Annotated in this window: 56 protein-coding genes and 1 tRNA gene (1 of these 57 running past the window's edge); 27 read left to right on the forward strand and 30 right to left on the reverse strand. The window is 67.2% G+C overall.

What is annotated here, in order from left to right:
* A protein-coding gene (locus V9E98_02355) for an ElyC/SanA/YdcF family protein (protein MEI2715833.1) crosses the window boundary here: on the forward strand, window positions 1–427 show its 3' portion. It extends 8 nt beyond the left edge of the window; only the last 427 of its 435 coding nucleotides appear in the window; its start codon lies beyond the left edge, outside the window; it ends in the stop codon at window positions 425–427.
* Between the two features lie 57 nt (window positions 428–484).
* On the opposite strand, the gene rsrA is transcribed toward V9E98_02355, so the two are convergent.
* The 4 genes from rsrA to V9E98_02375 form a co-directional block, all read right to left on the reverse strand.
* On the reverse strand, window positions 485–784 hold the full coding sequence (gene rsrA / locus V9E98_02360) for a mycothiol system anti-sigma-R factor (protein ID MEI2715834.1): 300 nt from the start codon (window positions 782–784) through the stop codon (window positions 485–487).
* On the reverse strand, window positions 784–1,506 hold the full coding sequence (locus V9E98_02365; GenBank protein ID MEI2715835.1) for a sigma-70 family RNA polymerase sigma factor: 723 nt from the start codon (window positions 1,504–1,506) through the stop codon (window positions 784–786). The genes rsrA and V9E98_02365 overlap by 1 nt, the downstream gene beginning before the upstream one ends.
* Window positions 1,507–1,695: 189 nt before the next feature.
* Window positions 1,696–2,397 (reverse strand): alpha/beta family hydrolase, encoded by a 702-nt coding sequence (locus V9E98_02370; protein MEI2715836.1) that lies wholly within the window; start codon window positions 2,395–2,397, stop codon window positions 1,696–1,698.
* 32 nt (window positions 2,398–2,429) lie between these two features.
* On the reverse strand, window positions 2,430–3,269 hold the full coding sequence (locus V9E98_02375; GenBank protein ID MEI2715837.1) for an SDR family oxidoreductase: 840 nt from the start codon (window positions 3,267–3,269) through the stop codon (window positions 2,430–2,432).
* A 171-nt stretch (window positions 3,270–3,440) separates the two neighbouring features.
* Here V9E98_02375 and V9E98_02380 point away from each other — a divergent pair, with 171 nt between their 5' ends.
* Window positions 3,441–4,601, forward strand: a complete 1,161-nt coding sequence (locus V9E98_02380) for a PilT/PilU family type 4a pilus ATPase (GenBank protein MEI2715838.1) — start codon at window positions 3,441–3,443, stop codon at window positions 4,599–4,601.
* Between the two features lie 66 nt (window positions 4,602–4,667).
* The gene (locus tag V9E98_02385; GenBank protein MEI2715839.1) at window positions 4,668–5,042 is read left to right on the forward strand and encodes a hotdog domain-containing protein; all 375 of its coding nucleotides are present in this window, start codon (window positions 4,668–4,670) and stop codon (window positions 5,040–5,042) included.
* 18 nt (window positions 5,043–5,060) lie between these two features.
* Here V9E98_02385 and V9E98_02390 read toward each other — a convergent pair whose 3' ends face one another.
* Window positions 5,061–6,773 carry an acetolactate synthase gene (locus tag V9E98_02390; GenBank protein ID MEI2715840.1) on the reverse strand — a complete coding sequence of 571 codons (1,713 nt, stop codon included), beginning with the start codon at window positions 6,771–6,773 and terminating at the stop codon, window positions 5,061–5,063.
* 75 nt (window positions 6,774–6,848) lie between these two features.
* Between V9E98_02390 and V9E98_02395 the strand changes: the two genes are divergently transcribed.
* The gene (locus tag V9E98_02395) at window positions 6,849–7,706 is read left to right on the forward strand and encodes a hypothetical protein (GenBank protein ID MEI2715841.1); all 858 of its coding nucleotides are present in this window, start codon (window positions 6,849–6,851) and stop codon (window positions 7,704–7,706) included.
* Here the strand turns inward: V9E98_02395 and V9E98_02400 are convergent.
* Complete coding sequence (locus tag V9E98_02400) at window positions 7,699–8,223, reverse strand: hypothetical protein (protein MEI2715842.1); 525 nt, start codon at window positions 8,221–8,223, stop codon at window positions 7,699–7,701. The two genes, V9E98_02395 and V9E98_02400, sit on opposite strands and share 8 nt — an antisense overlap.
* A gap of 27 nt (window positions 8,224–8,250) precedes the next feature.
* Here V9E98_02400 and V9E98_02405 point away from each other — a divergent pair, with 27 nt between their 5' ends.
* Both V9E98_02405 and V9E98_02410 read left to right on the forward strand, forming a co-directional pair.
* On the forward strand, window positions 8,251–9,336 hold the full coding sequence (locus V9E98_02405) for an SDR family oxidoreductase (protein MEI2715843.1): 1,086 nt from the start codon (window positions 8,251–8,253) through the stop codon (window positions 9,334–9,336).
* 70 nt (window positions 9,337–9,406) lie between these two features.
* Window positions 9,407–10,915: a histidine kinase N-terminal domain-containing protein gene (locus V9E98_02410; protein MEI2715844.1), complete on the forward strand. Its 1,509-nt coding sequence runs from the start codon at window positions 9,407–9,409 to the stop codon at window positions 10,913–10,915.
* An 87-nt stretch (window positions 10,916–11,002) separates the two neighbouring features.
* On the opposite strand, the gene V9E98_02415 is transcribed toward V9E98_02410, so the two are convergent.
* Both V9E98_02415 and V9E98_02420 read right to left on the reverse strand, forming a co-directional pair.
* Window positions 11,003–11,254 (reverse strand): WhiB family transcriptional regulator, encoded by a 252-nt coding sequence (locus V9E98_02415; protein MEI2715845.1) that lies wholly within the window; start codon window positions 11,252–11,254, stop codon window positions 11,003–11,005.
* A 226-nt stretch (window positions 11,255–11,480) separates the two neighbouring features.
* Window positions 11,481–11,885: a hypothetical protein gene (locus tag V9E98_02420; protein MEI2715846.1), complete on the reverse strand. Its 405-nt coding sequence runs from the start codon at window positions 11,883–11,885 to the stop codon at window positions 11,481–11,483.
* A 34-nt stretch (window positions 11,886–11,919) separates the two neighbouring features.
* Between V9E98_02420 and V9E98_02425 the strand changes: the two genes are divergently transcribed.
* Window positions 11,920–12,843, forward strand: a complete 924-nt coding sequence (locus V9E98_02425) for a diacylglycerol kinase family protein (GenBank protein MEI2715847.1) — start codon at window positions 11,920–11,922, stop codon at window positions 12,841–12,843.
* A 34-nt stretch (window positions 12,844–12,877) separates the two neighbouring features.
* Here V9E98_02425 and V9E98_02430 read toward each other — a convergent pair whose 3' ends face one another.
* The 3 genes from V9E98_02430 to sodN are packed head-to-tail and all read right to left on the reverse strand — an operon-like array spanning window position 12,878 to window position 14,473.
* The gene (locus tag V9E98_02430) at window positions 12,878–13,678 is read right to left on the reverse strand and encodes an RNA polymerase sigma factor SigF (protein ID MEI2715848.1); all 801 of its coding nucleotides are present in this window, start codon (window positions 13,676–13,678) and stop codon (window positions 12,878–12,880) included.
* The gene (locus tag V9E98_02435) at window positions 13,675–14,061 is read right to left on the reverse strand and encodes an anti-sigma regulatory factor (GenBank protein ID MEI2715849.1); all 387 of its coding nucleotides are present in this window, start codon (window positions 14,059–14,061) and stop codon (window positions 13,675–13,677) included. Before V9E98_02435 ends, V9E98_02430 begins: the two co-directional genes overlap by 4 nt.
* A gap of 1 nt (window position 14,062) precedes the next feature.
* Window positions 14,063–14,473, reverse strand: coding sequence for a superoxide dismutase, Ni (gene sodN, locus V9E98_02440; GenBank protein MEI2715850.1), 411 nt, complete (start codon window positions 14,471–14,473; stop codon window positions 14,063–14,065).
* Window positions 14,474–14,524: 51 nt separating this feature from the next.
* On the opposite strand from sodN, the gene sodX reads away from it, so the two are divergent.
* Window positions 14,525–14,848, forward strand: a complete 324-nt coding sequence (sodX, locus tag V9E98_02445; protein MEI2715851.1) for a nickel-type superoxide dismutase maturation protease — start codon at window positions 14,525–14,527, stop codon at window positions 14,846–14,848.
* 128 nt (window positions 14,849–14,976) lie between these two features.
* Here the strand turns inward: sodX and V9E98_02450 are convergent, their stop codons facing one another.
* On the reverse strand, window positions 14,977–15,216 hold the full coding sequence (locus V9E98_02450) for a hypothetical protein (GenBank protein MEI2715852.1): 240 nt from the start codon (window positions 15,214–15,216) through the stop codon (window positions 14,977–14,979).
* A 253-nt stretch (window positions 15,217–15,469) separates the two neighbouring features.
* Here V9E98_02450 and V9E98_02455 point away from each other — a divergent pair, with 253 nt between their 5' ends.
* Together V9E98_02455 and V9E98_02460 are read left to right on the forward strand one after the other, a co-directional pair.
* Window positions 15,470–17,479 (forward strand): hypothetical protein, encoded by a 2,010-nt coding sequence (locus tag V9E98_02455; protein MEI2715853.1) that lies wholly within the window; start codon window positions 15,470–15,472, stop codon window positions 17,477–17,479.
* A 244-nt stretch (window positions 17,480–17,723) separates the two neighbouring features.
* Complete coding sequence (locus V9E98_02460; GenBank protein ID MEI2715854.1) at window positions 17,724–18,644, forward strand: hypothetical protein; 921 nt, start codon at window positions 17,724–17,726, stop codon at window positions 18,642–18,644.
* A 12-nt stretch (window positions 18,645–18,656) separates the two neighbouring features.
* Here the strand turns inward: V9E98_02460 and V9E98_02465 are convergent, their stop codons facing one another.
* Window positions 18,657–19,565: a transporter substrate-binding domain-containing protein gene (locus V9E98_02465; protein MEI2715855.1), complete on the reverse strand. Its 909-nt coding sequence runs from the start codon at window positions 19,563–19,565 to the stop codon at window positions 18,657–18,659.
* Window positions 19,566–19,690: 125 nt separating this feature from the next.
* Between V9E98_02465 and V9E98_02470 the strand changes: the two genes are divergently transcribed.
* From V9E98_02470 to V9E98_02480, 3 genes are read left to right on the forward strand one after another with little or no spacing between them, the layout of a single operon-like run.
* Window positions 19,691–20,851 (forward strand): NADP-dependent malic enzyme, encoded by a 1,161-nt coding sequence (locus V9E98_02470; GenBank protein ID MEI2715856.1) that lies wholly within the window; start codon window positions 19,691–19,693, stop codon window positions 20,849–20,851.
* Between the two features lie 5 nt (window positions 20,852–20,856).
* On the forward strand, window positions 20,857–21,819 hold the full coding sequence (locus V9E98_02475; protein ID MEI2715857.1) for a zinc-binding dehydrogenase: 963 nt from the start codon (window positions 20,857–20,859) through the stop codon (window positions 21,817–21,819).
* A complete protein-coding gene (locus tag V9E98_02480; protein MEI2715858.1) occupies window positions 21,819–21,989 on the forward strand; it encodes a DUF6104 family protein in 171 nt (56 codons plus the stop codon). The genes V9E98_02475 and V9E98_02480 overlap by 1 nt, the downstream gene beginning before the upstream one ends.
* Before the next feature lie 8 nt (window positions 21,990–21,997).
* Here the strand turns inward: V9E98_02480 and V9E98_02485 are convergent, their stop codons facing one another.
* The 4 genes from V9E98_02485 to V9E98_02500 form a co-directional block, all read right to left on the reverse strand.
* Window positions 21,998–23,224, reverse strand: coding sequence for a hypothetical protein (locus tag V9E98_02485; GenBank protein ID MEI2715859.1), 1,227 nt, complete (start codon window positions 23,222–23,224; stop codon window positions 21,998–22,000).
* A 25-nt stretch (window positions 23,225–23,249) separates the two neighbouring features.
* Entirely contained in the window at window positions 23,250–27,023 is a 3,774-nt protein-coding gene (locus tag V9E98_02490) for a multifunctional oxoglutarate decarboxylase/oxoglutarate dehydrogenase thiamine pyrophosphate-binding subunit/dihydrolipoyllysine-residue succinyltransferase subunit (protein MEI2715860.1), read from the reverse strand.
* Window positions 27,024–27,107: 84 nt separating this feature from the next.
* Window positions 27,108–27,896: an ABC transporter permease gene (locus tag V9E98_02495; protein ID MEI2715861.1), complete on the reverse strand. Its 789-nt coding sequence runs from the start codon at window positions 27,894–27,896 to the stop codon at window positions 27,108–27,110.
* Window positions 27,893–28,804, reverse strand: coding sequence for an ATP-binding cassette domain-containing protein (locus V9E98_02500; GenBank protein MEI2715862.1), 912 nt, complete (start codon window positions 28,802–28,804; stop codon window positions 27,893–27,895). Before V9E98_02500 ends, V9E98_02495 begins: the two co-directional genes overlap by 4 nt.
* A 76-nt stretch (window positions 28,805–28,880) precedes the next feature.
* Between V9E98_02500 and V9E98_02505 the strand changes: the two genes are divergently transcribed.
* Window positions 28,881–30,212 (forward strand): FUSC family protein, encoded by a 1,332-nt coding sequence (locus tag V9E98_02505; protein MEI2715863.1) that lies wholly within the window; start codon window positions 28,881–28,883, stop codon window positions 30,210–30,212.
* On the opposite strand, the gene V9E98_02510 is transcribed toward V9E98_02505, so the two are convergent.
* Genes V9E98_02510 through V9E98_02525 form a run of 4 tightly spaced genes read right to left on the reverse strand, consistent with a single transcriptional unit; the run spans window position 30,202 to window position 34,527 of the window.
* The gene (locus V9E98_02510) at window positions 30,202–30,885 is read right to left on the reverse strand and encodes a CbiX/SirB N-terminal domain-containing protein (protein ID MEI2715864.1); all 684 of its coding nucleotides are present in this window, start codon (window positions 30,883–30,885) and stop codon (window positions 30,202–30,204) included. The genes V9E98_02505 and V9E98_02510 overlap by 11 nt on opposite strands.
* Entirely contained in the window at window positions 30,882–32,147 is a 1,266-nt protein-coding gene (gene cobA, locus V9E98_02515; protein ID MEI2715865.1) for a uroporphyrinogen-III C-methyltransferase, read from the reverse strand. The genes V9E98_02510 and cobA overlap by 4 nt, the downstream gene beginning before the upstream one ends.
* A complete protein-coding gene (locus V9E98_02520; GenBank protein ID MEI2715866.1) occupies window positions 32,129–32,857 on the reverse strand; it encodes a phosphoadenylyl-sulfate reductase in 729 nt (242 codons plus the stop codon). The genes cobA and V9E98_02520 overlap by 19 nt, the downstream gene beginning before the upstream one ends.
* Window positions 32,854–34,527 (reverse strand): nitrite/sulfite reductase, encoded by a 1,674-nt coding sequence (locus V9E98_02525; GenBank protein MEI2715867.1) that lies wholly within the window; start codon window positions 34,525–34,527, stop codon window positions 32,854–32,856. The genes V9E98_02520 and V9E98_02525 overlap by 4 nt, the downstream gene beginning before the upstream one ends.
* 445 nt (window positions 34,528–34,972) lie before the next feature.
* Between V9E98_02525 and V9E98_02530 the strand changes: the two genes are divergently transcribed.
* From V9E98_02530 to V9E98_02550, 5 genes are all read left to right on the forward strand, one after another.
* Window positions 34,973–36,010 (forward strand): iron ABC transporter substrate-binding protein, encoded by a 1,038-nt coding sequence (locus tag V9E98_02530; protein MEI2715868.1) that lies wholly within the window; start codon window positions 34,973–34,975, stop codon window positions 36,008–36,010.
* Window positions 35,991–37,721, forward strand: coding sequence for an iron ABC transporter permease (locus V9E98_02535; GenBank protein MEI2715869.1), 1,731 nt, complete (start codon window positions 35,991–35,993; stop codon window positions 37,719–37,721). The genes V9E98_02530 and V9E98_02535 overlap by 20 nt, the downstream gene beginning before the upstream one ends.
* A gap of 151 nt (window positions 37,722–37,872) precedes the next feature.
* Window positions 37,873–38,925, forward strand: a complete 1,053-nt coding sequence (locus tag V9E98_02540; protein MEI2715870.1) for an ABC transporter ATP-binding protein — start codon at window positions 37,873–37,875, stop codon at window positions 38,923–38,925.
* A 49-nt stretch (window positions 38,926–38,974) separates the two neighbouring features.
* The gene (locus V9E98_02545) at window positions 38,975–39,553 is read left to right on the forward strand and encodes a DUF4126 domain-containing protein (GenBank protein MEI2715871.1); all 579 of its coding nucleotides are present in this window, start codon (window positions 38,975–38,977) and stop codon (window positions 39,551–39,553) included.
* An 87-nt stretch (window positions 39,554–39,640) separates the two neighbouring features.
* Complete coding sequence (locus V9E98_02550; GenBank protein ID MEI2715872.1) at window positions 39,641–40,591, forward strand: L,D-transpeptidase; 951 nt, start codon at window positions 39,641–39,643, stop codon at window positions 40,589–40,591.
* 88 nt (window positions 40,592–40,679) lie between these two features.
* Here the strand turns inward: V9E98_02550 and V9E98_02555 are convergent, their stop codons facing one another.
* Window positions 40,680–42,098, reverse strand: coding sequence for a wax ester/triacylglycerol synthase domain-containing protein (locus V9E98_02555; protein MEI2715873.1), 1,419 nt, complete (start codon window positions 42,096–42,098; stop codon window positions 40,680–40,682).
* A gap of 193 nt (window positions 42,099–42,291) precedes the next feature.
* Between V9E98_02555 and V9E98_02560 the strand changes: the two genes are divergently transcribed.
* The 3 genes from V9E98_02560 to V9E98_02570 all read left to right on the forward strand — a co-directional run bounded on the left by V9E98_02560 (window position 42,292) and on the right by V9E98_02570 (window position 44,607).
* Entirely contained in the window at window positions 42,292–42,681 is a 390-nt protein-coding gene (locus V9E98_02560; GenBank protein ID MEI2715874.1) for a hypothetical protein, read from the forward strand.
* 334 nt (window positions 42,682–43,015) lie between these two features.
* Complete coding sequence (locus V9E98_02565) at window positions 43,016–43,756, forward strand: HD domain-containing protein (protein MEI2715875.1); 741 nt, start codon at window positions 43,016–43,018, stop codon at window positions 43,754–43,756.
* A gap of 38 nt (window positions 43,757–43,794) precedes the next feature.
* Entirely contained in the window at window positions 43,795–44,607 is an 813-nt protein-coding gene (locus V9E98_02570) for a thioesterase family protein (GenBank protein MEI2715876.1), read from the forward strand.
* Between the two features lie 17 nt (window positions 44,608–44,624).
* Here V9E98_02570 and V9E98_02575 read toward each other — a convergent pair whose 3' ends face one another.
* Complete coding sequence (locus V9E98_02575; GenBank protein MEI2715877.1) at window positions 44,625–45,455, reverse strand: TIGR00730 family Rossman fold protein; 831 nt, start codon at window positions 45,453–45,455, stop codon at window positions 44,625–44,627.
* A gap of 39 nt (window positions 45,456–45,494) precedes the next feature.
* Window positions 45,495–46,358 carry a dihydropteroate synthase gene (gene folP, locus V9E98_02580; protein ID MEI2715878.1) on the reverse strand — a complete coding sequence of 288 codons (864 nt, stop codon included), beginning with the start codon at window positions 46,356–46,358 and terminating at the stop codon, window positions 45,495–45,497.
* Window positions 46,359–46,518: 160 nt separating this feature from the next.
* Here folP and V9E98_02585 point away from each other — a divergent pair, with 160 nt between their 5' ends.
* Window positions 46,519–46,803 (forward strand): DivIVA domain-containing protein, encoded by a 285-nt coding sequence (locus V9E98_02585; protein MEI2715879.1) that lies wholly within the window; start codon window positions 46,519–46,521, stop codon window positions 46,801–46,803.
* Here the strand turns inward: V9E98_02585 and V9E98_02590 are convergent.
* From V9E98_02590 to V9E98_02600, 3 genes are all read right to left on the reverse strand, one after another.
* Window positions 46,763–48,055, reverse strand: a complete 1,293-nt coding sequence (locus V9E98_02590; protein MEI2715880.1) for a leucyl aminopeptidase family protein — start codon at window positions 48,053–48,055, stop codon at window positions 46,763–46,765. The two genes, V9E98_02585 and V9E98_02590, sit on opposite strands and share 41 nt — an antisense overlap.
* 112 nt (window positions 48,056–48,167) lie before the next feature.
* Window positions 48,168–48,335 carry a DUF3117 domain-containing protein gene (locus tag V9E98_02595; GenBank protein ID MEI2715881.1) on the reverse strand — a complete coding sequence of 56 codons (168 nt, stop codon included), beginning with the start codon at window positions 48,333–48,335 and terminating at the stop codon, window positions 48,168–48,170.
* Between the two features lie 87 nt (window positions 48,336–48,422).
* Window positions 48,423–49,055 carry an O-methyltransferase gene (locus V9E98_02600; GenBank protein ID MEI2715882.1) on the reverse strand — a complete coding sequence of 211 codons (633 nt, stop codon included), beginning with the start codon at window positions 49,053–49,055 and terminating at the stop codon, window positions 48,423–48,425.
* A 54-nt stretch (window positions 49,056–49,109) separates the two neighbouring features.
* On the opposite strand from V9E98_02600, the gene V9E98_02605 reads away from it, so the two are divergent.
* From V9E98_02605 to V9E98_02620, 4 genes are all read left to right on the forward strand, one after another.
* Window positions 49,110–50,396, forward strand: coding sequence for a trypsin-like peptidase domain-containing protein (locus V9E98_02605; protein MEI2715883.1), 1,287 nt, complete (start codon window positions 49,110–49,112; stop codon window positions 50,394–50,396).
* Between the two features lie 85 nt (window positions 50,397–50,481).
* Entirely contained in the window at window positions 50,482–50,829 is a 348-nt protein-coding gene (locus V9E98_02610) for a twin-arginine translocase TatA/TatE family subunit (GenBank protein ID MEI2715884.1), read from the forward strand.
* 57 nt (window positions 50,830–50,886) lie between these two features.
* Window positions 50,887–52,194, forward strand: a complete 1,308-nt coding sequence (locus V9E98_02615) for a DUF445 domain-containing protein (protein ID MEI2715885.1) — start codon at window positions 50,887–50,889, stop codon at window positions 52,192–52,194.
* Between the two features lie 234 nt (window positions 52,195–52,428).
* Entirely contained in the window at window positions 52,429–52,686 is a 258-nt protein-coding gene (locus tag V9E98_02620; GenBank protein MEI2715886.1) for a hypothetical protein, read from the forward strand.
* Between the two features lie 32 nt (window positions 52,687–52,718).
* Here the strand turns inward: V9E98_02620 and V9E98_02625 are convergent, their stop codons facing one another.
* The 3 genes from V9E98_02625 to V9E98_02635 all read right to left on the reverse strand — a co-directional run.
* Entirely contained in the window at window positions 52,719–54,008 is a 1,290-nt protein-coding gene (locus tag V9E98_02625; GenBank protein MEI2715887.1) for a Na+/H+ antiporter NhaC family protein, read from the reverse strand.
* A gap of 419 nt (window positions 54,009–54,427) precedes the next feature.
* Window positions 54,428–54,504 (reverse strand) — tRNA-Arg (locus V9E98_02630).
* Between the two features lie 102 nt (window positions 54,505–54,606).
* Window positions 54,607–54,786 (reverse strand): hypothetical protein (locus V9E98_02635; GenBank protein ID MEI2715888.1); only part of this gene is annotated, 180 nt, incomplete at its 5' end.

Below are 54,786 nucleotides of genomic sequence, written 5' to 3' on the forward strand. Positions count from 1 at the left end.
AACGTCACGGGGGTGCGCAATCCCCATTTCGTCGTCCGGACCCAGGCGGCATCGGACGTGTTCGGCGGCCCACAAGGTGGACCGGATGATTCTGTCTGGAGGTGCTCCGGAGGTCGCGGAGATGCGGGCGGAGTTGGAGCGGCGCGGGCATTCCCCTGATGTGTTGATCGACGACGTCCAGGGGTTGAACACGGAGGCATCCGTGCGTAACGCCTTGCCCTACGGCCCCTTCACGCTGGTGGGGGAGGAGTACCACATGCCGCGGGCTTTGCTGCTGGCGCGGCGCAACGGGGCCGATGCCATCGCGTTCGTGGTGCGGTACCAGACCTCGCACTTGCGCGTGCTACGTCGTTGTCTGAAGTACCGCAGGATTCCCGCGCGGGAGCGGGATTGGATCGCACGGGTGAAGGACTTCGTCACCGGGTAGTCGACCGGTGTCTTGGGTCCCACTGGTCACCGAGGCAGGAGGCGCGACGATCAAGGGTCAGTCCGCGCGGATCTCCGTGCGGCGCACGGTCAGAGTCGTGAATCCCGCCGTCACCCGCACTTCGGTGATGCTGGTCATGATGCGTTCACGAAGTTCATTCGGCGCGGTGCGACAGCCGCAGGAACTGGCGATGCGCCAGCGCAGATCCTGGTACTCGGAGTACTGCTCCAAGCACGGTGGGCAGGTCTCCAAGTGATGCTGCAGTTGCGCGAAGAGTTCGGGGCTCATCTCGGCATCGATGAACTCGTCGAGATGCTGCAGCGTCTCCAGGCAATCGGGGTCGTCTTCGCAGGCCATCAGTCCACCTCCGTCCCGCTGGGTACCAGACCCTGTTCGCGTGCGTAGTCACCGAGCATTTCGCGCAGGAGCTTGCGGCCCCGGTGCAGCCGGGACATGACGGTTCCGACCGGAGTGCCCATCTTCTCGGCGATCTCCTTGTAGCTCAGGCCGTCGACATCGGCGTACAAGACCGCCGTGCGGAAGTCATCGGGAAGAGCGCGCACCGCTTCGGCGATCGTGGGGTCGGGAAGACGCAGCATGGCCTCCACATCCGCCGGGCGCAGGCCCTCGGTCGGTTGCACGCCCGCCTGCACCATCTGCCAGTCCTCCAAGTCGCCACTGGCTTGCGTGGGTTGGCGCTGTTTCTTGCGGTAACTGTTGATGTAGGTGTTGGTCAGGATGCGCCACAACCAGGCCTTGATGTTGGTGCCGTCCTTGTATTGATGGAACGCGGAGTAGGCCTTGACGAACGTCTCCTGCAGGAGGTCCTCCGCATCCGCTGGGTTGCGGGTCATTCGCAGGGCGCCGCCGTACAACTGGTCGAGATAGGGCAGGGCGTCGCGCTCGAAGCGAGCCTTGCGTTCGGCCTCGGATTCCTGGGCGGGCTGGGTGTCCATCACGGCAAAGCCTACGGGGTGATCGGTTCGGATCGCCGGGCCGGGGAATGGCACCAGGTGCGGAGAGCGCACATATTCCTTGGGAACCGGCGCGTCCGTTCCCGCCATCAGTGTCGTCGCCATTGCCACTGAAATGCTCCTCGTCGCCATAGGGCTTCGCGCCGCTGGGCATCGGTTGATGCCCAGTTCTGCAACGTTCCTCGACGTCTTCGACGTTCTGCAACGTTCCTCGACGTCTTCGACGTCTTCGACAAGGGCCACAACGTCATCGTTGGTCGCGGGCATTCCCTGGGTTCAGTGGGTCTGCCTGTCTCACAGCAGCATTCCGCGCCCGCCGGAGCGGTTCAGCAGTACCCGGCGTGCAGTCTCGAACAACACGAGCCCGACTTCGTCACGTGTGACCGTCGCCTTCTTCGGGATGGCGAAAGAGTGGTCTGCCCACGGGGCCGAGACGACCAGAGCGGCCGCATTGTGTTCCGCGAGCTCGTCGGCGATCTCCAGTGGCGTGCCGAAGGTGTCGCGATCGCCCTGAACGACGGTCACGGGACAGTGGTGGCTGGCGGCGACCAGCTCATCGATGCGGGTGGGGCTGGGACGCCCGGGTCGATGCAGGGGAAACGCGAGACACAAGACGGCGTCCGCGCCCAAGGCGCCCGCTGTCCGACAGGCGATGCGTGCGCCCGTGCTGCGACCGCCGATGACGAGGCGGCGCAGGGCATCTCCGGAGCGCTTGATGTCGGTGACGACTTCGCGGAAAGCCGCATCTGCCTGGTCGGCGGAGGGGCCGACCTTCTTGCCGGACACGCGCCATGGTTGTTCGACCAGGAACACGTCGACTCCGATGCGCGGCAGATCGTGGGCCAGTCGCTGCAGATCCCATGCGTCGATGCCGCCGCCGGCCCCGTGCCCGAGTGCCAGCGTGGCCCGCGGGACCCCCCGGCGCACGGCAAACTGGTGCGTACGGGCCAGCCCCACGGTTGTCTCGATGTCCTCGATGCGGTCGGCGGTGGGCATGTCTCCATAGTTGCCCCCTGGACCGCGGTCCGCTACGTGGGGGGGCCGCCTGCCTTGGCCGCCTGGCCGCGGAGCTGCTTGGTGATTACCCGCAACACCATGGCCGGTGAAGTCCGGAACGATCGCCACGCGGCACGGGCTGTCGCCGGCGCGACGATCAGCGGATCGTTGTGGTCGAGGCCGCGCAGGATGTCCACCACCAACTTGTCCAGTTCGTAGACACCGCCAGGCAGCGCCTGGGCCATCTCGCGGACTGGTTGCCTGATCGTCACTGGGGGCAGATCGTCGGGCATCTCCTTGTCCAGGATCGGAGTGTCCGTGAATCCCGGACACAGCGCCGAGAAGCGAACACCGCGATCGGCGAACTCCACGCGCAGCGACAACGTCATCCCGACTACGGCATGTTTGGTGGCCGAGTATGGGGCGAGGAAGGGCGCGGGCACGAGGCCGGCCAATGACGCCGTGTTCACGATGTGACCGTCGCCTTGACGGACCATGTGTGGCAGGGCCGCTGTCACGCCGTGCACGACTCCGCGCAGATTCACGTCGATGACGCGGTCCCAATGCGCGACATCCAACTCCAGGGATTCGCCGCCGACACCGATGCCGGCGTTGTTGAACATGACGTCCAGGCGGCCGGTGCGCGCGACTGTGTCGTCCACCAACTGTCGGACCGCGGCTGCGTCGCGGACGTCCAGTTCGGCGCCGATGACCGACGCTTGTGTGGTCCGGCTGAGAGTGTCGGCGAGTGCCTCGGCCCCGGACACGTCGATGTCGGCGAGCACGAGAGTGTCCCCACGCCGGGCCAGCGCCCGGGCCAGGCCGGCGCCGATGCCGGAGGCGCCCCCGGTGATGATGACGGTGCGCGACACGGAATCAGGAGTTGGGGCGCTTGCCGCCGTTGGCGGGTTTGTTCTTGCGTGCGCGGCGCTTGCGGGCTCGTTGGCTCATGATGCTCTCCTCGTTGTGGTTCTAAGTGGGAGTGATGTGCGCCAGACTAGCCCTGACGGTGGATGCGGACGGAGGTGACTCGACTCAAGCCCATGAAGGTTCCTTCCGAAACCCCTGACGTGACAACTCCTGCCCCGGAGATGGCGGCGCGCTGGCAACAGCAACCTCGCAGCGGACCACAGTCGGTGATGCCCTATCTGCGCGCCCTGATTGACTCGGGGGGGTCCGACTTGCATTGCAAGGTGGGCTCACCCCCCAGGATTCGCGTCGATGGTCGGCTGCGCCGACTCGATGCGCCGGTGCTCACCGCCAGCGACACCGAACACATGGTGCACGAAGTGCTCCGCAGCGATCTCGTCGACTCCTTCGAGACCACCAACGAAGCCGACTTCGCCTACGCCATGGAACGGGTCGGTCGGTTCCGCGTGAACGCATTCCGACAGCGCGGAACCGCCGGACTGGTGTTCCGTTCAGTGGCGATCGGAGCCACACCACTGTCCGATTTGGCCCTGCCCGACGTAGTGGCACCGTTGGCGCTCGAACCGCGCGGACTGGTGTTGGTCACAGGACCCACCGGGTGCGGCAAGACGACCACGCTCGCCGGCATGGTCGATCACATCAACGTCAACCGTGAGGTTCACGTCGTCACCATCGAGGACCCGATCGAGGTGATCCACGAGGACAAGATCGCGATGATCAATCAGCGTGAAGTCCACGTGGACACAGGTAGTTTCGCCAACGCCATGCGCGCAGCCATGCGCCAGGACCCCGACGTCATCATGGTCGGTGAGATGCGGGACATCGAGACGGTGCGGGCTGCCATCTCGGCTGCTGAGACGGGTCACTTCGTCATGTCGACCTTGCATACGGTGGACTCCGAGGAGACAGTGACGCGCATCATCGACTTCTTTCCTCCCCACGAGCAGCGCCAGGTCCGCCTGAGTCTCGCCGGGGCCCTGCGGGGAATCCTGTGTCAGCGACTGGTGCCCAAGGCGGATGGAACCGGGCGCGCGGCAGCGATGGAGGTCTGCATCAACACCGGTCGGGTCGCCGACGCGGTGAGCGATCCTGACAAGACATCCATGATCGGGCAGCTGGTCGCCGAGGGCGGCTACTACGGAATGCAGACCTTCGACCAGCATCTGACGAAGTTGTTCGCCGACGGAGTCGTCAGCCTCGATGCTGCCCTGGCATCGTCCAGCAACCCCCACGACCTCATCGTGGAGTTGCGTCGACTCGGCCTCGTTCAGTAACGACTCAGTCGCTCTCCGTCAGAGCCCCCACTGCGGTTCCTGGTGAGTATGGGTAGGTTTGCTCCCATGAGTGACATTCAGGTGGGGGATTCGGCCACCCTCGAGTTCGTGGTGGGGCCCGAGGACACCGCCGTGGCGCTGGGAAGTGGCGACGTCGATGTGCTCGCCACCCCACGAGGGATCGCGTGGGTCGAGGCAGCCACTTGCGCCGCCGTAGCCGAGCGACTCGAACCTGGCGAGACCACCGTGGGAGTCCGGGTGGTTGTCGACCACGTCAAGCCCTCACGGGTGGACGACACTGTTGTTGTCACGGCAGTCGTCGCGCTGACCGAGCGGCGCAGATGCGTATTCGACGTCGCACTCGTGAATCTCGATGGATCGACCGCCCTGTTCGGTGTCATCGACCGCATGGTCGTGGACAAGGCCGAGTTCGGGGGATGATCGACTCGGTTCGGTCGGTCACACGCCTGTCGTGCTGCGCGGATAAGCGATATCGGTGTCCGTGAGCACATTCACCAGGTAGGGCACTCCTGATGCGAACGCACGGTCGAGCGCCGGGCCGATGTCTCCGGGATCGCTGACCGTCTCACCGGCGCCGCCCAGCGCACTCGCGACCTCGTCGTAGCGGGTCGGGAGCAGGTCGGCGATGACGTCGTACCCGTAGAGGAACTTCATCGGGTGCTTCTCCAGCGCCCACGACTTGTTGTTGCCCACGACCATCACCACCGGCAGGTCATGACGCACGAGGGTGTCGATGTCCATCAGCGAGAAGCCCGCTGCGCCGTCGCCGAGCAGCAACACGATCTGGCTGCCCGGATGTGCGACCCGCGCCGCCATGGCGTAGCCCAGTCCAGTGCCGAGGCAACCGTACGGACCTGGGTCCAGCCAGCGGCCCGGCCGCATTGGTTCGATGTAACGACCGGCGAAGGATACGAAATCGCCGCCGTCGCCGATCACCACTGCGTCGTCCGCCAAACGGGGGATGAGTTCCCCATACACACGGGCCGGATGGATGGGGTCGGCGCTGCTGGCGAGGTCCGGCGCGTCCGCCGCCACCGCGGCACGGTGGCGCTCGAGTAATTCCCGGGTCCAGCCGCGGTGATCGGTGGTCTCATGCCTCCCGTAAGCTGCGCCGATGCCGTGCAGGATCGCCCCGAGATCCCCCGCCACCTGTGCTGCCAGATCCACATGCGCCGCGATGTGGGACGCGGAGTCAGCGATATGCACGACCAGGGCCGGTGGTGCATCGCCGGCGCCGCCGAAGCGCCCGTATCCGAGCCGGAAGTCCAGGGGTGCCCCCACCACGACGACAAGGTCTGCGGACGCGAATGCCGCGGAGCGCGCCCGCGTCACCAGGCAGTCGTGCCCGCGCGGCAGGATCCCGCGCCCCATACCGTTGGCGATCACCGGCAGACCCAGTTCCTCGACGACCTCGCGGGCGATCACCTCGGCGCCGCCGGCCCAGACATCCCCGCCCAGCACCAGCACCGGCCGCTGTGCGCTGGCGAGCAACTCGGCCACGTGCTGGACAGCCGCGGAGTCGGGTTCGGCCGCGGCATCAGGAACACCCCGCGGAGGAGTCGACTCCCCGTGCGAGAACAGCACGTCCATCGGAACATCGACGAACACGGGTCCGCGGTGCGGGGTGCCGGCCACCCGGAAGGCGCGGTCGATTTCGCTGCCGACCTGCGCCGGTTCCGAGACGGTGAACGCCGCTTTGGTGACACTGTCCACCAGCGGCGGATGATCGAGTTCCTGCAAAGCCCCCGTACCCCACCGTCCTGCCGGAGAGCGGCCGCCCAGAACCACCATGGGCGATCCGTTGAACCAGGCCCCGGTGATGGCGCTCACGGTGTTGGTGACTCCAGGGCCCGCCGTGACGACCGCGAGGCCAGGGGTCCGGGTCAACTTGCCGGTTGCCTCCGCCGCGAAAGCGGCGGTGGCCTCGTGACGGACGTCGATGAGGCGCATCGGCCCCTCACGTTCGGCGCGCCGGGTGTCACCCGCAGTCGCAGCCACGGCGTCGGCCCCGCCTACGGCGGCGTCATACACGGGAAAGACGTGCGCACCGGACAGCGTCCACATGACGTCCTGCCCGTGAGCAGCGGCAGCCGCGACGACATGAGTGCCGCCGTGCCCTGAAAGGGTCGATTCCGGGGTGTTGTCGGTCATGGCCCGAACACTACCCACCGGGGATCAGCGGCGACTCAAGCCGTGCTCGCGGTCGCGGCCGTGTTGAATGTGGCCATGACCACCGTCGCCGTCGTCACGTGCCTGACCATGCCCGAACCGGATCCCGACCAGGACCTGTTGATGAGCGCTCTTTCCCGTGTGGGTGTGGAGGCGGAGCTGGTCGCCTGGGACGATCCCGCTGTCGAATGGCGCAGTTTCGGACTGGCCGTGATCCGATCCACCTGGAACTACATCGATCACCTGGCGCGCTTCACGTCGTGGGTGCATTCGACGGCTTCCGTCACCACCTTGCTCAACCCTGCCGCCGTCATCACCTGGAACACCCACAAGGGGTATCTGCAGAACCTGGCCGACCGGGGTGTACCGATCGTGCCGACCGCGTGGCTGCCCCAGGGCTCGACCACCCGGTTGGCGGAGGTCATGGATGACAACCTGTGGTCCGATGTCGTCGCCAAACCCGTCGTGGGCGCCGGCTCCTACCTGACAGAGCGCATCCGCGACCCGGAGTCCGCCGACGCTGTGGCCTTCTGGAACCGCCTCACCTCCGAGCGGGAAGCCATGGTGCAGCCCTACATGCCGTCGGTCGAGGAGTACGGGGAACGGTCGGTCATCTGGATCGACGGCGAACTCACCCACGCCGTGCGCAAGAGCCCTCGACTCGGTGACGATCCGGAGTCGGTGTCCGAAGCGCTGCCCATCAGCTCGACCGAACGGGAGGTCGCCCAGGAGATCGTGGCCGACATCCCCCACGAACTGCTCTATGCGCGGATCGATCTGATCCGCGACGACCATGACCAGCCGCTACTGGCCGAACTCGAACTCGTGGAGCCGTCGTTGTTCCTCAAGCAGAGCCCCGCCGCCACGGAGCGACTGGTCCGCGCCATCAACTCGCGGGTGGCCGCCGTCAACTGACTTCCGCGATGATCGCGATCTCCCAGCCGTTGTCGCCCGCCACGGATGTGATGCGCATAGGCAGCGGCGGAGCTGTCTTGCGCTTCTCCCCGGGGGCTTCGTACCCGGCGTTGAAGGATACGAACGGAGCCAGATAGTCCACCGTCGCACCGTCCGCCGGATCGAGACGGACTCCGTAGTACCCGTCCCCCTGCAACTGCGGCAGATAGACCCCGACGGAAACCGTGCGGGGTGGACTCGAGTCGCCGATCATCTTGGTGTCCGTCGTGAAAACGGTGGCGGAGTACGGCTGGCCCGCAGTTGTCACGCCGATCGACTCGGCGGTCCGTGTCCCTCTTTCGGGGAATCCCATCTGAGGGTCGAACACCGAGACCTGCACTTCATCGGTCCCGAGTCGATCCCGCGGGTCGGTGACGGACACGGTGAATTCGTTGTTGAACGTGGCGGTCCCGCAGGCCGTGAGAGACAGCGCGGCGATCAGGGACCCCAACGCCCCAGACAGTACCCGGCGAATCATGGGACCTCCGTGCGATACGTTCGGCCGGTGGCTCACCTGCTGCTCACCGGCGCCACGGGCATGGTCGGTCGAGAGATTCTCGCACGCGCCGTCACCGGCGGCCGGTACTCCGACGTCTCGTGCCTGGTCCGCCCCAGCGACACCCAGTCCGCGCAGGAGCGACTCGACCAACTGTGCCGCCGCATGGGCGTTCCCACCGGAGTGCGCGCGATCGCCGGCGACGTCCGAGAACCCGGTCTGGGCGTACCCGCCCGGAACCTGACGGGTGTCACCCACGTGATCCACAGCGCCGCGTCGGTGTCCTTCGACCTCCCCATCGCGCAGGCCCGCGCCATCAATGTCACCGGCACCGCCAACCTCCTGGCCGCGTGTCGTCGGCTCCCGGCGCTGGAACGCATCGACGCGATCTCCACCTGCTACGTCGCTGGACGTCGCTCCGGACTCGTGTTCGAGGCGGACCTCCAGCGCCCGGTGGCCGGTTTTCACAACACCTACGAACAGACCAAGTTCGAGTCCGAGGAACTGCTGCGCGCCGCCATGTCCGATCTGCCCATCGCAGTGCACCGGCCGTCGATCGTCGTCGGGGACTCGCGCACCGGCGCGACGGGGGCGTGGAAGGTCCTGTACTGGCCGCTGAAGGTCATCGCCCGGGGATGGCTGCCGGTAGTGCCGTTCGATCCTGACTGCACGCTGGACATCGTTCCGGTGGACTTCGTCGCGGATGCGGTACTGGGGCTGGCGGCAGATGCTCACACCCTGGGGGGAACATTTCACCTGGCCGCGGGGCCCGACCGCGACACCACCACGGGGGAGTTGTTCGGACACGTGTTCCGACTCCTCGAGCGGCGCCCGCCGATGCTCGTCCCTCCCGCCCTTTTCCGAGCGACCATCCGACCTGCCCTGATGTTGGCGCCGTCGCCACGATTGCGACGCACGCTGGCCACCGGCCTCGTCTACCGCCCGTACCTGGAACTGCGGTTGCAGTTCGACACGTCGGGGGCGGACCGGCACCTGGCGCCGCTGGGGATCGATTGCCCGCCCGTGACGAACTACATCGACACTGTCGTGCGCACCGCCATCGAATCGGATTTCGGCAACCGCGACGGACACTGAACCGCCCGGCATGCTGTGAGGTCAGGGCCGGGACTGTCGCAAGACGCCAAAACCTGGTAACCACCGAGGTATGGCGTCATGGGAGAGCGTGGTCCGCACTCGGACGGAACTGTCCGCGGCCGAACGTGAGTACCTGTCGGCCCTGATCCGAGAGTGGTCACTCCTCGCCGACCTGAGCTTCTCGGATTTGGTTCTGTTCGTGCGCACCTGGGACGCGGCCGGCTGGTACGTCGCCGCGCATGTTCGCCCATCGACTGCCCCCACCGCCATGACCGAGGACCTGATGGCCGCCTTCCTGCCGCGCTCCCAGGCTCTCACCCTCGAGCGGGCGCTGCAGTCGGCAGAACCCGCCCGCGGTGGTGGTGACCGTGCGGTTCGGTTGGGCAGCGCCAAAGTGCCCGAGCCGATCGAAGCCATACCGGTGCCCTTCGACGGCCAAGTCGTGGCCGTCATCGCCCGGTACAGCCAGATCGATCAACGTCGGCTCGGCGAACTCGAACGTCAGTATCTGAGTGCCAGCGATGTTCTCCTCGGCATGATCGCGCGAGGTGAGTTCCCGCTACCGACCGGTGGTCTGCTGGGTGGTGACGCACCACGCGTGGGCGACGGGCTCTTGCGCTTGGATGCCGACGGGTGCATCAGATACGCGTCTCCCAACGCTCGTACCTGTCTGCGCCAGTTCGGGATCGGTGACCTGCCCGCCGACTCCCACCTCGCCGACGAATTGGTGCTGTCAGCGCGTCGGCATGAACCCGTCGACCAACTGCAACTGCGGATCGCCGCCGGCGAGGTCGCCGGCGAAGCCGAGTTCTCGTCGCCCACCGCGATTCTGACTCTGCGATCGCTGCCCTTGCGCGACAGTCGGGGACCGGCCGGGGCCGTCGTGCTCGTCCGAGACGTCTCCGACGTCCGCCGTCGGGAGCGGGCGCTGTTGTCCAAGGACGCCACGATCCGGGAGATCCACCACCGGGTGAAGAACAACCTGCAGACCGTGGGGTCGCTCCTGCGGCTGCAGGCACGCCGACTTCCCGACGGAGCGCCGCGCTCCGCGCTGCTGGACGCTGTCGCCCGCGTCAGCACGATTGCATTGGTCCATGACTCCCTGTCGCGCAGCCCGGGTGAACAGGTCGACTTCGATGAGATCTCGCGGCGAGTGCTGGCTATGGCCCGCGATGCGGCGGCCGCCCAGGACCGGCAGCCACGCGTGAGCGTCGCCGGGTCATTCGGGGTTCTGCCGTCGACGGTCGCCACCCCTCTGGCCATGGTCTTCGCGGAGATCCTGCTCAACGCGATGGAGCACAGCGGTGCCGACCATGTGCTGGTGCGGGCCGAACGAGAGAGTGCCGAACTGGTGTTGGAAGTCGCTGATGACGGTCGAGGATTCGATCCGGAGACCGCGGCGGGTCTGGGCTTGCAGATCGTCCGGACCCTCGTGACAGATCAGTTGGGCGGGACCTTGGAGATCACGAGTGGGCCTGGTCGCGGGGAGGAGGGCCGCAGGGAGGAGCGTCGCGGGGAGGAGGGTCGTCCAGAGGTAGCCAAGATGGCCACCGAAGTGACCATCTCATGTCCGCTCTGAGTTCGGTCCGCTCTCGGCTCAGGTCCCGCTCTTGGCTCAGGTCCGCTCTCGGTTCAGGTCCGCTCTCGGTTCAGGTCCGCTCTCGGTTCAGGCGGTGCGGGCGCGCTCGCGGGCCCGACGGCGCTTCAGGGAGCGGCGCTCGTCTTCGCTCAGACCGCCCCACACGCCGGCATCCTGGCCGGTCTCGATCGCCCAGTTGAGGCAGGGCTCTGCGACATCGCAGGTGTTGCAGACGCGCTTCGCGTCATCGATCTGTTGCAGGGCAGGACCTGTGTTCCCGATGGGGAAGAACAGCTCGGGCTCTTCATCACGGCAGGCGGCGGAGTGGCGCCAGTCCATGCGGTCCTCCTCAGGTGCTCCCGGACTGTCCGGAAACGCATGTGAAACGATTCACGAGCAAGGCCGAGCAGCAGCACGCACCAGGTGTGTTGCGGTTGCTACCAGACCCCCACGTTGTCGGCTCCAGACCGACTCCTTAAGGGTTTCAGGTTCCCCGAGACCACACAAGAGCAACAGCCAGCGTGGCCGCCCATGTGCGTGAGGTGTTCGTCACACCTGTTTGCCATCAGGGTTGCGAGGGCTGCCCCGGTTCGGCGTTGATGCGGTCCATGACCACACCGCCGAGGCCGATCACAGCCGCCGCCGTGATCACCACCCCGGCGGGGACGGCGCCGCCGGTACCGGTGGCCAGCGGGATGCCCACGGTCAGGGCCAGCAGCTGGACGACGACAAAAGGAACGGTGGACCACCCCGTGCCGCGCCAACGTCCCACGGCCAAGGCCAGCACGCCGGCCCCGAACAGTGCGAACACGAGGATCTCGACCGTGACCCCGGCCGGAGACGATACCTCGACGGGCCCTTGCAGGCCCGATGTCACGGCTACCCACGTGATGCTGCCCGCGTAACCGAGCAAGGTCAGCCCCTCGGCCGCGGCGATCACGGCTGTCACAGCCCGTGCGGTCGGCGGCATGGGAACCAGCGTAGGTCAGTACTACCCTCGGCGGATGCGCGGACTTCTTGTCGTCAACCCGAACGCGACTACGACCAACGAGCGTGTCCGCGATGTCATCGTGTCGGCATTCCGCAGCGAGGTCGATCTCGACGTCGTCATGACCACGCACCCCGGCCATGCCCGGGAGTTGGGGGAGCAGGCATTGCGGGATGGACTCGATGTCGTCATCACCCTCGGGGGGGACGGCACGATCAACGAGGTCGTCAACGGCTTGCTGGTCGATGGACCCGGCCCCAAGGTCCCGGCTCTCGCCACAGTGCCGGGCGGATCGGCGAACGTCTTGGCTCGGTCCACCGGCCTGCCGCGAGACGCCGTGGAGGCGACCGGCGTGTTGTTGGGAGGGCTGCACGGCCACCGCTGGCGCACGATCAGCCTCGGACGGGCGGGCGACCGGTGGTTCACCATGAACGTCGGCATGGGCTTGGACGCCGAGATAATTGCCGCCATGGAGCGGCAACGAGCGGCGGGGAAGAAGGCGTCACCGGCCAGGTACTTCGCCACCACGTTGCGCGAGTACTTCGCCGGGACCGACCGCAAGGAGCCGGCCATCACGATCGAACAGCCCGGCGAGCCGGACATCGATCACGTGTTCCTGGCCATCGTCCAGAACTCCGCGCCCTGGACCTTCTTCGGGGAGCTTGCCGTCAATCCCAACCCGGGAGCCAACTTCGATGAGGATTTGGATGTCTTCGCGATCCGGGATCTGCGGGTGCTGCCGTCACTGCGTTGGGCGCGGCGTCTGCTCATGGGCAGCCAGGCCGACTCGACCAAGGGACTCTTCGTGGGACGCGACATCGCTGAACTGACGTTGAAGGCCCAGCGGCCGGTCGCCGTCCAGATCGATGGTGAGGCGTTGGGAGACCAGCAGGAGTTGCGCATCGTGAGCGTTCCACGTGCGCTGCGAATTGTGGTGTGACGAGCGGTCGCTCGCGGCCGGGAGGTGCTGGTGATCAGTACTCGTCGAGCATGCCGCTGCGCAGTTGGGCCAGGGTGCGGGCCAGAATGCGCGACACGTGCATCTGAGAGATCCCCATCTCGGCTGCGATCTGGGACTGGGTCTGATTCTTGAAAAAGCGCAGCATCAGGATGCGACGCTCGCGTTCGCCCAGTTCGGCCAACAGCGGCTTGAGGGACTCGCGGTTGTCCACCCCCGCCAAGGCGTCGTCTTCGCTGCCCAACGTGTCACCCAGGCTGAGCGAATCGCCATCGTCTCCGCTGCTCGTCCCGGCGTCGAGAGACGCCGTCGCGTAGGCCTGGGCGGACTCAAGCCCCTCGAGCACCTCGTCCTCCGAGATCTCCAGGTAGGCGGCCAACTCGGCGACTGTGGGCGATCGTCCTGACGTCTGGGACAACTCCTGTGAGGCTCGCGACAAGGAGATGCGCAGTTCCTGCAGGCGTCGGGGCACCCGCACCGCCCAGCCGCGGTCGCGGAAATGTCGCTTGATCTCGCCGACGATGGTCGGCGTCGCGTACGTCGAGAATTCGACGCCGCGTCCGGAGTCGAACCGGTCGACCGCCTTGATCAAGCCGACGGTTCCCACCTGGACGAGGTCGTCGTGCGCCTCGCCTCGATCCCGGAATCGCCGCGCGAGGTGCTCCACCAGCGGCAGGTTCATCGTGACCAGCTCATCGCGCAGCGGCTTGTGGCGTGGGTCCGTATCCGGCATGTTCGCGAGCTCGGCGAGGATCACGTGCTCGCGCTCACGGTCGCGTTCGGTCCAGCGGCGAGAGCGGCCCCGCGTCACGGTCACTGGACACTCACCAGTTCTCGGTTCGCCTGCAGGGTGAGGGTCACCCGACCGTCCTCGATGGCGGCATTCGCCTCGGAAACCAGCGCGGTGAGCACGGTCCAGGAGAACGTCGTCGTCCGTGGGGTCCGACCCGATGAACTCGTCGATGTGATCGCGATCAGCACACCGTCGTCGGTCGGCTGCCAGGAGCACTCGAGATCAGTGCCGGGGACGCTGTCGAGCAGCAGCAGCGAGATCGCCTCGTCGACCGCCAACGACAAGTCCTCAAGGCGTTCCAACGGAAAATCCAGTCCCGCACAGACACCGGCGGTCGTCGCGCGGGCCAGCGCCAGGTACGAACTGGCGGCCGGAATCCGCAGGTGAACGTGACCGGAGTCCGCCACGTCAGGCTTTCTTCGTTTCCCAGAAGATGTCGGCGATCTCGTCGATCTTGGCCAGGAGTTCGTCAGCGACCGCGACATCGGTCGAGCCCTTGGTCCCTCCGGCGCCGGCCAACTTCGTCGCCTCGTTGAACAGCGAGTTCAAGTTGGGGTACTTCTCGAAGTGAGGGGGCTTGAAGTAATCCGTCCATAGCACCCACAGGTGCTCCTTCACGAGGTTCGAGCGTTCCTCCTTGATGGTGATCGCGCGGGTGCGGAACTCGGGATCGTCGGAGGCGTTGTGCTTCTCGATGATGGCCTTGACCGACTGGGCCTCGATCCGGGCCTGGGCCGGGTCGTACACACCGCAGGGCAGGTCGCAGTGAGCGTGGACGACGGTGGTGGGCGTGAGATGGCGGATGATCCGTGAGAGCACGATAGTCCTTCCTATGCGCAGGCAACTGACCGCGACCTTACCCTCATGGGGATGAACCCGCGAGACTGGTGGCGCGATCGGTCGCCCTTCCTCACCGCGGTGGTCACCGGGGATTCCATGCTGCCGAAGTTCCGCGCCGGGGACTGGGTGCTCATCCGGCGAACCCACCGGGTCCGGTGTGGCCAAGTCGTGGCGGTCCAAGATCCGCGAGAGCCTCGTCGGTTGCTCATCAAGCGGGCGATCCGGCGCACTCCTCGGGGCTGGTGGGTGTTGGGCGACAATCCCGCTCGCTCGACGGACAGCCGGGACTTCGGAGCGGTCGCTTCCGGGTCAGTGGTCGGTCGGGTGTTGCTGCGGTACTACCGACGGTCGTGACATTCGGTGAATGCCTGGCCGTTCGGTCCTGTTCGAGTCGGGCCGCCAGGTGCCGCCGGGGCGGGAGTGTCGCCAGGTGCCGTCGGGTGTCGCCGGGGGTGGGGAGTGTCGGGCAGCTGCGCGAGTCCTCAGCTGCGAGTGCCCAGGTGGCGCGGGAGGAACTGGGACGGCGTTGCCGATATGTCGTTCACGAGGACTTGGAGGAACTGCTCTCCGTCGCGGTTCCAGGCAGCCACTTCGTCCGCCTCGAGTTCGATGACGATTTCGTAGAGTCCGACGGTTCCGCACACCACTGTGAGCAGGTACCGACCATCGTCGGTCAGCACCAAGTCGAAAGCCCAAGGAGCCGAGGCGAGAGTGACGGCCATGCTGCAGTTGTGACACGTGCCCGAGTCGCGGTCAAGGGCTTGAGCCGCGCCTGCTGGAAAGCCGGTGGCGCGGGTTGTCCGTCCTGTGAGATTCGGGGTCCTGTGGGGTGATTCCGTGCTTGCCGGGGGGGTGACCTCGGTCCGGGTGAGGTCTTGTCGGCCTGGGGTTGTCCACAGGTGTCGTGGGGGCGGGTGTGTCCAGGGGCGTGTCGGGGCGGTGATGGGTGTCGGACCCGAGGCGTAGGTTTCGAACATGAGTTCGAATACTGATCGGGGCGACCCCACCACCAGCGACCCGGGTGCCACTGCTGATCTGTCGGCCGCTGCCGATTCCCCCGCGACTGCCATTACAGCGGACTCTGCTTCCACTGATGCAGCTCCGGTGGGTCCTGTCGCCGATGCCTTGGATCGTCAGGGGTCTGCTCCTTCGGATGTCGATCCCGAGCCCGCTGCCGCTTCGGTCGTTGACGCCTCGGATACTCGCCCGCCCGCGGATCCCTGCGCCTCGGGTGCCCGCCCGTCTGCGGATCCTTCCCCCGCGGAGGCCGTGGGTGGGGATCCGGTGTTGCCGTTGCCGGGGTCGGGGGGGTCGGCGCGGGCGACGTGGGTGGGGTCGCGGCCGGGGTGGGTGCAGGCGGGGTGGTGGGACGCGCCGCTGCGCCCTGCGGTGCGCGCGTTGCTGGATGTCCCGCTGGGTCCAGACTTGGTGACGGCGTTGCTGGGGTTGGACCCGCAGTCGCGGTGGCGCTGCCCGGACCCTCATGTGGAGCATCCGTCGTATCTGCGCCCCACGGGGCGCTCGGGGTCTCCGTGTGCGTGTATGACGGTGGTGTGCGCGGCGTGGGCGGCGGTGGCGTCGTGGATCGATCATCAGGCCACGGTGGCGGTGGCCGCCGCCGCTGGTGCGACGGTTCAGGTTGTGGACTGGGACCGCGACGACCCGCGGATGGGTACCGTGGTCGACCCCGCCGTCGACGAACTGGCCCCCGCACTACGCGTGTCCCCCCGCGGGGCGCGGACCCGGGTGCAGTCCGCGCGCGCGTTGATCGCGCGCCCCGCGCTGTCGACCGCGGTCGAGCAGGGCCTGGTCACGGGGTTCATGGCCCGCGCGGTCACCTGCGACCTGCACGAGTTGACCCGCGACGCCCCCGCGCGCGCGGACCTGGTCGTGGACATCTTGATCGAGAAACTACGCGCTCGTCACGTCACCGGGGCGCGGGCGTGGACGATCACCGAGGTCCGCCAGTGCCTGACCCGCATCGCCGCGTCACTGCACGTGGATCTCCGCGCGACCCGCCAACGCGCGAAGACGGGGCGGCGGGTCACCATGACCCGCGACGGGCGCGTGGGCACGATCATCGCGGACCTCCCCGATGACGTCGCGGTACGGATCATGGACCGCCTGCACGACCTCGCCCACCACCTCACCGACCCCGACGATGACCGCACCGCGGACCACAAACGCGCCGACGTGTTCACCGACCTGCTCCTCGACCAGGCAGCCAGTCGCGCAACCTCCGTGTCAGGCCCGAAGTCAGGGTCGGGATCGGGCTGCGACTCAGGCCCAAGCTGCGACTCCGGTTCAGACCCGGGCTCGGGCTGCGACTCCGGTTCAGGCCCGGCGGCGGGGAACGCGGAGGCGTCGAACACACCACCGAACTCAGCGCCGAACCCTGCTTCGGGTTCCCGCCCGCCGCGGGTGACCCCGGGGCGAGGGGAGGTCGCGGTGGTCATCGACGCCGCCACCTTGCTCGCCCTGGCCGACCACGCTGGTGAGATCCCCGGCTGCGGACCGATCCCCGCCGAGATCGCCCGCGAACTGGCCGCGGACCGCAAATGGCGGTGGTGGATCACCGAACCCACCACCGCACACGTCACCGCCACCAGCGCGCGGACCTACACCCCATCCGCGGCGTTGGCGCGGCTGATCCGAGCCCGTGAACCGTACTGCCGCATGCCCGGCTGCCGCGCCCCCGCGCACCGCTGCGACCTCGACCACACCGTGCCCTGGCCCGACGGCGACACGACAGCAGACAATCTCGGACCCGTTTGCAGGCGCCACCACAACCTCAAAACACACAGACATTGGAAACTGACCAACAACGGCCCCCACGGTCACAGCCCCGCACCCACCGCGACACGCCCCGACGGTCACAGCCCCGACGGTCACACCCCCGACGGCGACAGTCCCGGCGGCTGGACCTGGGCCACCCCCACCGGCATCACCCACCACGACACCCCCGAACACCCTCTGCGAACCTGACCAGCCACCCGGACCAAGCCGGATTCGGGTGGGGGCCAGTGTCGTCTGCCGTCCGCCAACGCTGAGACCCGCGCCGACCCGCGCCGACCCGTGCCGACCCGTGCCGACCTGCGCAGAACCGCGCCGACCCGCCGACCCGCGCTGGCGCGCGCCAGCCGGAACCCGTCAGCCGCCGTCAGCAACCGTCGTCACCCCCACTCAACTGAAGTGCGCCTCCCGCCGCCGGGGTGGGTAGTCTCCGCGCATGTCCCGTGCTGTCGTGATCATGTCCGGCGGCGATGCCGCGACCCCGTTCACTACCCCTGCGGCGGGGTGCCGGACAGGGCTGGCCGCAGGCAACACCGACACGGCGTTGCGCGAGTACCTGCTCGGCGAAGGACACCAGGTCTACACGGCCCCCGCACAGAACGGGCGCGGTGTCGTCACGGATCCCGATCCGGAGAGTTTCGGCGCGTTCGGCGGACAGCCAGAAGTCCTCGCCGAGCAGTACACGGTCAACTCTGACGGGGATATCGATCTCGCGGGCGAGCAGCTGGCGCGGTTCGTCGGGTTGCTCCACTCGCGGTACGGCGTCACCGAGGTTGACTTCGTCGGGCACTCCAACGGCGGACTGTTCGCCCGGGCCGCGATCCGTACCATGCAGCTGCTCGAGATCCCCGTGCGCACGCGGTCGCTCGCGACCCTGGGCACCCCGTGGATGGGGACGTTCCCGCTGCGGTGGGCGTTCGGGGAGATCCCGGACGCCGCCCTGATGGGTCAGGAATTCGCCACCAGGTTCGCGCAGGGGTTCAAGGACCGCGTGGGCGAAGGAGACCTGGGGCTGGCGCAGGAGAACACCTACCACTACCTCGTGGGCCCTGGCCGCTGGAACGAGCACGCCATCGGGGTGCTGGACGACATCCCCGTCCATATGATCGGCGGAACTTGGTTCGAAGCCGACGAAGGAGACCCGGAGTTGTGGCCCAATGACGGCCTGGTGTCGCGGTTCAGCGCGCTGGCTCAGGGGCTGCCCCCAGAAGTCGCGCCCCGTCGCTCTTCCGCGAGCTTCCACGTGACCCACAGCATCTTCGTCGCGGATCTCATCGGGCAACCGTGGCAGACGGGCATGACCTGGAATCCGGACGTGCTGGCGTCTGTCGCTGAGTTCCTGGCGGCACAGCACTGACCGACCCCGGGGTCAGGGCTGTCGTGTCGGCCTCGCCCAGCGGATAGAGGCCCGTTCGACCCCGCCCCGGGCGACGTTCCACTTGCGCAGGATGCGCTCGTAGCGACCGTCATCGATGAGCTGCTGCACGGCTCCCTCGACAGCGCGTGCCATGTCGGGAGCCTGGGGTGGGGTGAGCATTCCGAACGGTGCCCGGTCGAAGGGGCGTCCCGACAGGCGCAGTCGGCGCGGATTCTGGGCCACGACGTGAGTAGCGACGGGGATATCGGTGAGCATCCCCGACACCCGATCGGTGAGCACGGCGCGCGTCACCTGGTCCTGGTCGGACAGGGCCTCGATGACGATGGGCGGTGAACCTGCTTCCCGACACTGACGGCTGATCCCGCTCAGCGTGCGAACCTGCGTGGAGCCTTCAAGTGCCGCCACCGTCCGGCCACACATGTTTCCGGGGCGCAAACCTGGATCGGAGCGGCTGGCCACCACCTGATCGGCGGAGTTGAAATACACAACCGCGTCGGCCCGGGCGGACTCCCCCTTATCCAGCGTCAACGCCGACACCGCCATCTCGATCCGATCGGTGCGGACCCCGTCGACCAGTGCGGTGAAGGCCTCCTTCTCGAATCTCACGCTGAGCCCGAGTACCTCCGCGACCGCATTCGCCAGGTCGATGTCGGCCCCGGCGAGGCCTTCACGATCCATGAACTCCATCGGCGGATACGACGGATCGGTGCCGACCACCAGAACGCCGTCCGCAGCGATCGCCGGTGGCACAAGCCGCGCGATCGCCGGCACTTCGCCTTGCTCGGGGCCCTCGGGCTCCGGGCCCGGTCCGCTGGCACATCCCGATGTGGTCACTGCTACGACGGCCAGGGCGACCGTCACCGCCGCCGTGAAACGGGCGCGGATGCCAGCCTCTGCCACGTGTGCGAGCATGGCACAGGTCTGGATCACCCGTTTTCCGGGCCCGTTTGGGAGGATCACGAGTGCGCCGAGAGCCCCCCACCGCTGCGACTCCGCATGTCAGCAGCGGTGATACTGGCAGGATCATGGATTTCAGCAACGATCCCGCGTTCCCTTTGCACCACGGTGGCAAGATCGAAGTTCGGCCCACCGTCCGGATCAGGGACAACGAGGGCCTGTCGTTGGCCTACACCCCCGGTGTAGCGCGCGTTTCCCAAGCGATCGCGAACGAGCCCGCGCTGGTCCATGACTACACCTGGAAATCGAACTCCGTCCTGGTCGTCACCGACGGCACCGCGGTCCTTGGACTGGGGGATATCGGTCCGGCCGCCTCCCTGCCGGTCATGGAGGGCAAGGCGCTGCTCTTCAAGGAGTTTGCCGGTGTCGATGCTGTGCCGATCGCTCTGACCTGCACCGACGTGGACGAAGTTGTCGAGACCATCGTGCGCATCTCGCCGGCGTTCGGCGGAGTGAACCTCGAAGACATCGCGGCGCCTCGATGCTTCGCCATCGAGACGCTGCTCCAGGACCGTCTCGACATCCCCGTGTTCCACGACGACCAGCACGGCACAGCGATCGTGGTCACCGCCGCCCTCATGAACGCGGCCCACATCACGGGACGGACCCTCGCCGACCTTCGTGTCGTCGTCTCCGGCGCCGGTGCCGCCGGGGTCGCCGTCACCAACATGCTGCTCGACAGCGGGATCGGCGACATCGCGGTCGCGGACTCCAAGGGACTCGTGACGATGTCCCGCGACGACCTGACGCCCGTCAAACGGGCTCTGGCCGAGCGGACCAACCGCTCGGGCCTGTCCGGGGCCCTGTCGGATGCCATGGCCGGCGCCGATGTCTTCATCGGCGTCAGCGCCGGCAAGGTGCCGGAGTCTGTGGTGGCCACGATGGCTCCCGACGCCGTCATCTTCGGCCTCGCCAATCCGGACCCAGAGGTCGATCCGTTGATGGCCGAGAAGTACGCGGCCGTCGTGGCGACAGGGCGCAGCGACTACCCCAACCAGATCAACAACGTGCTCGCATTCCCGGGTGTCTTCCGTGGGGCCCTGGATGTCCGCGCAACGCGCATCACCCCGCGCATGAAGGTCGCGGCGGCTGAGGCGATCGCCGGCGTCGTCGGGCATCAACTGTCGCCCACCATGATCGTGCCCAGTCCGTTCAACCCCCGGGTCGCCGTCGAGGTCGCCGGTCGGGTCGCCGCCGCCGCTCGAGCCGACGGCGTCGCCCAGATCTGAGCGCGATGTTTGCCGTCTACGCCGAATCGTTCGACGACCAGGACCCCTTGCGCGGACTCGTGGTGGGCGAGCAACCGCGACCCGAACCACGCCCCGGCTGGAGCGTCATCCGGGTCCAGGCCGCCAGCGTCAACCACCACGACGTCTGGACCCTGCGAGGTGTGGGGATCACCGAGGACCGGTTGCCGATGATCCTCGGCTGCGATGCCGCCGGACTCGACGCAGACGGTGACCCAGTACTGCTGTACTCCGTCATCGCCGACCCTACCTACGCGGACGAGAGTATGGATCCTGGCCGCAGCCTGCTCTCCGAGGTGTATCCGGGCACCTTCGCGGACTACGTGTCCGTTCCGGACCGCAACGTGATCCCACTGCCAGCGGGCTTCAGCATGGCCGAGGCGGCCTGCTTACCCACTGCGTGGCTGACCGCCTATCGCATGCTCGCCACCCGGTCGGGGCTGGAGCCCGGCGACACAGTCTTGGTACAAGGCGCCGGGGGCGGTGTGGCCACTGCGTGCATCGTCCTCGGTCGTCTGATGGGTCTGAGGGTGTGGGTCACCTCCCGCGATCAGGGCAAGCGCGCGGGTGCGCTGGAACTCGGTGCGCATGAGGCCTTCGAATCCGGCGCCCGACTGCCCTATCGTGTCGACGCCGTCATGGAGACGGTCGGCGCCGCCACGTGGGATCACTCCCTGAAGTCGTTACGCCCGGGTGGGCGCATCGTGGTGTCGGGTGCCACCTCCGGACCGAATCCTCCGGCTGACCTTTCCCGGGTCTTCTTCAAGCAGTTGGAGGTCGTCGGCTCGACCATGGGAACCCGAGACGAACTCCGGCGACTCGTATCCCTGCTGGAAGTGACCGGTGCCCGACCCCTCATCGAACGAGAAATGCCGATGACCCAGGCCCCCGAAGCGTTGCGAGCCGTCGCCGAAGGCCATGTCTTCGGCAAGATCGTGTTGACCCGCTGATGTACGACTCGGACCGCGGCATCGAGGAACTACTCACCCGCCGCGAAGGTGAAGAGGTGAGCATCGAATGGTTGGCGGCCCAGATGCGCGCGTTCGTCGACTCGCACCCGACCTGGGAGGACGGGATCGGTCGCTTCGCTGTGTTCCTGGCACGCGACGATGACGAGTGACGCCAGCCTCAAGTGCCTTCCCCAGCCGGCCCGAGGATCTGTTCAGGTGTCCCCGCCGGTGCCAACTCCGTGAATCCCGTCCGAGCCGCGTGACCCAGAACCGCCGGTGATGGGTGCGTGAACACAGTCCGCACGCTCACCGAGTAGGCGCCCACGTTGCGGAATACGACGAAGTCGCCTTCAGCCACCGTTCCGTCAACCCGAAGTGCCAACCACTCGTCCGGCATCGGAGAGCTGCCGGCCACGTCGAAGTGGTCGTGTCTGAGCGGTGTTTCGCACCGTGAGGTGGCGAGCACGTGAACCGGGAAGTCGGTTCTTCGGGTGTTGGGACTGGTGTGGAAGATGCTGCCCGCCACCACGGCCACGGGCCGACGTGGGCCGGGCTTCACATCCATGACCCGCGACACGAGAGTCATCGCGGTGGTCACCAGCGCCCTGCCCGGTTCGATCACCAGGGTCGGTCGGGGCGTCGCCTCGCGAAAGGCCTGTCTCAGTGGTTCTCCGACAGCGCGGGCGTAGTCGGCAGGCGTGGGCTTCGGCCCGGGGGCGGTCCACTGCTCGGAGGACTCCTCGTAGAACCCGCCCCCGATGTCCAAGAACCCCGGACTTCCGGTGCGGAAGACATCACTCGCCACTTCCAGCAAGGCGGTGATCCGGCGCCGGAACTCCGCGGGGTCGCCCCCGAGTAGGTGGCAGTGCAGCCCTTCGATTCGCAGGTTCTCGGGATCCGCCAACGTGGCCACGGTCTCTTCCCACTGCGCTCCCCGGGGCACCAGTCCGAGGCGGCCGGCGGGTTCGCCGGGCGCGGGAAGATCGCAACGGATCCCCACGTCGAAACCGCGGCCGGGGTTGGACCGGGCTGTTTCCGCGACGATCCGAGCGTCACGCGGGGAATCGATGATGACCGTCGCTCCGGCCACCAAGGCCTCGACGACTGATCCCGCGGCGCGGCCCGATCCGTTGTAGATGACATCTCGCGGGTTCACTCCGACATGGCCGGCGAGCCACCACTCCATGGGTGAACAGACCTCTGCCCGCACACCCAACTCGGCCATCGCCTGACAGACGGCGGGCAGGTTGTTCGCCTTGTACGGAAAAGCGATGACCGTGTCCGGGTATTCCGTACGGAACGCCTCGCGCCACACTTCGACGTTGGCGCGGAGCCGATCGAGGTCGAGCACGAAGAACGAATCACCGTGGCGTTCGCTCAGGTCCTGCGCCTTCCGCCAGTCCATGCCGGTAAGCCACGGTGGCGGTAGCTCAGGCGAACGCGGCAGCAACAAGCGCCTTCTGTTCGCGTTCGTGCCTGCTGTGGGACCCGACGGCGGGCGAGGATGAGGAGGGGCGCGTGATGCCCTCGATCGTGCGTCCGGTCACCTGGGGCAGGTTCATGGAGACGAACTGCCAGGCCCCCTGGTTCGCCGGTTCCTCCTGCACCCAGCGCAGGTCCGCGTTCGGGAATCGATCGAGTGCGGGTGGAAGTGTGCGCCACGGCACGGGGTACAGCCGTTCGATACGCACGATGGCGGTGTCTGTTGCGCCGCGCTTGTCCCGTTCGGCGACGAGGTCGTAGTAGATCTTGCCGCTGCACAGCAGGACCTTGCGCACCTGTTCCGGCGCAGCCGTATCGTCCCCGATCACCGCACGGAATGTCCCGGAGGTGAAGTCCGAAGTCGCCGACGTCGCGGCCTTGGAGCGCAGCAGGGACTTGGGCGTGAAGATGATCAGTGGGCGTCGGATACGCGAGTACACCTGCCAGCGCAAGAGGTGGAAGTACGACGCGGGAGTAGACGGGATGGCCAAGGTCATGTTGTCCTCGGCGCACAACTGCAGGAACCGTTCGACGCGCGCGGACGAGTGGTCCGGACCCTGGCCCTCGAAGCCGTGCGGCAGCAGCAGGGTCACGCTCGACCGCTGCCCCCACTTCTGCTCGCCGGACGAGATGAACTCGTCGATGATGGTCTGGGCGCCGTTGGCGAAGTCGCCGAACTGGGCTTCCCACATCACCAGGGCATCCGGGCGCACCACCGAATAGCCGTACTCGAATCCCATGGCCGCGAACTCGCTGAGCAGGGAGTCATAGACAAACAACCGGCCACCGTTGGCGTAGCAGTGCTTGAGCGGCTTGTACTGCCAGCCGGTCACCTTGTCGACGATCACCGCATGACGGTGCCCGAATGTGCCTCGGCGCGAGTCCTGGCCGGCCAGACGCACCCACTTGCCCTCGTGGACCAATGACCCGAAGGCGAGCGCCTCACCCAGACCCCAGTCGATGCGATCCTCGGCGACCATGCGCACGCGGCGATCCAGTTGGGTTGCCAGGCGTGGATGGACCGTGAACCCCTCGGGCATGAGTTGCTGTGACTCGAGCACGAGATCGACCTCGGCCGGGGTGATGGCGGTCTCCACTTCGGCCGCGGGACGCTGGGGTTTGAGCGCCTGGGTCCCCTCGCGCTCGACTTCGGCGGAGGTGGGCGTGAACGACTCCGACTGCCCGATCGAGTCGCGGGTCGCCTGGAACACCTCTTCGAGACGGTGCTGGAAATGGCGCAAGGCCTCTTCGGCCTCTTCGACCGTGATGTCGCCGCGCCCGATCAACTGCTCCGTGTAGTTCTTCCGCACCGACCGCTTCTGGTCGATGATCGCGTACATCAACGGTTGGGTCAGCGAGGGGTCGTCGGCTTCGTTGTGGCCCCGTCGGCGGTAGCAGACCAGGTCGATGACGACATCCTTGGCGAATCGCTGCCGGAACTCGAACGCGAGTTTCGCGACCTCGACCACAGCCTCGGGATCGTCGCCGTTGACGTGGAAGATCGGTGCCTGGATCATCCGCGCGACGTCCGTGGAATACACCGACGAGCGGCTGTACTGCGGCGACGTGGTGAAACCGACCTGGTTGTTCACGACGATGTGGATCGTGCCACCTGTGCGATAGCCCTGCAGCTGGGACAGATGCAGGGTCTCGGCGACGACACCTTGCCCCGCGAAAGCGGCGTCGCCGTGCATGAGCACCGGCAGCACGTCGTGTCGACGGTCCTTGGGCAACTGGTCCTGCTTGGCGCGCACGATGCCTTCGAGCACCGGGTTCACTGCCTCGAGATGGCTCGGATTGGCCGCCAGGTAGACCTTGGTACTGGCACCGTCGGGCGCGCGGAACTCCCCGGAGGTTCCCAGGTGGTACTTGACGTCGCCCGATCCCTGCACCGACTCTGTGCCGTAGTTGCCCTCGAACTCGGCGAAGATCTGGCCGAACGACTTGCCCGCCATGTTCGCGAGTACGTTGAGCCGTCCACGGTGTGGCATTCCGATGCAGATCTCCTCGATGTCATCATGGGCGGCGCAGTCCATGACGGCGTCGAGCATCGGGATGACCGACTCGCCGCCTTCGAGGCTGAATCGTTTCTGCCCGACGTACTTCGTGTGCAGGAATGTCTCGAAGGCCTCGCCTTCGTTGAGTTTGCGCAGGATGCGCAGCTGCTCCTCGCGGGGGACACGCTCATGCGGGATCTCGACGTGATCCTGGATCCATTCCCGCTGATCGGGGTCCTGGATGTGCATGTACTCGATGCCGACGGTGCGGCAGTACGAGTCGCGCAGCACGCCAAGGATCTCCCGCAGTTTCATCAGCGGCCGGCCCCCGAACCCACCGGTCGCGAACTCCCGGTCGAGATCCCACAAGGTCAGTTCGTGGGACATGACCTCGAGGTCGGGGTGGGTCCGTTGGTGGTATTCCAGCGGGTCGATGTCGGCCATGAGGTGACCGCGTACGCGGAACGCGTGGATCACTTCTTGTACCCGGGCGGTCTTGCTGAGGTCGGTGTCGTGGGTCGCCGAGATGTCGCGGGACCAACGCACCGGGACATAAGGGATGCGCAGTGCCCGGAAGATGTCGTCGTAGAAGTCCTCTTCGCCCAGCAGCAGGTGGTGGACCCGGCGCAGGAACTCGCCCGATTGTGCCCCCTGGATGATGCGGTGGTCGTAGGTCGAGGTCAGCGTCATGACCTTCGACACGGCGTTGCGGGCCAAGGTCTCAGAACTCGCCCCCTGCCACTCGGCGGGGTAGTCCATGGCCCCGACTCCGACGATGACTCCCTGCCCGGGCATGAGGCGCGGGACGGAATGCACCGTGCCGATGGTGCCGGGGTTGGTCAGCGTGATCGTGGTGCCTGCGAAGTCCTCGACGGTGAGCTTGCCTGTGCGCGCCTTGCGCACGATGTCTTCGTAAGTCGCCCAGAACTGGGCGAAGTCCATGGATTCCGCACCCTTGATGCTGGGCACGAGCAGTTGCCGAGTGCCATCGGGCTTGGGCAGGTCGATCGCGAGTCCGAAGTTCACGTGGGCCGGAGTGACGACGGCGGGTCGCCCCTCGACCTCCGTGAACGAGCTGTTCATCTCGGGCATGGACTGCAGCGCCCGGACGATCGCGAACCCGATCAAGTGGGTGAAGGACACCTTGCCGCCGCGGGCCCGCTTGAGGTGGTTGTTGATGACCGTGCGGTTGTCGAACAGGAGCTTGACCGGGACCGCTCGGACGCTGGTCGCGGTCGGGACGGTGAGAGAAGCCTCCATGTTGGTGACCACGCGAGCGGCGGCGCCACGCAACGGCGTGGACTCGGATTCGGTGGCGTTGTCGGGCGGGGCCACGATCTTGGGCAGGATCATCGTGGCGGGCTCGGGGGCGAGGATCCGCTCGCCGTCAGGCGCAGTCGGTGACGGCATCGGAGGATGCGCGATGGGGATCGGCGGTGACTCCGGCGGAGCGTCCGGTGTGGGAGCGAGTGCCTCGGCCGGAGGGATGATCACCGGTGCGGGGGCGGCTACCAGGGGTTCGCCGGTCGCGGCGTCGGTGACGGTCGCGACATCCTTCAAGGCGGCGTCGCGCAGCATCTGGTAGGACCCCGGTTTGTAGTCGGCGAAGAAGTCCCACCACGCCGGATCCACCGAGTCTCGGTCCTTGAGGTACTGCTCGTAGAGCTCATCGACCAGCCACTCATTGGGGCCGAAGGGGGTTGCTGGGGTGGTTTCGGCTGTCACGCGCCGACCTTTCTGGCTCGCTGCGGCTCGTGGCTCCAGGGTAGACCGTGGTGCGGTTGTCCGAGGGGGCGGCAGCCGCGTGGGTCAGGTGATGTCCCGCCGCAGAGTCGTCAGTCCCGCCAGGGCTGCCAGCACCGCGGCGTAGGCGAGGAGAAGCGCAGTGGCCGGCCCTGGTGCCAGGGCCTCGGACCATCCGCCGTCCGCTCCGAGGATGGCCGCGGCCGCGCCCCCGGGCAGCCAGGGACCCCAGTCCGGCAGGAACGCCGAGATCACGGATTCCGCGACGAAGATCCATAGCAGCGCCAGAACCACTGCAGCGATCTGGTTGGTGATCAGACCACCCAGTGCCACGCCGATGATGGCGAACAAGCCATACGCGAGCGCCGCTCCGGCCGTCGTGCCCGCGATCTGGGTCCAGTCGAAGGGGGCGTGGGGGGTGGGAACCAGGAGAAGGGCGACCCCAACGACCACGGTGGCGGTGACCAGCGCCAGGAGTCCCCCCAACAGCGCGTTGACGATCGCCTTGGCGGCGATCACGAGGCTGCGCCGCGGTTCGGTCAGGAACGTATCGGTGATCGTCTCGTGGCGATATTCGCCGGTGAAGGACAAGATCCCGAGGATCAGCGCCACGACGGTCGCCGAACCGATCGCAGGCCACAGGACATCCAGTGCCGCCGGGTCGGTGAAGTCCATCTCCGCCAGAGGTTCCCCCGTCTCGGGATCGACGGCGGTGGCTACGAGGATCAACGGCAGGGAGAGCAGTCCTGCCATCACGGCCCCGATGATCATGAGGATCCACCACGCCTTGGTGGATCGGACCTTGACCCATTCGCTGCGGATCAGGGCCCACAGATCCGCGACGAACCCGATCATGGCGTGTCTCCCCGACGGTCGGTCGTCAGCCGCAGGAAGACCTGTTCGAGTTCCTCGGACTGCGTGGTCAGTGCATGGATCTCGATGTGATCCCGCCATGCGAGGTGTCCCACTTCAGCCGCCGTCAGTCCCGTGACCATGAGGTGTTCGTGTTCCTGTCGGGAGGTACCGCCTGCGGCCACCACGGCCGTGGCCAGGCCGGTGAGGTCCGGACCCGAGACCGACACGATGGAGTCGTCTCCCAGCACGTCGCCGAGTGCTCCGGCCCGCACGAGCCGACCGCGATCGATGATCACGACATCGTCGACGGTCTGCCGCACTTCGGCGAGCAGATGGCTCGACACCAAGATCGTGCGGCCTTGGCTCGCCAACTCCCGCAGGAACCCGCGCAGCCACGCGATCCCCGCAGGGTCCAGACCGTTGGCGGGCTCGTCGAGCACCAGCGCCGCCGGATCGGGAAGCAGGGCCATGGCCAGTGCCAGACGCTGGCTCATGCCGAGCGAGAAGCCGCCGGCCTTGCGGTTACGCGCGTCGGCCAGGCCGACGAAGTCGAGCATCTCGTCGACCCGACTGGTCGGCAGTCCCAGCGCGACGGCCCGGGTACGGAGGTGATTACGGGCGGTCCGAGATGGGTGGAAGCCCGACGCCTCCAGTGCGGCACCCACGACCGAGGTCGGTCGGGGGACCCGGAGGTAGGGCTGACCCGCCACTGTCGCGGTGCCCGACGTGGGTCGAACCAGTCCGACCAGACACCGCAGAGTGGTGGTCTTGCCGGCGCCATTGGGTCCGAGGAATCCCGTGATGCGTCCGGGTTCGACCCGGAACGTCAGGTCGTCGACCGCCAGCACGCCACCTGCGAAGCGTTTGGTCAGACTCGTGACCTCGAGCGGCGTGGGAGCGACGGTCATCCCCGCACTGTAGAGGCTGCCGGACGCGGTCCTCGATGGCCACGCGCAGGTTCGGCTCCCTTGGCAGACTCGACACATGCCCGTGGTCCTGCGTCAACTCGTCGAGGTAGCGCCAACGGTGTCCACGTGGCCATCGGCCGCGCGGCGTGGGGGGATCATGGCTGCTCTGTTGGCGGTCGGGGCCATCACGGGTCACTTCGAGGCGGGGATCGCCGCGACGACAGGTGCGTTGAACATCGCCTTGCTGGATGCTGCCGTGCCGCGCCGGGTGCTGGCCCGCGCGCTGTGGCTGTGTGTGATCACGACGACGCTGGTCGGGTTCCTGGCTGTGATCGTCGGCGACACGGGGTGGCTGATCCCGTTGCTCGCAGTCCTGGCGTTCCTGCAAGGGGCGCTCGCGGGAGCCGGTCTGGCCGTCGCGAACGCCTCCATCGCGAGCATGATCACCGCCATCTTGTTCAGCGTCGTGCCGGGCAGCCTGACCGAAGCGGTGGTGCTGGCCGGCTGGTTGTGTCTGGGGGCCGTGGTGGAGACGGTCGTCGCGCTGGTGGCGTGGCATTGGGAGCGCCAGGGGCTGGTTCGGAGGCAAGTCGGTGTCGCGCTGGAGTGGGCGGCGCGGGCACCGGGAGGACCGGATGTCCAGCGTTGGGCGACGGCAGCCCGCGAGACGATGGGCACCGCTCACCTGAGCACGGCCGAGCGAGCACAGTTCGAGCGACTGCTGGCGATCGCCGAGACCCCTGGTGATCAGCCCGCGGATCTGCGCAGTGCGGGGCGTCGACTGCGCCGCATCCCCGGGGCGCCGTTGGGGGAGGGCAACTCGGGGCGTGCCGTCACGGCGCTCGAGCGCAGCCCGGCAGTCTCAGTCGATCCGGCTGTTGGTCGAGGGGGGCGCGCAACAGGAGATCGGCTGGATGACTTGCTGGGGTTGCTGCAGCCCGGCACCAGGTCCTTCCAGGCCGGCATCCGGCTGGCGGTGTTGATGGTCGTCGGTGCCGGCGCGGTCGCGTACTTCGCGATTCCCCAGGGGCACTGGGTGTTGTTGGTGTTCGCGCTCGCGGTCCGAGCCGACTACTCCGGAACTGTCGCCAGTCTCATCGCCCGGGTCATCGGAGTGCTGGCGGGGGTGCTGCTGTTCCAGGCGGTGGTCATCATCAGCGATGGCGGCCTTGTCGTCCTGCTGCTCCTTGCGGCGCTGAGTGGGGTCCTGACGTGTCGATGGTTGTTGGGCAATGCGACGCTGTTCTTCGCCTGGCTGACGGTCTTCGTCAGCGTGCTCGTCGACATCGCCGACCCGATCTCACCATTCGGGACCCAGCGAATCGTGGCGACCATGGTCGGCGCGGCGATCGGTCTGGTCGTGGCGGTCGGGTGGCCCGGCTGGCGCAGGGCCGGCGTCACATCGTGAGTTCTCCCACCAGGCGCGACAGGCAGTCGGCGAAACCTCGGGTGTCACCGAGGACCCGCGTGGTCCTCGCGCCTGAGGTCGCTGCTGCGGCGCGGATCCGATCGGCGATCACACCGTCGGCGGTCAGGACCGGCACGACAGTGCTGTGTGGTCGCACGACATCCGGTACGTCCCTCGGCGACAGGGCCACCGTGGCAGACGCGATCGCGGGCTGCTCGAGGAGTCGGTCGGCGAGCCGCGAGAACCGCGTCACGACCTCTGGGCGGGAACTTCCTGCCCCCGCGAGCACGAGATGAGTCCCGTCGCCCGCGACCTCGCGGACCGCATCCGCGAACAGCACGGGCTCGGGGGGCGGGACCAGCGCGATCCGCGATCCGTTTTGTGCCAGTAGTGGCGGGATGTCGTTGTGCCAGTGGAATCCCGCCGTGAGGAGGAGGGGGATCACCACCGCGGTGTCGGCGATGCCCGCTCGCAGCACTTGCTCGGCGCGCGGATGGTCATGCTCCAAGAACGCTGCCGTGACGGTGCGTCCGAGCGCGATAGCCATGCGGCGTGCGGCGCCCTGGATCGATCGGGCGTGGCGGGGGTCGGGACTGCCGTGGGCGATGAGAACCACATCGGTTTTGGACGAGGCTGAGATCGACGTGATCCGCTCAGGGGTGACGGTGGTCATGGGGCACCGCCGTGGCGGGCATCGACGGAGATGGCGGCCAGTGGACCCAGCTGCTCGGCGAGGCCGGCCACGGCACCGACGACCACGACGGCGGGCGACGACAGCTCCGCGCATTCAGCGCGCTGGGCGACATCGGCCAAGGTCCCGACGACCGTGCGCTGGTGCACTGTCCAGCCCTCGCTGACGACGGCCGCCGGAAGATCCGCGGGCCGCCCGGCGCGGATGAGTTCGGACGCGGTCTCGGCGAGGTGGCGCACGCCCATCAGCAGGATCAGTGTCGTGTCGTCAGGTGTGGCCGCGGCACGCCGCACCACCTCTGCGGCGCCATCGTGGGCAGACAGGATCAGCGTGGACGTCGACAGGCCGCGATGCGTCACCGGGATGCCGGCGGCAGCGGGAACGGAGATGGCCGAGGTCACGCCCGGCACCACCTCAACAGGTACTCCCGCGCGCACGCAGGCGAGGGCCTCCTCGCCGCCGCGGCCCAGTACGAACGGATCGCCCCCTTTCAAGCGCACCACGACATCGCCCTGCTCGGCCCGCTCGACGATGAGCTGGTCGATCTCGTCCTGCGGCATGGCGTGCCGGCCCGGCGACTTGCCGACGTCGATGATCTCGACCTGGGGGTCGAGGTGGTCCAGGACAGCCACCGGAGCGAGCCGATCGGTCACCACGACGTCCGCGAGGGACAGCACCAGGCGGGCTCGCACTGTCATCAGGTCGGGATCCCCGGGGCCACCCCCGACGAGAAACACACGGCCGCGACCCCTGCGATGGCGGCGCACCGGCAGCAGCCCTTCGGCGCAGAGGTCGGCGATGACATCTCGCAGTGCGACGGCTCGCCGCGGATCCTGGCCGCCGGAAACGGCGAACTGCACCCCGTCGACGGTCGTCGCTGTCGCCGCCGCCCATGCGGGTGACCTCTCGGCGTGTCCGGCGCGCACACTCCAGATCCGGGCCCTGTCAGCCTCGGCCACGATGGCCTCGTCGATCGCCGCGTCACCGGTGCATGCCTGCACCAGCCAGTTGTCGGCGGTGTCGCCCGCGGCGAACTCCCGGCGCAGCCAGCGCAGGTGCTCCCGTTCCGCGAGATCGATGAGGTCCTCGGTCGCCCAAGGGCTGATGACCGTGACAGCTGCCCCGGCGGCGAGCATCTGCTCCGCCCTGCGTTGCGCTACCGGTCCGCCACCGACGACCAGCACCGCGCGATCGGTGAGGTCGAGGAACAGTGGGTAGCCCCGGTTCATAGGTGCAGTCCGCACTCGACCTTGGCGCGTCCCTGCCACCGGCCGGATCGTGCATCTCCACCGTCGGTGACGGGACGGGTGCACGGCGAGCAGCCGATGGAGCGGTAACCGAGCTCACGCAAGGGGTTGTGCATGATCTGGTACTTCTCGATGCAGGCGTCGATCATGTCGTCGGTGAATGCGGCGAGCGGATTGATCTTGACGATGCCGTGCTTGTCGTCCCACTCCACCAGGGGGGTGTCAGCGCGGCCTGAGTGGTCGCTGCGCCGCAGGCCGGTCGCCCAGGCGTCGTAGTTGCGCAGAGCATTGGCCATCGGTGCGGTCTTGCGCATCGCGCAGCACAGGTCGGGGTCGCGCTGCCACAGGTCCTCGCCGTACCGATGGTCCTGCTCGGCCACGGTCAGATCGGGCCGCAGGGACCGGACGTTGACCGGGTGGACCGCGGCGATGGCGTCACGCAGTCCCAGGGTCTCGGCGAAGTGGTAGCCGGTGTCGGCGAACAGCAGGTCCACACCGGGCAGGGCCTTGGCGCCCAGGCAGGCCATGACGCCGTCGGAGAACGACACGGCAACAGCGATACGGCCGACGCCCAGCCGCACCCCGAACCAGGACAGTAATCCCACGGGGTCGGTCGAGTCGTCGAACAAGAACCTGGCTTCCCCAATGAGGGACTGCAGTTCCTGCTCCGATCGCTGCGGCGGAGAGAGGGTGATCTCGACGCTCATCGCAGGGACTCCTCGTCGGCGCGCACGGTCCATTCGGCGAAGGACTCGTCGTCGTGTCGGTCGGCCAGGTAGTTGCCGAGCAGTCGGTCGACGTAATCGGGGAGATCGTGGGCTGCCAGGCGCAGCCCGCGCGGGGTTCGACCGAAACCGGATTGCTCCCCGAGCGAACCCCCGAGGTGGACTTGGAATCCCTCGGTCTGCTCACCGTCGGCGTCGGTGGCGAGCACTCCCTTGAGCCCGATGTCTGCGACCTGGAAGCGGGCGCACGAGTTGGGGCAGCCGTTGACGTGGATGGCCAACGGCAGATCCCACTGCGGGCGTCGGGACTCCAGTTCGGTGACGAGGTCGGCGGCGCGCCCCTTGGTTTCCGTGATGGCGAGCTTGCAGAACTCGATGCCGGTGCACGCCATCGCAGAACGCCGGAACTGCGACGGTCGAACTCGCAGTTGGAGTGGTTCGAGTTCGTCCGCCAGTGCTTGCGTGCGGTCGCCGGGAACGTTGAGGATCACGAACTTCTGGTGGGCCGTCAGTCGGATGAGACCGGTTCCGTATTCGTCGGCCAGATCCGCGATACGGGCCAATGTCGTCCCGGAGATCCGTCCGACCGTGGGGGCGGCACCGACGTAGTAGTGTCCGTCGCGCTGCTCGTGGATACCGACGTGGTCGCGCTGACCGGCAGGAACGGCCGGCGGTGGTGGGCCATCGATCAGTGGGCGGTGCAGGTACTCGGTTTCGAGGACTTCGCGGAACTTCTCCGGCCCCCAGTCGGCGACGAGGAACTTCAGCCGGGCCTTGTTCCGCAGTCGTCGGTAGCCGTAGTCGCGGAAGATGCTGATCACGCCTTGCCACACATCGGGCACGTCCGACAACGGTACCCAGGCTCCCAGGCGAACACCCAGCTTCGGCACCGTCGACAGGCCGCCCCCCACCCACAGGTCGAAACCCGGACCGTGGTCGGGGTGGACGACGCCGACGAACGACACGTCGTTGATCTCGTGCGCGACGTCTTGGCGGGGGGATCCTGATATCGCGGTCTTGAACTTGCGCGGCAGGTTGGCGTACTCGGGGTCACCGATGTAGCGGCGCAGGATCTCGTCGATGGCTGGTGTGCCGTCGATGATCTCGTCGGCTGCGACGCCGGCTACGGGGGAACCGAGAATCACGCGCGGAGTATCTCCGCACGCTTCGGTGCTCCCCAGCCCGACGGCCTCGAGGCGCCGCCAGATCTCCGGCACATCCTCGATCCGGATCCAGTGCAGTTGGATGTTCTGGCGATCGGAGATGTCGGCGGTGTCGCGGGCGAACTCGGTCGAGATGGCGGCAATGACGCGGGCCTGCTCCCCGGTGAGCGAGCCTCCGTCGCTGCGCACCCGCATCATGAAGAACTCGTCGTCGAGTTCCTCAGGTGGCAACGAGGCGGTCTTGCCTCCGGGGATTCCGGGCTTTCGCTGCGTGTACAGCCCCCACCAGCGCATTCTGCCGCGCAAGTCGTCGGCGGGGATCGATGCGAAGCCCTTCTTGCTGTAGACCTGCTCGATCCTGGCACGCACGTTCAAGCCGTTGTCGGCGGCTTTGAACACCTCGTTCTCGTTGAGAGGTTCGGTCTGGCCCAAGGCCCACTGGCCCTGAGGCTTGGCAATGCGGGCCGGTTTCGTCGGGGTCTTGGTCATGGGGTCTCCGCTGCTGGTTCGGGGACGCCCGGTACTCAGGGGGTCAGCTCATCGTCGGGGACGGGGGCTGAGGGGGCCCGAGCGCCGCACGTCCATGGGGACGGGGCTCAGGCACAACACAGGCAGCGACACATGACCGCACCGGCGGCCATGGGCATCACCGAAACGGCGACGGTTGCTGTCTGCACCCGTGAAGAATGCCCCATGACGGCGCCCGGGTCAACGAGGGATGGCCCCGGACCCGCGGCGAGGGGGTCGAACGACGGCATGGTGGAAGGGAGTCGTCGAGGGGATCAGGTGGGGACGAGCCAGGGAATTCGGAGACTAAGGGTTACCTAAGTTATGGTGTGCGGCGAGCCTGGGGGCAAAGAGGCGCGGCAGTGCCGGAGGGCCGGCAGTGCCAGAGGGCCGGAGGGCCAGAGGAAAGTCTGAGAGGAAGAGTCCCGTGAATCGTGTGCTCGCTGCCGCAGCAGCCGTCCTGTTGCCGATGACCGTTCTCACCGCGTGCTCCACGGCACCGGAAGCCGGGCCAGGCGAGTCGGCTGCTCCCGCGGACATCACCGTGTACTCGGGCCGCACCGAGAACCTCATCGGACCCATCATCGACCGATACGAGCAGGAGACGGGCACTGCGGTCGACGTCCGCTACGGCGACTCCGCGGACCTCGCGCTGCTCATCGAGCAGGAGGGTGATCGCTCGCCCGCGGATGTCTTCATCTCGCAGAGCCCCGGGGCCATCGGGTACCTCGCCGACAAGGATCTGCTGACCACTGTCGACGCAGAGACTTTGAGACTGGTGGACAAGGACCTGCAGAACAAGGACGGACAGTGGGTGGGATTCAGCGGCCGGGTGCGCGCGCTGGTCTACAACACCAACGAGGTCGACCCCAAGACCCTTCCGGCGTCGGTGTTCGATCTGACGAAACCCGAGTACGCGGGCAAGGTCGCCGTTGCCCCCACGAACGGATCCTTCCAGGACTTCGTCACGGCGATGCGGCTGCAGGAAGGCGACGCCGTCGCGGAGGAATGGCTGACAGGCATGGCCGACAACGACTCTCCGACTTATGCCGACAACACGTCGATCGTGCAGGCCGTTGCTCGCGGCGAGGCCCCCATGGGCCTCGTGAATCACTACTACAACGAGCGTCAGAAGCTCGAGGACCCGGCCAGCCCCACTGCGAACTACTTCTTCGAGTCCGGCGATGTCGGCTCTCTGCTGATCACGACCGCGATCGGAGTGCTGAAGTCCAGTGACAACCAGAAGCAGGCCCAAGATCTCGCTGCGTTCCTCCTGGCGGACGAAGCGCAGGAGTTCTTCAGCAGTGAGACCTTCGAGTATCCGCTGGCGAAGGGCGCCAAGGCGAATGCCGAACTGCCCGCGTTGGAGGAGATCAACGTGACGACCTTCGACCTGGACAGTCTGGGCGGGGGATTGGGCGCCACACTTCAGATGATCGAAGCCAGTGGTCTCACCACTTCCTGAGGCCGCGGACTTCCCTGAGGACGCGGACTTCCCTGAGGACGCGGACTTCCCTGAGGACGCGGATTTCCCTGAGGCCGCGGACTTCCCTGAGGACGCGGACTACCAGGCGCACCGGGAACACCTGGCGCCTCTGCCTCGCCCGAAGCCCCCGCGGAACCGGCGCGCCGGGCCAGTTCTGTGGGTCACCGTAGCGGCGGTCGCGCTGCTCTTCAGCGCGCCGTTCCTCTACCTGTTAGTCGGTGCCGCGGACTCCGGGTCGCGCGCGGTGGAAACCCTGCTGTCGCCCGAGATCCGTCGGCCGTTGGTCAACTCGTTGCTGCTGGCGACGACTGTGTCGGCCATGACCATGGTGGTGGGAACCGGCCTCGCGGTACTCGTCGGGCGCTCGGATGTGCCCGGGCGGGGCCTGTGGCGGGTTCTGCTCGCTCTTCCGCTGGTGATCCCGACTTTCGTGGGCGCCACGGCACTGATTGCGGCCACCGGTCGCGGTGGACTGATCCCGGTCCTCCCCCGACCTGAAGGTTTCTGGGGGTCGTTCCTCGTCCTCGTCGTGTTCACGTACCCCTACGTCTTCCTGCCTGTCTTGGCCAAGACCGCGACGACCCCAGCGTCAGCGGAAGAGGCGTCCCGACTCCTGGGACGGGGCGGCTGGACGACAACCGTGCGTGTCCTGCTGCCCCAGTTGTGGCCCGCCATCGCTGCGGGTGGGCTGCTGGTGTTCCTGTATTGCCTGAGCGAGTTCGGCGCCGTGGCACTGTTGCGATTCGACACCGTGACGCGAGCCATCTACTCGGCGCGGCTGTTGGACCGGCAGTTGTCGTTGACGTTGGGTCTCATCCTGGCCGTCATCGCCCTGGCGGTCTCCTTGCTGATGCGCCGCGGTGGGGAGCCCTTCACGGCCGCCGTCGGCCGGGGCGGCTCCCGCGCCACGATCAGTCTGCGCCGCCTCAAGGCCCCCGCCGCGATGCTCTGCGCGATTCCCGTGCTTCTGGGGGTCATCGCGCCCGTCGCCGTCTTCCTGACCTGGATGCTGCGGGGGTCGACGACCGTGGGTGTGGGGTACTCGGGGTGGGGGGACGATCTGACTTTCCTCGTGCAACCGGTCATCGGTTCCACTGTCGCTTCTGTAACGGCTGCCGTGGCGGCCGTGCTGGTCACCCTGCCGGTTGCCTTCGCTCAAGTGAGACGCCCTTCGCGATGGTTCGACCTGGCCGCCGGTATCGTCACATCGGTCTTCGCGATCCCGGGGCTGGTGGTTGCGCTGGCCCTCGTGGCCTGGGCGGTCGGCGCACCCGAGGTCTTCGCTCCGCTGTACCAGAGCTTCCCGCTGCTGATCCTCGGATACGTCCTGCACTTCGGAGCCCAGTCTCTGCGCGGTGGGGCCGCCGCACTCTCAGGCGTTGCGCCCCGTTTCGACGAGGCCGCTGCGCTGCTGGGGGCAGGTCCGCGGCGCCGTTTCCTGACCGTCGACCTGCCCATGGTCCTGCCGGGATTGCTGGCCGCCGGCGGGCTGGTGCTGCTGTCCACCATCAAGGAACTTCCGGCCACGCTGTTGCTCGCGCCCATCGGGTTCGAAACCCTGGCGACCACGATCTGGGGTGCCGCCACCGATGGCTTCTACGCCGAGGTCGGGGTCTCCTCACTCGTGCTCATCGCGCTCTCTGCGCTGTTGACCTGGGCACTGGTGCTGCGGGGGCAGTCGCGACGGTAGCCGTTCGCGGACGCCACCGACACTGGGCGGTTAGGCTTACCTAATCCGACCGGACGCGGAACCGGACGCGGAGATCCGACCGGACGCGGAGATCCGACCCGATGCCGGTAGAGCCAGTCGGCGGGAGCCAGCCGAAAGAGAGGGGAGCGGGGTGAACGAGCAGTCGGGCCTGTCGATCCAACGGGTGTCGAAAAGGTTCGGCGACTGCGTTGCCGTTGCCGATGTCTCCGTCGACCTGCCTGCGGGTCAGCAGTTGGTGCTGTTGGGCCCTTCGGGTTGCGGCAAGACCACCTTGCTGCGCATGGTCGCCGGGCTCGAGGTCCCCGATGCCGGGGTCATCTCCATCGGCGGTGAGTTGGTCAGTGAACCCGGTCGGGCGGTGCCCCCCGAGCGCCGCCGTGTGGGGATGGTCTTCCAGGACTGGGCCCTGTTCCCCCACATGTCCGTCGCTCGGAATGTGGCCTATGGGCTGAATCGGGCCCAGGTGCGTGCCGGTCGCGCCCAGCAAGCCCTCGAGCTGGTGCACATGGACCACTTGGCGGATCGCAGTCCCCACGAGTTGTCCGCCGGTCAGGCTCAGCGGGTAGCGCTCGCGCGTGCGATCGCGCCACAACCGCGACTGCTGTTGTTCGACGAGCCTTTCTCCAGCCTGGATGCCGAGCTTCGGGTCAGCTTGCGCAGCGAGGTCGCCGCGTTGATGCGAGATGTGCAGATGACCGCCGTCTTCGTCACGCACGACCAGGAGGAGGCCTTCGTGCTGGGCGATCAGGTGGCCGTCATGAACGAGGGACGCGTCATCCAGGTCGGCACTCCGGCGCAGATCTACAGTGAACCGGCCACCGGCTGGGTGGCTTCCTTCGTCGGCGAGGCGAATCTGCTGGCTGCCGAGGTCAACGGACGCGTGGCGACCACGGTGCTGGGCGACCTTCCGTTGCGCAGTGGGGATGTGGGGCCCCGCGTTGTCCTCGCTCGACCCGAACACATCTCGCTGACCAAGGCTGGTCCCGGATCACCCGGCACTGTCACGGCGATCGAGTTCTACGGCCACGACACCTCTTATCGCGTCGAGGTCGCGGAGACCCCGGTCGTGGTCCGTGTTCCGGCCGGACCTGCGCATCGAGTCGGTGATCAGGTCGCTGTGACCTACAACGGGCCGGATGCCGTCACTTTCGCTGCGACGACTGGCCTCACCGGCACCCCCTGAACCGGGCCGAGAACCGAGACGGCTCTCGTCATGGCCGTACTCTGGCGCCGTGGATCTGACCACCGCGATCCTGACCGGCCTCGGGCTCTCTGCGGCTGCGGGACTCAACGCGTACATCCCCTTGCTGCTGGTCGGTCTGCTCGGCTACTTCGACGTGGTCACGCTGCCGGAGCCGTACGACGCGCTTGAGATTCCGTGGGTACTGGCGATCCTCGCGGTCCTGCTCGCCGTCGAAGTCCTGGCCGACAAGATCCCTGTGGTCGACTCAGTCAACGACGTCATCGGCACCGTGATCCGACCCGCTGCCGGTGCGGTGCTGTTTGCCGGGAGCACGGGACTGATCGGGGATTTCCCACCGGCCGTCTCCGTCGTGCTCGGCATCATCACCGCAGGCACGGTGCACGGGGCCAAAGCAGCCGCACGACCGGTGTTCAACGCGGGCACCGGTGGCGTCGCCGCCCCGTTCGTGAGCGTGGCCGAGGACGGAATCTCGCTCGCGCTGGCGCTCGTCGCGGTGTTCGTCCCGGTGCTCGTGGTCGTGATGCTCGCGGGCCTGATGTGGCTGTTCCTGCGCTGGTACCGCCGGCGCCGGGCCCGAGACCGGATCACCTCCCCGAGCGTGACCTGATCGCCGGACGCTGGCCCGAAACCCGGTGCCCCAGTACTATCGAGTAGTTGAAGTTTCACGGATGCCGATCTCAGGGATTGGAGCGACATGCGTCGTCCCCTCTTGTTCGTGCTCGCCGCGGCCACGGCCGCCGGCACGATGCTCCCGGCCCTCGCCCAGGCCGCTGAGCCAGAGCGCGAGCGGGTTCCGGTGGCGATCAGTATCTCGCCCGGCACCGATCATCAGCGCTACGGCATCGGCCAACTCGTCACCCTCCGCTTCTCCGAGGTTGTCAAGGACCGCAAGGCCGCTGAGGACGCCATCACCGTCAGTTCGGACAAGCCCCTGACGCGGGGGGCCTGGGGGTGGATCGACGACACGACGGCCATCTACCGTCCCCGCAAATTCTGGCCCGGCAACGCGGACATTCGGTTCGACATCGACCTCGCGGGTGTCGTTCTGGCGCGGACCGACAACCAGGAATTCGTGGGCAACGACAAGTCCGATCGGACCTTCGTGCTCCGCACCGACCGCAGTTTCGTGTTGGAGATCAAGGACAGCAAACACCGCCTGTACGTCCGTCGGGACGGTCGCGTCGTCAAGTCGTTCCCGGTGTCCTTGGGCAAGGCCGGCTGGCGCACCCGCAGCGGCATCAAGATCCTGACCGGTGAGAAGTACGCGCGGTTGCGGATGACGGGGTACGACCCCGGCGCCGATGAGCGGTGGGACGTCATCGCCCCCTACTCAATCCGGCTCACGCCTACGGGTGAGTTCATCCACGGTGCCCCGTGGGCCAACAACCGCATGGGCTTGTGGAACGGCTCGCACGGCTGCACCAACATGTTCGTCGCCGACGCCAAGTGGCTGTTCAAGCGTGTCGTCGCCGGCGACCCAGTCGTGACCAAAGGCACCGGCCGCCCCATGGAGGTCACCAACGGCACCCCGGGCTCTTACTGGAACTACTCCTGGAAGCAGTGGCAGAAGATGTCGGGCACATACGGCGGCACCGCCGTTCGGGCCGCATCCCTGCCCCCCGCCACCATCGACGCGGGGCCGTAACCACTCCGGGTCCAAGGCCCGCCGGTATGGGATTGTCCCCCGACCGACCGACGGACCGACCGACCGACCGACCGACCGTTGGTGAGGGTCAGTCCTCCTTGACCGACAAGGCCACGACCTCGGCGAGTGACTCCTCGAGGCACTTGATCATGACGTCGTGGTCGTAGATCGCCGCGGTGTCCAGGTTCACACCGAACTCCGCCTTGCCGTTGTAGGACATCATGGCCACGTTCATCGCGGCGCCGCCCTTCGGGGCGAACGGGACCAGTTGCTGCACCTGGGCGCCGGCGAGGTAGACGGGAATGGGCGGGCCCGGCACATTCGTGGCCGCGACATCGGTGCCTTTCATCATCCCGGCCGCGAGCGCGGTGGTCGCCGGACGCGGCAGTGATGTGAGCAGCCGGAAGATCGGCTCGCTGATCTCCAGTGCCGGTTCGGTGCGGGCCTGCAACAGCACCGGGTGCAACTCACGCACGCGGGCGACAGGGTCCTCCGGACCCAGCGGGAGTGGGAACCGAGCCGGCACCCAGCGATTGCCCGACGTCGGAGCCTCGGTGCGCGGGCGCAGGTTGACCGGCATGTTGACCCGCACAGCTGCTGCTTCGTCCAAGGAGACACCATGCGCGGCGTGGTACTTGGCGATGCCGCCGGACACCACGGCCATGAACGCGTCGTTCAGCGTCCCACCGTTGGACTTCCCCGCCACCTTGAGCGCGTCCAGAGGTGCTTCCAGGATCGCGAAGTGGACGCCGAGCGAGCGTCCGCGCATGACGGGGCTCATCGGCGTGGAGGCCGGGGCCAGGATCCGAGCGGCCGATTGGGTGAAATCGACGCTGTTCTTCACGGTGCCCACCGGGTCGGTGACGGTTCCCGTCACCAGGGTCTTGGCGCCGCCGGCCATGTCCTTGATCTGGTCGACTGTCGTCTTGGCCTGGTATTCGGCACCCTCGACGATGCGCTCCTTCGCGTCCTCATGTCCGGTCTCCTCGACGTCGGGCATGGGCTGCTCGGGGCGCTGACTGGGATCGTCGGACAGATCGAAGAGCGATGCCGCCATGGCCATTCCGCCGATGCCGTCGGTGATGGCGTGGTGGATCTTCATGATGAGCGCGGCTCTGTTGCCCTTGAGGCCCTCGATCACGATGGCTTCCCACAGGGGGCGAGCCCGATCGAAGTCCATTTCGGCCATGTGCTCGGCGACGTCGAGGACGTGTGCGTCATCGCGAGTGTTGGCGGCGCGACGGAAACGTAAGTGGTAGTTCATGTCGAAGTCGTCGGTGGACTCCCAGCGCGGGGGCACCAGCGACACCGGGTTGCCCACGACCCGACGCCGCAGCGCCGGTACGCGGATCGACATTTCCTCGATCCGCTGCGTGAGAACCTTGCGGTTGGGCTTCTTGTCCAGCATGACCACCAACGTGATGACCGACCGGAGCAACGGATCTGTTTCGACGCCCCACATAACGGCATCGAAAACACCCATGCGACTGTCAACCTTGCGTGTCACCATGCACCTCCATTGAAGGTGAGCGTAGTCAGCAGGACCGTCGTGGTCCTGCCGAATGGCAAAGTCAGGTGCCGCAGTCGTAGCGTGTGCGCGGCGGGAACGTCTCGATCCGGGTGCCAGCGTTAGGCCTGGCAGGTGGTGCATGCGAGGATCGCCGCAGAGAGCACAGGCAGCAATCCGATGAGGTGGACAGATGAAGAAGGCATTACTGCTGGCGGCGGCAACGGCCGGTGCGATCGCGGGCTTCGCGATCGTCAAACGACGGGGCAATACCGACACCGCCGATGTATCTGAAACAGCATCCGTGTGGGCCGACGCCGTGAGTTCGGCGGCGAACAAGGCCGCGGACAGTGTGACTGAGGCAGCTCAAGAAGCGGCCGGGCTGACCGATCGCGCCGCCCAGCGAGTGTCCGATGCAGCCGCGAGTGTCGGGGCCGCCGCCGCGGATGCCGCTGATCGCACCGGCGGTGCAGCATCTGGTGCCGCCAAGAGTGCGTCCGGGGTTCTGAGCGAGGCCGCCACCGTCGCCGCCTCCGCGGCTCAAGAAACCGCCAAGCAGGTCAACGAGGTCGACAAGGCCTGACCTTCATGCCGCTCGCTTCCGGCGACGGCTGACCGCGACACACGAAACCCCGGCAGCATCTTGGCTGCCGGGGTTTCGGTTGTGCGTGGGGGTCAGGCCCAGATGGTGACGACGTCTGCGATCGCCGCGCGGTCGTCGGAAGTGATCTCGAACTGGGTGCCCAGGTCGTTGCGGTTCATGATGGCTGTGACTCTCCTGATGTCGACCCGCTGTCTGCGGTTGCGTCTTGACTACCCGACCGGAGGAGCGGCAAACGCGCGGCATGTCAGCGGACCGTAAAGGAGTCGGACAGGCGGGCTGTGCGGCGCACCGCAGGTTCGGCTAACTTGGCCGGGTGAGTGACGAGGGCCAAGCGAGTGACGAGGGCCAAGCGAGTGACGAGGGCCAAGCGAGTGACGAGGCAACACTCTCCGCGGCGCCCGAGGTCCCTGACCTCCTGGACCTGCCGGCCGACTCCCTGTACTCGGCCCGGCTGCCGATGGCGCTCGCGTACGCCGCCGTCATGCATGCGCCGCAGCGCCGCAAAGACGATCTCGGGTCTCCCTACATCACGCACCCGATGGCCGTGGCCACCCTCGTTTGGCATTACGGACTCGGAGTACCCGCCTACGAACCGGAGATGGAAGACCTCGTCGTCGCGGGACTACTGCACGATGTCGTTGAGGACGCGGGCGGGGACAACCGACTGCGCGAGATTCAGGACATGTTCGGTCCCCGCGTCGCTCAGATCGTCTATGCCGCAACTGACAGCATGTCGTCTGATCCGAACAACAAACAGGACTGGCGGCCCCGCAAGGAGCAGCACATCGCCCGCGTCCGCACCTTGGCGCAGGGCCCTGATGGCCAGATCGGTGACGCCGGTGCGTGTCTGGTGATCGCCAGCGACAAGATGCACAACCTGAGCTCCACGGCTGCCGCCGTGGCCGCGCGGGGGGACGCGTATCTGGAGCGGTTCAAGGGTGGAGTCGAGGGCACCCGTTGGTACTACCGCGAGATGTTCGAAGCTTTGAAGCCGGCCCTCCCCGACCCGATGGTGGACGACCTCACAGCCCGGTTGGTGACCCTGCGTGCGTGAGCACAGGTGGCGGCTGGTCCGGAACGCCGGGCTGATTTGTGAATGACATCCCCCTGACGTCGTTCACTGACGCTGCCCGCGTCGTCGAGGTCGCACCAGGCGCGTTCACGGCCGATGTGCCCCCCGATTGGGCTCAGGGCCGGACCGCTTTCGGGGGTCTGGCCGCGGGCATCCTGATCAACGCCGTGCAGGCGCTGCCGGGACTAGCCGACTTGCCCGTCCGCGCGGTCGATGCGGCATTCATCGGACCGGTCCCCCCCGGTCCTGTGCGGGTTCGCGCCGAGATGTTGCGCCAGGGGAAGTACCTGACCCATGCCGCCGCCGAACTGACTGCCGGCGCGGGATCGCACCCTCTTGCTCGCGTCCATACGGTGCTGGGCCATCTACGCGCCAGTGCGGTGACAGTCCCACCCGAACCGCCCGATCCGGTCCCCCTCGAGCAGTGTCTCGAGATGCCGTACATCCCCGGGATGACCCCGGAGTTCACCCGCAATCTCGACTTCCGGTTTGCCAGCGGAATCCCTTTCACCGGGAGCGACTCAGCCCGCGTCACCGGCCACTGTCGGCATCGTTCCCCCGAAGTCGGCGTCGCAGCCATCTCCGCACTGGTCGACGCCTGGCCCGGAACAGTACTGCCGCTGATGACCAGCCCCGCGCCCGCCAGCACTGTGCGCTGGTCCCTGCAGTTCCCCGGCGATGAGCCGCTGAAAGGGGACGACTGGTTCTGGTACACCTCCGACACCCCAGTCGCGACCGGTGGCTACTCGACGATGACCGCGCAACTGTGGCGCGAGGAGCGACTGATCTCGTGGTCGGAGCAGTTGCTGGCTGTGTTCGACCGACGAAGCTGAGCCTTCCGCTCGCTGCCTCACCAACGCTCGCGATGCTCCTCAGTGGGCGGGCGGCGGTGCCACATGACTCCCTCGTCCGAGGGGTCGGGCCGTGGCATGACCTCGGATTCCGCCCTGCGGTCCGCGGCGAGGATCATCTGCACGACTTCAGCCGGTGAGTCACTCACCTGCAGCAGGTCGAGGTCGCTGGGGGCGATCAGTTCGTGACCGATCAACTCTTCACCGATCCAGTCCAGCAGCTTCTCCCAGAACTTCGTCCCGACGAGGACGATCGGGAAGGTGGTGATCTTGTGGGTCTGGACCAGCGTGAGGGCTTCGAACAGTTCGTCCAGTGTGCCGAACCCGCCCGGCAGGACCACGAACCCGCGGGCATACTTCACGAACATCGTCTTGCGGGCGAAGAAGTAGCGGAAGTTGATGCCGACGTCCACCCAGTCGTTCAGGCGCTGTTCGAACGGCAACTCGATTCCCAGCCCGACCGATACCCCGCGGGCCTCGGCCGCCCCCCGGTTGGCCGCAGCCATGATGCCCGGGCCACCGCCGGTGATCACCGCGTAGCCCTCGTCGACCAAACCGGCCGCGATGTCGCGCGCCAAGGCGTAGTTCGGGTGATCGGGAGCCGTGCGGGCACTGCCGAAGATGGAGATGGCCGGTCCGAGTTCGGCGAGTGCCCCGAATCCCTCGACGAACTCCGCCTGAATCCGCATCACCCGCCAGGGATCCGCCGTGATCCAGTCGGCCGCGTGGCGTGAGTCCAGGAGTCGCTGGTCGTGGGTGGTGGGCTGCAGCTGGTCGGGCCGGATGCTGATGGGACCGATCTGGCGCCGCGGTGGTCGGATGGGGGCCATCAGACCAACGTACGAGTCCGACGCACTCGAAGGCGCGGTTCAGGCCAAACCACGCACCGCCAGCGCCGGGGGACGGTCGCCGCGGATGGCCGCCACCATGTCCAGGACGGTGCGCGTCGCGGCCACGTCGTGAACGCGCCAGATCCGTGCGCCCAGCCAGGCAGTGACCGCCGTGGTCGCCAGGGTCCCGGTGAGCCGTTCCTTCGGTTCCGGGATGTCGAGGGTCTCACCGATGAAGTCCTTGCGCGACAGTGACATCAACACCGGCCAGCCGGTCGCCACCAGTTGATCGGTGGCTGCCGTCGCCGCCAGAGTCTGGGGAGTGGTCTTCCCGAAGTCGTGTCCCGGATCGATGATGATCGACTCGCGCGGCACTCCCAGTGCCTCGGCCCGCTGCGCCAACCCGGTCGTCGTCGTGATGATGTCCTGCACGACATCTCGGTAGACCACCCGATGCGGGCGGGTGCGGGGGATCTGACCACCCGCGTGAGTACACACGATCCCCACTCGGTACTCGGCGGCGACCCGGGCGAGGTCCGGGTCGTACCCCTCCCACGCGTCGTTGATGATGTCGGCGCCTTCGGCGCACACAGCGCGTCCGACCTCGGCTCGCCAGGTGTCCACGCTGATCACCACGTCGGGATGGCGGTCGCGCACCTTGGCCACGAACGGCACGGTACGGCGCAGTTCCTCGGAGGCACCCACCGCATCACCTGGACCCGCCTTGACCCCGCCGATATCGACGATGTCCGCGCCTTCCGCGACCGCGCGGTCCACAGCGTCCAGGGCGGAATCCTCGGCGAACGTCGCGCCCCGGTCGTAGAAGGAGTCCGGAGTTCGATTGATGATGGCCATCACGAGCAGGTCGCGATCCCCGAACGTACGGGTCCCGAGTTTGAGCACAGTTCCTCCCGGCCACCAGTATCTGCCTGCCTCGCCCGCCAGTATCCGTCTCCGGGACGGCGGGCGCCCTTTGGTTTGTGCTCGATGGGTGATTCGCCAAAGCGCCCTGGGTTGATCATCCTCAGGTCGGTCTTGCTCAGGGTTCGGTCATACTGTGCCCGTGACGGTGGTTTTCGTCTTGTTCGCGGTGATCGTGATCGCCGGTGCGGTGCTGGTGCTGGCCGGCCGGTGGGATCCCGGAATGGCCCCGACCGATCGGCCCGGGCCACCGGAGTTGCCCGACGCGTCGTGGGATGCGGCGGATGTGCGCGCGCTGAAGTTCAGGGTGGGACTGCGCGGTTACCGGATGCAGGACGTCGATGCCGCGCTCGCGGCCCTCGCCCGCGAACTGGATCGCCGGCCGGTCATGCGGCCAGACGATCCAGCCATCGAGTCAACAGACTGACACCGAAACCCGTCGCACCTTTGCGGCAGTCCGGCCGGTCCGATTCCGTGCGTCCGCTGCCCGCGATATCCAGATGTGCCCACGGCACCCTGCCTGCGAACGGGCGCAGGAACAGTGCCGCCGTGATCGAACCCGCCTGCGTGTGCGGATCGGTGTTGGTGTTGGCGGACTGAGCCACAGCCGATGCGATGGCGCCGGTGTACTCGTCGACCAGCGGCATGCGCCACACCGAGTCGCCGCTGTCGGTCCCGGCTGTCTCGAGCCGATGGGCGAGCCGCTCATCGGTGGCGTAGAGCGCGGCATGACCACGACCGAGCCCCACGGTTGCGGCGCCGGTCAAGGTCGCGACGTCCACGAGGACGTCCGGTCTCAGGCGAGCAGCCGCGTAGGCGAGGCTGTCGGCCAAGACCAGCCGCCCCTCGGCGTCGGTGTTGAGCACCTCGGTGGTGCGGCCACCGAACTGCCGGATAACGTCGCCGGGGCGCATGGCGGCGGCCCCTGGCATGTTCTCCGCGCATGCCAGGAGACCCGTCACGCGGATCGGGAGGGCGAGATCGCGGATCGCAGCCATCGTCGCGATGACGGCGGCGGCGCCGGCCATGTCGGTCTTCATCATGGGCATCGACGGCGCCGGCTTGATCGAGAGGCCACCGCTGTCGAAGGTGATTCCCTTGCCGACGAGAACGACATGCGGACCGGTACCGGATCCGCGGTAGACCATCTGGGTCAGGTTGGGAGTGGTGGCACTCCCGGCGGCGACGGCCAGGATCCCCCCGAAACCGTGCTGTGCGAGCCACTGTGGACCTCGGGTTGTGGTTCGGATTCCGGATCGGGAGACCTCATGAGCCTGGTCGGCCAGCCAGGTCGGTGTCTTGATGTCACTGGGAGTGTTGCCCAGGCGGCGGGCCAGCAGGACCCGGCTTCCGACGGTGAGGCCGCGTTCGGTCGACTCGGTGGCCGCAGCGCCGCTCCCGAGCCACATCCGGATCTCGGCGGGGCTGCTGTTGCGAACGGGCTGCGCGCCCACGACGACACCGTGTGCGAACCGTTCGGTCATGAGTCGCGCCCCGTTCGGCACGACACAATCCAGTGGCGCTGATCCGACCGCGGCCCGACCGATCGCTGCTCCGGCCTGCGCCATCCCGACTGCAGTGGGCGCAGCACGAAGCACCAGGTGAGGGTCGGGGGCGGCATGCTGCGGATCAGACACCGCGGCGGCGAGGTCAGGGCCGCCCAGCCGCTGCGCGAGCATCACCAGTGACTTCGGGGGAGCCGATCCGTCCAGGAGGACGATGGCGAGGCGTTCGGTGCGGGTCAGTTGGGCCAGTGGGTGGACCGTGACCCGCGGGTCGGAGGTCAGCGGGTCAGCCTGCGGTGGCGGTCAGCTGGGCGCCGAGGTCCTTGGCCTCATCGGCGGTGAGCTCGACCACGAGGCGTCCGCCGCCTTCCAGGGGGACCCGCATGATGATTCCGCGGCCCTCTTTGGTGACCTCGAGTGGGCCGTCACCGGTCCTGGGTTTCATGGCGGCCATGAACGGCCCCTTTCGGTATTCGGGCGAACGGGGATCATTATTCCCGATCGGGACCACGATGTGTCGGATCCCCTCGGTTTGGGTTCGTCAGTGGACGACGGCGAGCAGGAGGCCATCGCCGGAGGGGACCAGTACCGGCGTCAGATCCTCGTGGCCCCGGACCAGGGTCACCAGGTCCCGCAGGGCCACCGTGGCGGCGTCCCTTTGTGCGGGGTCGGCGACCCGGTCGCCCCACAGGGCGTTGTCGAAGGCGATGACGCCACCGGGCCGCAGCAGGCGCAGGGCTTGTTCGAAGTACAGCGTGTATTCGGACTTGTCCGCGTCGACCAGAACCATGTCGTAAGCACCGTCGGTCAGCCGCGGCAGCACGTCGAGGGCTCGCCCTGCGATCAGCCGGTAGCGCCCTTGTGCGATCTCGGCGGCCGCGAGGGTCTCGCGCGCGACCCGCTGATGCTCCAGTTCGATGTCGATGGAGGTGATGACCCCGTCGTCGGTCATGCCACGCAGCAGCCACAGCGTCGAGACGCCGGCCCCGGTGCCGATCTCGACGACGTGTGCGGCCGAAATGGCGCGGGCCACGAACCGGAGCAGGGCCCCGCTGCCACCGCTGATCGGGACACAACCCAACTCGGCGGCCTTCTCCCGGGCCGTCGTGAGCACCTCGTCCTCGGCGGCGAATCCGTCGGCGTACGCGAAACTGTCCGCGTTGGGGGCGATCATGGTTACCTCCGGGGGGACTGGCACGATGGCGAGGAGCCACCTTAGGGTAACTGTGTGACCGATGGCCCCGACGCGCGCCCATCCGACTCCCCACTGGGCGTCGGTCGACCCGACATCGCTGCCGGCGGCACCGTCCCGCCCCCGCCTCCCGGGGCGGGCGAGCACATGCCGCAGTGGGCGCCGCCCGTGCCGGACACCATCGCGGTCGCTGCCTCGGAGCCGGCCTCCGCGTACGGATTCGCCCCACCGCAGAACGCGCCGGTGACCTCCCGGCGCGGAGGCCATTCCGGCGTTGTCATCGCCCTGGCCGTGGTGGCTGGCCTGGTCGCGGGACTCTTCGGGGGGCTCCTGGGCGCATCCGTGCAGGGACTGCTGGCCAACGGGGGAGCGTTGACCACCGGCTCGGTAGATCTTCTGCCACAGACGTCATCCGACCAGCCGGAACTGCAGCCCGGCAGTGTGGCGGCCATCGCGGATGAGGCACTGCCGACGGTCGTCTCCCTCGCGGTCAGCGGCAATTCGGGTCAGGCCACCGGCTCGGGATTCATCCTGCGCAGCGACGGCTACATCCTGACGAACAACCACGTCATCGCCGGAGGCGCGGATGGTGGTCGGATCACCGTCGTGTTCGCCGACGGCAGCGAGGAGAAAGGCACGATCGTCGGGCGCAGTGAGTCTTACGACCTCGGAGTGGTCAAGGTGGAGCGACGTGGACTCCGGGTGGCGCCGCTGGGCAACTCCGAGGCGGTTCGGGTCGGTGACCCGGTCATCGCGATCGGTTCCCCACTGGGCCTGAACGGAACGGTCACCACTGGCATCATTTCGGCGTTGAACCGGCCGGTCACCGCCGGTGGGCAGGGGGAGCAGTCCTTCATCTCCGCCGTCCAGACCGACGCCGCCATCAACCCGGGCAACTCCGGCGGTCCGTTGCTCGACTCCGAAGGACGAGTCATAGGCGTCAACTCGGCGATCGCGACCGTCGCCGGCGCCACCCGCTCCGAGGCGGGATCCATCGGACTGGGCTTCGCGATCCCCATCAACCAGGCCAAGCGGATCTCAGAAGAGATCATCGCCGACGGCACCAGCGACACCCCGGTGATCGGGGTCTCGCTGGATCCGCAGTACTCCGGAACCGGAGCCAAGGTGCGCGAGGTCACCCCCGGTGGGCCGTCGCAGGGCAAACTCGATCCCGGCGACGTGATCACGAGCGTCAACGGCGAGCGGGTTCAAGATGCCACGGAACTGATCATCGCGATCCGCACCCGCGCGCCCGGCGACGAGATCAAGTTGGGGGTCCAGAACGGCGGGGAGGTCACGGTCACCTTGGGTGTCGGCGACTGACGCTCCTGACCCGGCCGCTGCATTCGACGACGGGGGCGCCGGAGCAAGGGGGCGCATTTCGGGTGTTCCCGCGTACCCTGAGTGAGTGTTCAACCTGGGAATGGCCGAGATCGCGGTCATCATCGTGGTCGGGTTGCTCATCTTCGGGCCGGACAAGCTGCCCAAGGCGATCAAGAGCCTGTCGAGCGGCGTCCGGTCGTTACGAACGGCCGCCACCGATGCGACCCGCTCGCTGCAGGACGCCGCCGGATGGGAATCGGCCGAGACGCGCCAGACCCTCTCCGATCTCGCCGACTTGCATCCCAAGCGTCTGATGGGGTCGATCCTCGACGACCCGGACACGTCGAAACGCAGCCAACCAGCCCCGACTCCTCCCCGGGAGAGCCCAACACCGGCGAAGTCTCCGTCGGACTTCGACCCCGACGCTCCCTGACCCCGAGCCGCTCCCGCTGGACGCGGATTGCCCACTCGGGCACTAGCGTGAGGGCTCATGAGCATCGCTCCCGCGTCGGTCCCCGTTGCCGACCCTGCGCCGACCATGATCGACGATCCGGACAAGGTGCGCGCCCTGAGGCGGATGAAGGGAGTGGCCCTGGGACTGCTGGTCTTCGCGGCGCTGGTGTTTCTCTTCGCCATGCACATGGAGGAGTCCGGTGGACCGGCCTACTGGGGGTACATCCGCGCGATGGGCGAAGCGGGTGTCGTCGGCGGTCTGGCGGACTGGTTCGCGGTCACCGCCTTGTTCCGGCGGCCCCTGGGTCTCCCGATTCCGCACACCGCGCTGATCCCCCAGAAGAAGGACCAGCTGGGGGAGAGTCTCAGCAACTTCGTGCACGGTAACTTCCTGTCCCGCGACAACGTCGTCGAGAAGGTGACGGCCGTGCAGCCGTCGCAGCGACTGGCCGAATACCTCTCTGATCCCGCCCGCAGGCGGACCATCGTGGCAGAGGGTGCGTCGCTGGCCCAGGAGCTGGTCGACAGTCTCGACGACCAACAGATCCAGACCTTGGTCCGCAATCTCGTCTTCACGGAACTCGGCGAGAACGCCTGGGGCCCGCCGGCCGGTCGACTGCTGCTCGCGGCGGTGGAGGACGACAAACACCAGGGTGTGGTCGACGGGATCTTCACGGCGTTGCACCGCTGGCTGCTCGAGAACCGCGACCGGGTGGCGCAGGTCATCGCAGATCGAGGTCCGGTCGCGCAGGACGGTCCCATCCGCTGGGTCCACGAGCGGATCGGTTTCAAGGCGGCCGATCTGTTGATCCAATGGGTCGAGCAGTTGCGGGACAATCCCGATGACCCTGCTCGACGTCAGTTGGACGCCGCCTTGTTGCGGATCGCCGAGGATCTGCAGCACGACCCCGCCATGATCGAACGCGTCGAGGGGTGGAAGACCCAGGTGCTGCAGCACCCGGAGACCCAGAGGCTGGTGAACAGTATCTGGCCCACCGTGAAGGGGATGATCCTCGAGTCCCTGCGGAACCCCGACAGTGACCTGCGGCAACGCGCCGAGGACTACCTGGAGCGGACCTCCGAGCGGCTCACGGATGACTCCGAATTCGCGGCCTCGGTCGATGCGCGCATCGCCGGGGCGGCCGGGTACCTGGTCGACAGGTACGGCGAGGACGCTGTCGGTCTGATCTCGGACACGGTGAAGCGTTGGGATGCGGGCGAGGCGTCTCGGCGCATCGAGGTGGCGGTCGGCAAGGATCTGCAGTTCATCAGGATCAACGGCACAGTCGTCGGCGCCTTGGCGGGACTTGTCATCTACACCATCGGGACACTGATCGTGGGATGACCCCTGGTCGTCGAAATGACCCCTGGTCGCCGGATGTCCTCGAGCATGGGTTCGCAGGAGGATAATCGAACTATGCGGAAATCACCTGTTGTCATTCTCAGTAGCGCAGCGTTGGTCGGACTCGCGTTGGCCGGTTGCTCCACCTCCACCTCGTCACCGACCACCCCGCCCACGACGGCTCCGTCGGCCGTGTCACCGTCCGAGTCGCCCACGTCGTCGCCTATGGAGAGCCCTGTGTTGCCACCCATCGAGATCGACGGTCAGAAGTCGCAGGAAGTCACTGTCGGCGACTTCCTGAACGTCACCTCCAAAGACGTGACCAAGGTGAGCACCGACAACGCCGAAGTGCTCAAGGTCTCACAGCCGCGCGACGACGGCAGTGCACAGTTCAACGCCGGTGCCGAGGTCGTGGCTGCCGGGACGGCCACGTTCGTGGTGTCCGGCAAGGACGGCGAGTTGTACTCGGTCAAGATCACCGCTGTCGAGAAGTAGCCGACCCGCGTTCACCCCGGAGGGTGGCGGCGCTACTCCAGCGTCGCTGCCAGCCCGACGATGAGCGCGGACACCACGAATAGCGCGACGAGTAGCGGCCAGGCGAACCGTAGGTACTTGTCGTAGCCGACCTTCGCGATGGCGAGTCCGCCGACCAGCACGACGCTGGTGGGTGAGAACAGCAACGTCAGACCGTGGCCCATGATCCATGCGGTGATAGTCGTCGCTCGGGAGACCCCGGCGAAGTCCGCTAGAGGGGACAACAGCGGCATCGCCAGTGCCGCATGCCCGCTGCTCGACGGGATCAGCACCGCCAGTGGGATGTTGATGATCATGGTGACCACGGCGAAGCCTCCGGCAGAGACCCCGCTGACCAGCTGCTCCATCGAGTTCAGGATGGTGTCCAAGGTCTGCGTATTCGTCATGATCACCGACACGCCACCTGCGAGCAGCACCACCATCGCGGGGCCCATCATGTCGGCGGCCCCCGCCGCTATGAGTCGGACGATCTCCTTCTCGTGCATCTTGGCCACGATCCCAACGACCACTGACGCGATCAGGAACAGCATGGCCAACTGCGGGAACCACCAGTTCAGTTCGAACCAGTACGGCTGTGCGGCTGCGACTTCGTGGGAGTTGTAGTAGTCGGCAGCTCCGGTGGTCGCCCCGAAGATGCTCGACCAGGGGATCACGGAGAAGATCATCAGTCCGAACGCGAAAGCGGTGATGACCAGGACCCATTTCTGCGTTCCGGTCAAGGTGTGGTCGGTATCGGCTGGTTCGTGTTCGAGGTCCTCTGCGGCGTGATCGGTGGCGCTTTCCTCATCGGGATCCGGATCATCCCAGCCGACCAGTGATGCCGACGGGTCCTTGCGCACTTTGGCTGCGTATCGCAGGACCCATCCGATGGCCATGGCTGTGAGGATGACCCACAGGATCAGCCGCAGCACGATTCCGTCGCCGATCGACACGCCCGCTTCGCCGGCGGCGACCCCGATGGAGAACGGGTTCACCGTCGCTGCCATCACCCCGATCAGGGCTCCCATGATGATCATGCTCGCCGTGACCATCCGGTCGTAGCCCAAGGCGGCCATCAAGGGGATGAACAGGGCGTAGAAGCCGAGAGTTTCGACGGAGAACCCCATGGTGGAGCCCAACAGTGAGAACAGCACCATGACCGACGTGATCAGCAGCCAACCCTTGCTGCGCAGCCGCGTGGCCAGGCTGCCGACGGCGACCTCGAGGGCGCGGGTGGAGAAGCTGACCGAGATGAACGCCCCAATGGCCATGATGAAGACGATGACGCCGATCTGTCCGAACATCCGGCCCGAGGGTCTCGGTATCGACGGAGCCGGTTTCGGGGTTCAGCAGCCCGTAGATCCCGTTGATCGGTGACAGGATCAGCTGCTGCACCATCTCGCCGAAGTCGTACGGCGGCGGCACTTCGTGGAACGTGCCCGGGATCGGTGACCCGTCGGGCGCCTCGTCGTAACTGCCGGCGGGCAAGAACAACGCAGCGATCCACACCAGCACAGTGACGATGGCCAGGGTGGCGACCGCGCTCGGGAACTGGAACTTGGCCTTCGGTTTGGCGGGAGTCGGGCCGTCGAGGTCGGTACTGCCCGGCGCCGCGTCACCAGGACTGGTCGCCTCGGCCATGGGGTTCCCCTTCGTATCTCGGCGTCTTACGTCGTGTACCACGATGGCGCGTGCGCGCGCGCTTGGCGCGGTGAACCTGGCATGGCGCCCCGTGCGGGAATCGAACCCACGGCCTACCGCTTAGGAGGCGGTCGCTCTATCCGACTGAGCTAACGGGGCGAGTGTGAAGAGGCTAACGGGGCAAGTGATAAGAGTTCGTATTGCAGGGTAGTGGGTGTACATGCGGACGAACCGCGAACCCTCCGTCGCGGGCCGCCGGGATCAATCTCTCGAGCGGACGGTGGTGCGTCCGGCGGACTTGGCTCGGTGCAGAGCCTGGTCGGCGAGGTCGAGCCAGGCGTCGAAGTCGTCGTCGGGGCGGAGTTCGGTCACTCCGATGCTCACCATCACGGTTAGCAGAACCGGGGAAGAGTCTCCAGACATGCGTAGTAGATCGCGGTC

The organism is Candidatus Nanopelagicales bacterium, from assembly GCA_037045355.1.
Taxonomy (GTDB): Bacteria; Actinomycetota; Actinomycetes; order S36-B12.

Bases quoted from the DNA above. Each gene is read 5' to 3' on its own strand.
- rsrA (MEI2715834.1), bottom strand. From the start codon at position 784: ATGGCCTGCGAAGACGACCCCGATTGCCTGGAGACGCTGCAGCATCTC.
- V9E98_02365 (MEI2715835.1), bottom strand. From the start codon at position 1,506: ATGGCGACGACACTGATGGCGGGAACGGACGCGCCGGTTCCCAAGGAA.
- V9E98_02370 (MEI2715836.1), bottom strand. From the start codon at position 2,397: ATGCCCACCGCCGACCGCATCGAGGACATCGAGACAACCGTGGGGCTG.
- V9E98_02380 (MEI2715838.1), top strand. From the start codon at position 3,441: ATGAAGGTTCCTTCCGAAACCCCTGACGTGACAACTCCTGCCCCGGAG.
- V9E98_02385 (MEI2715839.1), top strand. From the start codon at position 4,668: ATGAGTGACATTCAGGTGGGGGATTCGGCCACCCTCGAGTTCGTGGTG.
- V9E98_02390 (MEI2715840.1), bottom strand. From the start codon at position 6,773: ATGACCGACAACACCCCGGAATCGACCCTTTCAGGGCACGGCGGCACT.
- V9E98_02395 (MEI2715841.1), top strand. From the start codon at position 6,849: ATGACCACCGTCGCCGTCGTCACGTGCCTGACCATGCCCGAACCGGAT.
- V9E98_02400 (MEI2715842.1), bottom strand. From the start codon at position 8,223: ATGATTCGCCGGGTACTGTCTGGGGCGTTGGGGTCCCTGATCGCCGCG.
- V9E98_02410 (MEI2715844.1), top strand. From the start codon at position 9,407: ATGGCGTCATGGGAGAGCGTGGTCCGCACTCGGACGGAACTGTCCGCG.
- V9E98_02415 (MEI2715845.1), bottom strand. From the start codon at position 11,254: ATGGACTGGCGCCACTCCGCCGCCTGCCGTGATGAAGAGCCCGAGCTG.
- V9E98_02420 (MEI2715846.1), bottom strand. From the start codon at position 11,885: ATGCCGCCGACCGCACGGGCTGTGACAGCCGTGATCGCCGCGGCCGAG.
- V9E98_02425 (MEI2715847.1), top strand. From the start codon at position 11,920: ATGCGCGGACTTCTTGTCGTCAACCCGAACGCGACTACGACCAACGAG.
- sodX (MEI2715851.1), top strand. From the start codon at position 14,525: ATGAACCCGCGAGACTGGTGGCGCGATCGGTCGCCCTTCCTCACCGCG.
- V9E98_02450 (MEI2715852.1), bottom strand. From the start codon at position 15,216: ATGGCCGTCACTCTCGCCTCGGCTCCTTGGGCTTTCGACTTGGTGCTG.
- V9E98_02455 (MEI2715853.1), top strand. From the start codon at position 15,470: ATGAGTTCGAATACTGATCGGGGCGACCCCACCACCAGCGACCCGGGT.
- V9E98_02460 (MEI2715854.1), top strand. From the start codon at position 17,724: ATGTCCCGTGCTGTCGTGATCATGTCCGGCGGCGATGCCGCGACCCCG.
- V9E98_02470 (MEI2715856.1), top strand. From the start codon at position 19,691: ATGGATTTCAGCAACGATCCCGCGTTCCCTTTGCACCACGGTGGCAAG.
- V9E98_02475 (MEI2715857.1), top strand. From the start codon at position 20,857: ATGTTTGCCGTCTACGCCGAATCGTTCGACGACCAGGACCCCTTGCGC.
- V9E98_02480 (MEI2715858.1), top strand. From the start codon at position 21,819: ATGTACGACTCGGACCGCGGCATCGAGGAACTACTCACCCGCCGCGAA.
- V9E98_02485 (MEI2715859.1), bottom strand. From the start codon at position 23,224: ATGGACTGGCGGAAGGCGCAGGACCTGAGCGAACGCCACGGTGATTCG.
- V9E98_02495 (MEI2715861.1), bottom strand. From the start codon at position 27,896: ATGATCGGGTTCGTCGCGGATCTGTGGGCCCTGATCCGCAGCGAATGG.
- V9E98_02500 (MEI2715862.1), bottom strand. From the start codon at position 28,804: ATGACCGTCGCTCCCACGCCGCTCGAGGTCACGAGTCTGACCAAACGC.
- V9E98_02505 (MEI2715863.1), top strand. From the start codon at position 28,881: ATGCCCGTGGTCCTGCGTCAACTCGTCGAGGTAGCGCCAACGGTGTCC.
- V9E98_02510 (MEI2715864.1), bottom strand. From the start codon at position 30,885: ATGACCACCGTCACCCCTGAGCGGATCACGTCGATCTCAGCCTCGTCC.
- V9E98_02520 (MEI2715866.1), bottom strand. From the start codon at position 32,857: ATGAGCGTCGAGATCACCCTCTCTCCGCCGCAGCGATCGGAGCAGGAA.
- V9E98_02525 (MEI2715867.1), bottom strand. From the start codon at position 34,527: ATGACCAAGACCCCGACGAAACCGGCCCGCATTGCCAAGCCTCAGGGC.
- V9E98_02550 (MEI2715872.1), top strand. From the start codon at position 39,641: ATGCGTCGTCCCCTCTTGTTCGTGCTCGCCGCGGCCACGGCCGCCGGC.
- V9E98_02560 (MEI2715874.1), top strand. From the start codon at position 42,292: ATGAAGAAGGCATTACTGCTGGCGGCGGCAACGGCCGGTGCGATCGCG.
- V9E98_02575 (MEI2715877.1), bottom strand. From the start codon at position 45,455: ATGGCCCCCATCCGACCACCGCGGCGCCAGATCGGTCCCATCAGCATC.
- V9E98_02590 (MEI2715880.1), bottom strand. From the start codon at position 48,055: ATGCTCGCGCAGCGGCTGGGCGGCCCTGACCTCGCCGCCGCGGTGTCT.
- V9E98_02595 (MEI2715881.1), bottom strand. From the start codon at position 48,335: ATGGCCGCCATGAAACCCAGGACCGGTGACGGCCCACTCGAGGTCACC.
- V9E98_02600 (MEI2715882.1), bottom strand. From the start codon at position 49,055: ATGATCGCCCCCAACGCGGACAGTTTCGCGTACGCCGACGGATTCGCC.
- V9E98_02615 (MEI2715885.1), top strand. From the start codon at position 50,887: ATGAGCATCGCTCCCGCGTCGGTCCCCGTTGCCGACCCTGCGCCGACC.
- V9E98_02625 (MEI2715887.1), bottom strand. From the start codon at position 54,008: ATGTTCGGACAGATCGGCGTCATCGTCTTCATCATGGCCATTGGGGCG.